The 55262-nt window shown below is 71.7% G+C and carries 53 protein-coding genes and 2 pseudogenes (1 of these 55 running past the window's edge); 17 read left to right on the top strand and 38 right to left on the bottom strand.

The features are described 5' to 3' along the window. Window positions 1-2038, top strand: the 3' portion of a protein-coding gene (locus ABZX30_RS24165) for a family 43 glycosylhydrolase (protein ID WP_355936751.1). The gene continues 170 nt to the left of window position 1, outside the view; 2038 of the gene's 2208 nt are visible here — the last part of the coding sequence; its start codon lies off the left edge, out of view; its stop codon occupies window positions 2036-2038. Here ABZX30_RS24165 and ABZX30_RS24160 read toward each other — a convergent pair. The 16 genes from ABZX30_RS24160 to ABZX30_RS24085 all read right to left on the bottom strand — a co-directional run bounded on the left by ABZX30_RS24160 (window position 2035) and on the right by ABZX30_RS24085 (window position 19835). Next, window positions 2035-2832, bottom strand: a complete 798-nt coding sequence (locus ABZX30_RS24160; RefSeq protein WP_355936749.1) for an HAD family acid phosphatase — start codon at window positions 2830-2832, stop codon at window positions 2035-2037. The genes ABZX30_RS24165 and ABZX30_RS24160 overlap by 4 nt on opposite strands. A 102-nt stretch (window positions 2833-2934) precedes the next feature. After that, a complete protein-coding gene (locus tag ABZX30_RS24155) occupies window positions 2935-4047 on the bottom strand; it encodes a chondroitinase-B domain-containing protein (protein WP_355936747.1) in 1113 nt (370 codons plus the stop codon). A gap of 80 nt (window positions 4048-4127) precedes the next feature. Next, entirely contained in the window at window positions 4128-5144 is a 1017-nt protein-coding gene (locus ABZX30_RS24150) for a pectinesterase family protein (protein ID WP_355936745.1), read from the bottom strand. A 1-nt stretch (window position 5145) separates the two neighbouring features. After that, window positions 5146-6282: a pectinesterase family protein gene (locus ABZX30_RS24145; protein ID WP_355936743.1), complete on the bottom strand. Its 1137-nt coding sequence runs from the start codon at window positions 6280-6282 to the stop codon at window positions 5146-5148. A gap of 108 nt (window positions 6283-6390) precedes the next feature. After that, the gene (locus ABZX30_RS24140; RefSeq protein ID WP_355936741.1) at window positions 6391-7704 is read right to left on the bottom strand and encodes a pectate lyase; all 1314 of its coding nucleotides are present in this window, start codon (window positions 7702-7704) and stop codon (window positions 6391-6393) included. A gap of 16 nt (window positions 7705-7720) precedes the next feature. Beyond that, the gene (locus ABZX30_RS24135; protein ID WP_355936739.1) at window positions 7721-8530 is read right to left on the bottom strand and encodes a rhamnogalacturonan acetylesterase; all 810 of its coding nucleotides are present in this window, start codon (window positions 8528-8530) and stop codon (window positions 7721-7723) included. Between the two features lie 134 nt (window positions 8531-8664). After that, a complete protein-coding gene (locus tag ABZX30_RS24130) occupies window positions 8665-9999 on the bottom strand; it encodes a sugar ABC transporter substrate-binding protein (RefSeq protein ID WP_355936737.1) in 1335 nt (444 codons plus the stop codon). 104 nt (window positions 10000-10103) lie between these two features. Further along, entirely contained in the window at window positions 10104-11624 is a 1521-nt protein-coding gene (locus ABZX30_RS24125) for a family 43 glycosylhydrolase (RefSeq protein WP_355936734.1), read from the bottom strand. Continuing rightward, window positions 11621-12466, bottom strand: coding sequence for a PmoA family protein (locus tag ABZX30_RS24120; protein WP_355936732.1), 846 nt, complete (start codon window positions 12464-12466; stop codon window positions 11621-11623). Before ABZX30_RS24120 ends, ABZX30_RS24125 begins: the two co-directional genes overlap by 4 nt. Beyond that, window positions 12466-13605, bottom strand: a complete 1140-nt coding sequence (locus tag ABZX30_RS24115; RefSeq protein WP_355936729.1) for a Gfo/Idh/MocA family oxidoreductase — start codon at window positions 13603-13605, stop codon at window positions 12466-12468. Before ABZX30_RS24115 ends, ABZX30_RS24120 begins: the two co-directional genes overlap by 1 nt. Window positions 13606-13741: 136 nt before the next feature. Next, window positions 13742-14632, bottom strand: coding sequence for a carbohydrate ABC transporter permease (locus ABZX30_RS24110; protein ID WP_355936727.1), 891 nt, complete (start codon window positions 14630-14632; stop codon window positions 13742-13744). Then, complete coding sequence (locus ABZX30_RS24105; RefSeq protein WP_355936725.1) at window positions 14629-15564, bottom strand: sugar ABC transporter permease; 936 nt, start codon at window positions 15562-15564, stop codon at window positions 14629-14631. The genes ABZX30_RS24110 and ABZX30_RS24105 overlap by 4 nt, the downstream gene beginning before the upstream one ends. A gap of 94 nt (window positions 15565-15658) precedes the next feature. Beyond that, entirely contained in the window at window positions 15659-17380 is a 1722-nt protein-coding gene (gene araD, locus ABZX30_RS24100) for an L-arabinonate dehydratase (RefSeq protein WP_355936723.1), read from the bottom strand. Beyond that, a complete protein-coding gene (locus ABZX30_RS24095) occupies window positions 17377-18285 on the bottom strand; it encodes a dihydrodipicolinate synthase family protein (protein ID WP_355936720.1) in 909 nt (302 codons plus the stop codon). The genes araD and ABZX30_RS24095 overlap by 4 nt, the downstream gene beginning before the upstream one ends. Beyond that, window positions 18282-18938: a GntR family transcriptional regulator gene (locus ABZX30_RS24090; RefSeq protein ID WP_355936718.1), complete on the bottom strand. Its 657-nt coding sequence runs from the start codon at window positions 18936-18938 to the stop codon at window positions 18282-18284. Before ABZX30_RS24090 ends, ABZX30_RS24095 begins: the two co-directional genes overlap by 4 nt. Window positions 18939-19103: 165 nt before the next feature. Further along, window positions 19104-19835, bottom strand: coding sequence for an MBL fold metallo-hydrolase (locus ABZX30_RS24085; protein WP_355936716.1), 732 nt, complete (start codon window positions 19833-19835; stop codon window positions 19104-19106). A gap of 389 nt (window positions 19836-20224) precedes the next feature. On the opposite strand from ABZX30_RS24085, the gene ABZX30_RS24080 reads away from it, so the two are divergent. Next, window positions 20225-21451, top strand: a complete 1227-nt coding sequence (locus ABZX30_RS24080; protein ID WP_355936713.1) for an MFS transporter — start codon at window positions 20225-20227, stop codon at window positions 21449-21451. On the opposite strand, the gene ABZX30_RS24075 is transcribed toward ABZX30_RS24080, so the two are convergent. Together ABZX30_RS24075 and ABZX30_RS24070 are read right to left on the bottom strand one after the other, a co-directional pair. Continuing rightward, a complete protein-coding gene (locus ABZX30_RS24075; protein ID WP_355936711.1) occupies window positions 21394-22557 on the bottom strand; it encodes a hypothetical protein in 1164 nt (387 codons plus the stop codon). The two genes, ABZX30_RS24080 and ABZX30_RS24075, sit on opposite strands and share 58 nt — an antisense overlap. Continuing rightward, window positions 22554-23495 (bottom strand): 5-dehydro-4-deoxyglucarate dehydratase, encoded by a 942-nt coding sequence (locus ABZX30_RS24070; RefSeq protein WP_355936709.1) that lies wholly within the window; start codon window positions 23493-23495, stop codon window positions 22554-22556. The genes ABZX30_RS24075 and ABZX30_RS24070 overlap by 4 nt, the downstream gene beginning before the upstream one ends. Window positions 23496-23750: 255 nt before the next feature. Here ABZX30_RS24070 and ABZX30_RS24065 point away from each other — a divergent pair, with 255 nt between their 5' ends. From ABZX30_RS24065 to ABZX30_RS24035, 7 genes are all read left to right on the top strand, one after another. After that, window positions 23751-24575: an NAD(P)-dependent oxidoreductase gene (locus ABZX30_RS24065; RefSeq protein WP_355936706.1), complete on the top strand. Its 825-nt coding sequence runs from the start codon at window positions 23751-23753 to the stop codon at window positions 24573-24575. A gap of 297 nt (window positions 24576-24872) precedes the next feature. Beyond that, window positions 24873-25643, top strand: a complete 771-nt coding sequence (locus ABZX30_RS24060) for a DeoR/GlpR family DNA-binding transcription regulator (protein WP_355936704.1) — start codon at window positions 24873-24875, stop codon at window positions 25641-25643. Between the two features lie 137 nt (window positions 25644-25780). Beyond that, complete coding sequence (locus ABZX30_RS24055) at window positions 25781-27154, top strand: sugar ABC transporter substrate-binding protein (protein ID WP_355936701.1); 1374 nt, start codon at window positions 25781-25783, stop codon at window positions 27152-27154. After that, window positions 27151-28089, top strand: a complete 939-nt coding sequence (locus tag ABZX30_RS24050; protein ID WP_355936699.1) for a sugar ABC transporter permease — start codon at window positions 27151-27153, stop codon at window positions 28087-28089. Before ABZX30_RS24055 ends, ABZX30_RS24050 begins: the two co-directional genes overlap by 4 nt. Further along, on the top strand, window positions 28086-28928 hold the full coding sequence (locus ABZX30_RS24045) for a carbohydrate ABC transporter permease (protein WP_355936698.1): 843 nt from the start codon (window positions 28086-28088) through the stop codon (window positions 28926-28928). The genes ABZX30_RS24050 and ABZX30_RS24045 overlap by 4 nt, the downstream gene beginning before the upstream one ends. Continuing rightward, complete coding sequence (locus tag ABZX30_RS24040) at window positions 28925-29914, top strand: zinc-dependent alcohol dehydrogenase family protein (protein ID WP_355936695.1); 990 nt, start codon at window positions 28925-28927, stop codon at window positions 29912-29914. The genes ABZX30_RS24045 and ABZX30_RS24040 overlap by 4 nt, the downstream gene beginning before the upstream one ends. 99 nt (window positions 29915-30013) lie before the next feature. Then, on the top strand, window positions 30014-31201 hold the full coding sequence (locus ABZX30_RS24035) for a TerD family protein (protein ID WP_355936693.1): 1188 nt from the start codon (window positions 30014-30016) through the stop codon (window positions 31199-31201). 67 nt (window positions 31202-31268) lie between these two features. Here the strand turns inward: ABZX30_RS24035 and ABZX30_RS24030 are convergent, their stop codons facing one another. After that, window positions 31269-31835, bottom strand: a complete 567-nt coding sequence (locus ABZX30_RS24030) for a helix-turn-helix domain-containing protein (RefSeq protein WP_355936691.1) — start codon at window positions 31833-31835, stop codon at window positions 31269-31271. A 143-nt stretch (window positions 31836-31978) separates the two neighbouring features. Here ABZX30_RS24030 and ABZX30_RS24025 point away from each other — a divergent pair, with 143 nt between their 5' ends. Beyond that, on the top strand, window positions 31979-33415 hold the full coding sequence (locus ABZX30_RS24025) for an MFS transporter (RefSeq protein WP_355936690.1): 1437 nt from the start codon (window positions 31979-31981) through the stop codon (window positions 33413-33415). A gap of 97 nt (window positions 33416-33512) precedes the next feature. Here ABZX30_RS24025 and ABZX30_RS24020 read toward each other — a convergent pair whose 3' ends face one another. Further along, window positions 33513-34970 (bottom strand): hypothetical protein, encoded by a 1458-nt coding sequence (locus ABZX30_RS24020; protein ID WP_355936687.1) that lies wholly within the window; start codon window positions 34968-34970, stop codon window positions 33513-33515. A 267-nt stretch (window positions 34971-35237) separates the two neighbouring features. On the opposite strand from ABZX30_RS24020, the gene ABZX30_RS24015 reads away from it, so the two are divergent. Continuing rightward, window positions 35238-37073, top strand: a complete 1836-nt coding sequence (locus tag ABZX30_RS24015) for an endonuclease/exonuclease/phosphatase family protein (RefSeq protein WP_355936684.1) — start codon at window positions 35238-35240, stop codon at window positions 37071-37073. A gap of 75 nt (window positions 37074-37148) precedes the next feature. Here ABZX30_RS24015 and ABZX30_RS24010 read toward each other — a convergent pair whose 3' ends face one another. From ABZX30_RS24010 to ABZX30_RS23995, 4 genes are all read right to left on the bottom strand, one after another. Next, a complete protein-coding gene (locus ABZX30_RS24010; protein WP_355936681.1) occupies window positions 37149-37646 on the bottom strand; it encodes a DUF3618 domain-containing protein in 498 nt (165 codons plus the stop codon). Continuing rightward, window positions 37643-38062 carry a phage holin family protein gene (locus ABZX30_RS24005; RefSeq protein WP_355936679.1) on the bottom strand — a complete coding sequence of 140 codons (420 nt, stop codon included), beginning with the start codon at window positions 38060-38062 and terminating at the stop codon, window positions 37643-37645. Before ABZX30_RS24005 ends, ABZX30_RS24010 begins: the two co-directional genes overlap by 4 nt. Before the next feature lie 67 nt (window positions 38063-38129). Continuing rightward, window positions 38130-38822: a hypothetical protein gene (locus ABZX30_RS24000; protein ID WP_355936676.1), complete on the bottom strand. Its 693-nt coding sequence runs from the start codon at window positions 38820-38822 to the stop codon at window positions 38130-38132. After that, a complete protein-coding gene (locus tag ABZX30_RS23995; protein ID WP_355936674.1) occupies window positions 38819-38974 on the bottom strand; it encodes a hypothetical protein in 156 nt (51 codons plus the stop codon). The genes ABZX30_RS24000 and ABZX30_RS23995 overlap by 4 nt, the downstream gene beginning before the upstream one ends. Before the next feature lie 169 nt (window positions 38975-39143). Here ABZX30_RS23995 and dapA point away from each other — a divergent pair, with 169 nt between their 5' ends. Continuing rightward, the gene (gene dapA, locus ABZX30_RS23990; protein WP_355936671.1) at window positions 39144-40061 is read left to right on the top strand and encodes a 4-hydroxy-tetrahydrodipicolinate synthase; all 918 of its coding nucleotides are present in this window, start codon (window positions 39144-39146) and stop codon (window positions 40059-40061) included. Between the two features lie 9 nt (window positions 40062-40070). On the opposite strand, the gene ABZX30_RS23985 is transcribed toward dapA, so the two are convergent. The 4 genes and pseudogenes from ABZX30_RS23985 to ABZX30_RS23970 all read right to left on the bottom strand — a co-directional run. After that, the gene (locus ABZX30_RS23985; protein ID WP_355936668.1) at window positions 40071-40277 is read right to left on the bottom strand and encodes a hypothetical protein; all 207 of its coding nucleotides are present in this window, start codon (window positions 40275-40277) and stop codon (window positions 40071-40073) included. A 232-nt stretch (window positions 40278-40509) separates the two neighbouring features. After that, complete coding sequence (gene dapD / locus ABZX30_RS23980) at window positions 40510-41496, bottom strand: 2,3,4,5-tetrahydropyridine-2,6-dicarboxylate N-succinyltransferase (protein WP_355936665.1); 987 nt, start codon at window positions 41494-41496, stop codon at window positions 40510-40512. 44 nt (window positions 41497-41540) lie between these two features. After that, window positions 41541-41693: pseudogene (locus ABZX30_RS23975) on the bottom strand (TetR family transcriptional regulator); the annotation flags it as partial. Further along, window positions 41692-41871 (bottom strand): annotated as a pseudogene (locus ABZX30_RS23970) (SMR family transporter); the annotation flags it as partial. The pseudogenes ABZX30_RS23975 and ABZX30_RS23970, both read right to left, overlap by 2 nt. A 390-nt stretch (window positions 41872-42261) precedes the next feature. Here ABZX30_RS23970 and ABZX30_RS23965 point away from each other — a divergent pair. After that, a complete protein-coding gene (locus tag ABZX30_RS23965; protein WP_355936663.1) occupies window positions 42262-43137 on the top strand; it encodes an AbfB domain-containing protein in 876 nt (291 codons plus the stop codon). A gap of 75 nt (window positions 43138-43212) precedes the next feature. Here ABZX30_RS23965 and ABZX30_RS23960 read toward each other — a convergent pair whose 3' ends face one another. The 8 genes from ABZX30_RS23960 to ABZX30_RS23925 are packed head-to-tail and all read right to left on the bottom strand — an operon-like array spanning window position 43213 to window position 49786. Then, window positions 43213-43545 (bottom strand): metal-sulfur cluster assembly factor, encoded by a 333-nt coding sequence (locus ABZX30_RS23960; protein ID WP_355936660.1) that lies wholly within the window; start codon window positions 43543-43545, stop codon window positions 43213-43215. Then, complete coding sequence (sufU, locus tag ABZX30_RS23955; RefSeq protein WP_355936657.1) at window positions 43542-44009, bottom strand: Fe-S cluster assembly sulfur transfer protein SufU; 468 nt, start codon at window positions 44007-44009, stop codon at window positions 43542-43544. The genes ABZX30_RS23960 and sufU overlap by 4 nt, the downstream gene beginning before the upstream one ends. Window positions 44010-44027: 18 nt before the next feature. Then, window positions 44028-45284, bottom strand: coding sequence for a cysteine desulfurase (locus ABZX30_RS23950; RefSeq protein ID WP_355936654.1), 1257 nt, complete (start codon window positions 45282-45284; stop codon window positions 44028-44030). Continuing rightward, window positions 45281-46066, bottom strand: a complete 786-nt coding sequence (gene sufC / locus ABZX30_RS23945) for a Fe-S cluster assembly ATPase SufC (RefSeq protein ID WP_355936651.1) — start codon at window positions 46064-46066, stop codon at window positions 45281-45283. The genes ABZX30_RS23950 and sufC overlap by 4 nt, the downstream gene beginning before the upstream one ends. A gap of 7 nt (window positions 46067-46073) precedes the next feature. After that, entirely contained in the window at window positions 46074-46397 is a 324-nt protein-coding gene (locus ABZX30_RS23940; RefSeq protein ID WP_355936649.1) for a non-heme iron oxygenase ferredoxin subunit, read from the bottom strand. Then, window positions 46394-47575 (bottom strand): Fe-S cluster assembly protein SufD, encoded by a 1182-nt coding sequence (sufD, locus tag ABZX30_RS23935; RefSeq protein ID WP_355936646.1) that lies wholly within the window; start codon window positions 47573-47575, stop codon window positions 46394-46396. Before sufD ends, ABZX30_RS23940 begins: the two co-directional genes overlap by 4 nt. A 58-nt stretch (window positions 47576-47633) precedes the next feature. Further along, window positions 47634-49055, bottom strand: coding sequence for a Fe-S cluster assembly protein SufB (gene sufB / locus ABZX30_RS23930; RefSeq protein ID WP_355936643.1), 1422 nt, complete (start codon window positions 49053-49055; stop codon window positions 47634-47636). After that, entirely contained in the window at window positions 49052-49786 is a 735-nt protein-coding gene (locus ABZX30_RS23925; protein WP_355936640.1) for an ArsR family transcriptional regulator, read from the bottom strand. Before ABZX30_RS23925 ends, sufB begins: the two co-directional genes overlap by 4 nt. A gap of 193 nt (window positions 49787-49979) precedes the next feature. Here ABZX30_RS23925 and ABZX30_RS23920 point away from each other — a divergent pair, with 193 nt between their 5' ends. From ABZX30_RS23920 to ABZX30_RS23905, 4 genes are all read left to right on the top strand, one after another. Continuing rightward, the gene (locus ABZX30_RS23920; protein ID WP_355936637.1) at window positions 49980-50795 is read left to right on the top strand and encodes an AAC(3) family N-acetyltransferase; all 816 of its coding nucleotides are present in this window, start codon (window positions 49980-49982) and stop codon (window positions 50793-50795) included. A 31-nt stretch (window positions 50796-50826) separates the two neighbouring features. After that, entirely contained in the window at window positions 50827-51750 is a 924-nt protein-coding gene (locus tag ABZX30_RS23915) for an ABC transporter ATP-binding protein (protein ID WP_355936635.1), read from the top strand. 50 nt (window positions 51751-51800) lie between these two features. Then, a complete protein-coding gene (locus ABZX30_RS23910; RefSeq protein WP_355936754.1) occupies window positions 51801-52532 on the top strand; it encodes an ABC transporter permease in 732 nt (243 codons plus the stop codon). Window positions 52533-52607: 75 nt separating this feature from the next. Continuing rightward, window positions 52608-53609 carry a COX15/CtaA family protein gene (locus ABZX30_RS23905; RefSeq protein WP_355936632.1) on the top strand — a complete coding sequence of 334 codons (1002 nt, stop codon included), beginning with the start codon at window positions 52608-52610 and terminating at the stop codon, window positions 53607-53609. 12 nt (window positions 53610-53621) lie between these two features. On the opposite strand, the gene ABZX30_RS23900 is transcribed toward ABZX30_RS23905, so the two are convergent. Beyond that, a complete protein-coding gene (locus tag ABZX30_RS23900; protein WP_355936630.1) occupies window positions 53622-54728 on the bottom strand; it encodes an amidohydrolase family protein in 1107 nt (368 codons plus the stop codon). Between the two features lie 67 nt (window positions 54729-54795). Then, the gene (locus tag ABZX30_RS23895; protein WP_355936627.1) at window positions 54796-55128 is read right to left on the bottom strand and encodes a hypothetical protein; all 333 of its coding nucleotides are present in this window, start codon (window positions 55126-55128) and stop codon (window positions 54796-54798) included. Window positions 55129-55262: the final 134 nt, after the last annotated feature.

Genomic DNA, 55262 nt, shown 5'->3' with positions numbered 1-55262 from the left:
CTACGCCCTCAGCCGGGGCAACGACCCGCTGCACTGGCGCGAGCTGAACGCCGGGAAGCCGGTCCTGACCTCGACCATCGGCGAGAAGGGCCTGCGTGACCCGTTCGTCATCCGCTCCCCCGAGGGCGACAGGTTCTACCTGATCGCCACCGACCTCAGGATGTACCACAACAGCAGCGGCAGCTGGGACGACGTCCAGCGGCACGGCAGCAGGTCCATCATGATCTGGGAGTCCACCGACCTGGTGCACTGGACCGACCAGCGTCTGGTGCGGGTCGCCCCCGACAACGCGGGCAACACCTGGGCGCCGGAGGCCTACTGGGACGACTCCCTCGGCGAGTACGTCGTCTTCTGGGCGTCGAAGCTGTACGCGGACGACGACCCCGGCCACACCGGATCGACGTACAACAAGATGCTGTACGCGACGACGAAGGACTTCCGGACCTTCAGCGCGCCGAAGGTCTGGGACGACCCCGGCTACTCGGTCATCGACTCGACGGTGGTCAAGTACAAGGACACCTACTACCGCTACACCAAGGACGAGCGGGACCCGTCCTCCAGCTCCCCCTGCTCGAAGTTCATCACCGGGGAGAAGTCGACCAGCCTGACGAGCACCGAGTACGGCTTCGTCTCCGACTGCATCGGCAGCGGGTCCATCGAGCGCGGCGAGGGGCCGACGGTGTTCAAGTCGAACACCGAGAACAAGTGGTACCTGTTCGTCGACGAGTACGGTCTGCGCGGCTACGTGCCCTTCGAGACCACCGACCTCGACTCCGGCACGTGGACGATGTCCACGGACTACCAGCTCCCGGCGAGCCCCCGGCACGGCACGGTGCTGCCGGTGACGCAGGCCGAGTACGACCGGCTGCTCGCCGCGTACCCCGGCACTCCCGCCTCCGTGGTGGACGCGACGGCGAAGGGCCAGAAGGGGTACGCGATCGTCACCGAGCCGGCGTCGAAGGTCGTGCTCCCGATGGAGCCGGACGCCGATCTGTCCCGCCTGGCACCGCAGCTGTGGGTGGGCGAGGGCGCGACGGTCAGCCCGAGGTCCGGCACCCGGCGCGACTTCCGCAGGCCGCGGAGGTACACGGTGACGGCGGCGGACGGCACGGCCCGCACCTGGACGGTCGAGGCCGTCCGCACCCGGAGCCCGATCCTGCCCGGCCTGAACGCGGACCCGGACGTCCACTACCTGGACGGTGAGTACTGGATCTACCCCACGACCGACGGCTTCCAGGGCTGGAGCGGCACGAGCTTCACGGCGTACTCGTCGAAGGACCTGGTCCACTGGAAGGACCACGGCGTGATCCTCGACCTGGGCCCGGACGTCTCCTGGGCCGACAAGAACGCCTGGGCGCCCGCGGTCGCCGAACGCGACGGCAGGTACTACCTCTACTTCTGCGCGGAACAGCAGATCGGCGTGGCGGTGGCCGACTCCCCGGCCGGCCCCTTCGGGGACGCCCTCGGCAAGCCGCTCGTGGCCAAGGGCCGGCTGGCGGGCCAGATGATCGACCCGGCCGTCTTCACGGACGACGACGGTCAGGCGTACCTGTACTGGGGCAACGGGCACGCGTACGTGGTCCCGCTGAACGGGGACATGACGTCGTACGACCCGGCGAAGGTGAAGGACATCACCACGGGCGACTTCCGCGAAGGATCCTTCGTGATCAAGCGGAACGGCACGTACTACTTCATGTGGTCCGAGGACGACACCCGCAGCGAGAACTACCACGTGGCCTACGCGACGGGACCGTCCCCGCTCGGCCCGTGGACCGAGCGGGGGACGATCCTGTCCAAGCGTCCCGAGTACGGCATCCTCGCCACCGGCCACCACTCCGTGGTGAACGTGCCCGGCACCGACGACTGGTACATCGTCTACCACCGGTTCGCCCTGAACGGCCCCGGGAAGGCGGGCGGTGACGGTACGCACCGGGAGACCACGATCGACCGGATGCGGTTCGCGGCCGACGGCACGATCGAACCGGTCCTGCCGACCCTCGAGTCGGTCCGCCCCGCACGGGCCGCCCGCGCGGACTAGCCGACGAAGTACGTCGGGTTCGGGATCTTGTACGTGCGGTCCGCGTGGCCACCGTCCAGGTCCGAGTACTGGTCGCCGAAGTTGGCGATGATCTCGTACCCGAGGTCGTCCTCGATGTGCTTGCGGGTACCGGACTTGTACTGGACGGTGGTGCAGGTCCAGGCGCCCGGGGTGGCGCAGGCGCTCAGGTAGGACGGCGGGCTGGCCGCGTTCTTCAGGAACATGTGGCCGGCGTCGAGGTTCACGTCGGCGCCGACCTTCTTCAGGTTCTCGACGGCGGCGGACCGCTGCGCCTCGCTCAGACCGGAGTTGTAGAAGACCTCGACACCCTTGGACTCGGCGTACCGGACGAGCTCCGGGCTGCCGAAGACGGCCGGACGGTCGGCACGGTTGACGTAGGCCGCCCAGGTCGCCGAGTTGTAGGTGTAGTTGTAGCGCTTCTCGTAGTCGAGGCTGAGCAGCAGCGTGTCGTCGATGTCGAAGACGACCGCGGGCTTCTCGTGCCGGTGGTGCGCCTTGCGCGCCGCCTGGTCGATGTACCGCTCGGCGGCGGAGTCGAGCCGGGCGAGGTCCTTGGCGTACGGGCTGTCCGGGGACGCCTGGTAGAGGCCGTCGGCGTCGGCGGTGGTCCCGTAGTAGGTGTCGATGTCCTTCACCAGGAGCCCGATGTTGTAGGGCTCGTGGGTGGAGTTCGCCGTGGACTGACCGGCGTTGGCCACGCCGGCGCCGTACAGGGCACCACCGGCGAGGGCGCAGGCGGCCGTGAGGGCCGCGATCCGAAGTGGCTTATGCATGACAGGTTTTCTACGCGCGTCACCCCTTCGAGCGCGAGACCCGTTGCCCGATCGATACCTTCCGGTCGGGCAACGGGTGACGCTTCCCCCGGTACGGGCCGGTCAGTTCATGGTGGCGCCGATGGTGGTGCTGCCCGTGGTCAGGAACGTGGTGTCCGGCAGGGAGCCGTCGGACTTGCGGGCGTTGTACGTGGTCGAGGCGTCCGTGGAGTTGAACGCCGGCGTGGAGATGCCGGAGTCCCAGTTGTTGCCGGCCGAGGTCACCTTGGAACCCTTGCTGACCGAGCCGCCGCCGTTGCTCACCGCGAGGTTCTTGCCGAGCTTGGCGGAGCTGGTGGCGAAGTAGTAGCCCCACTTGCTGTTGGCGTAGGCGGTGGTGCGGTTGATGACGATCGCGCCGGTGTTGGAGTTCTCGGTGAAGCCGTTGCCCGCGTTGCCCCAGGCGGCGGAGTTGTTGACGACGTGGGCGACCGTGACGCCGTTGCCGCCCAGCTTGTAGCCGTTGCCGTTGCCCTCGAAGGCGGAGTCGCCCCAGCGGTTGACGCCGTTGCCGAAGGACCAGGTGTGCTCGATGGTGACCGGGGAGGAGAAGGACCACAGGTCGATGCCGTCGTCCGAGTTGTTGAACAGGCGGGCGCCGGTGACCAGGTTGCCGGTGCCGGAACCGAACTTGATGGCGACCCCGTCGGCGTTCTGGCCGTGGCCCGCGGGATCGTAGTTGCCGTAACTGTCCAGGTTCTTCACGGTGTTGTTCACCGTGCCGTCGCCGGTGAGCGTGAAGCCGGAGTCGCCGCCGTTGATGGTCTTGATGTTGTTCCAGTTCGTCCCGGTGCAGGACTGGCAGACGACCGCGCTGTCCGGGGAGTTCTGGAAGGTGATGTTGGAGACGTTCCAGTAGTCGGCCGTGAGCTTGAAGATCCACGAGCCGGAGGGGAGCGACGACCCGTCGATCTTCACGGTCTCCGAGCCGTAGGCGGTGAGCGTGACCGGTGCGGACGAGGTGCCGTCGGCCGTGGACTGGAGGGTGGCCGTCGGGTAGTAGGTGCCGCCGCGCACCTGGATGACCGTGCCGGCGGTGGCGTTCTTGATGGCGTTGGACAGGTCGGTCGCGTTGCTGACGACGACGGTCGCGGCCTGCGCCTGGGTGGGGAGAGCGGCGAGTCCGGCGCCGAGCGCCAGGGCCGCGCCGAGGGTGAGAGCGGTACGACGGGACATGGGAGTACGGTCCTTTCGTCGTGGTGCGGGTTGGGGGTGGTGCGGGGTGGCGTCGTGATGCGTGCGGGACCCGGGGGGATTCAGGGTCGCCAGTCGCCGAGGTAGGCCGCGGGGGTGTGCGACCGGGCCTCGGTGGGGGTGAGCTGGGGCCGGTTGCCGGGGACGGTGACCTCTGCGCCCGGCCCGGTGTTGCGGTACTCGTGGAAGCGCATGGACTGCCACGGGTAGGCGTCGCGCATGTTGGTGTAGGGCGCGACCGGGTCGATGCCCGGGCCGATCCAGGTGTCCCGGACGACGAGGGACGGCCAGGCGGTCGTCTCGTACGACGGGACCCAGGGCCGCGCCAGCTTGTACGCCCCGTCCTCGGCGCCGGAGGTGATCCGGGAGCGGACGGCGAGGATGCCGTACGGGTTGGCGCGGGCGGTGGAGGGGGCGAAGACCATGCCCTTGGGGGTGAAGGACACCTCACGCCCGAGCGTGCGGAAGTGGCAGCGCTCGAAGACGGCGGTCGCCCGCCCGAAGACGAAGTCGACGTCGCCCTCGATGTAGCAGCGGTGGAAGTACTGCCGGTCGAAGGTGTCGAGCGCCGCCGTGTCGACGAAGAGGGTGTCCTGGTGGGCCAGCAGGCGGACGTTCTCGAAGCGGGTCCGGTCGCCGTAGGTGTAGGCGGCCACCGCCTGCGTGCCGGTGATGTCGGGGTGGTCGGCACGCAGCCAGTCGTTGGCGAGGGTGAGGTCGCGGACGGTCAGCCCGGGTGCCGCGGAGGTGAAGGTGGCCGAGCCCGCCGTGCCGTACGTCGTGCCGTCGGGCTTCTTCGTGCCGTTCGCGTTGTCGTACACGATGACGGTGTCGCGCGGGTCCGGGGTGGCGCCGCGGATCGTCAGCTCCCCCTTCTCCACGGGGACGTGGACGACCTCGCGGTACGTCCCCGGGTGCACGACGATCGTCCGGCCGGGCCCGTCCACCGCGTCCACCGCGGCCTGCACGGAGTCGCCGGGGCGCACGTGCAGCACGGGGCGGCCGCCGGCCAGGGCGTCAGGGGCGCCGACGGCGGCCAGGACGCCGGTCATGCCCGCCAGAAGAGTGCGCCTGCGCATGTCAGCAGCCCTCCCGCCACGGCGCCCAGTCGCCGAGGTAGGCCTCGCGGGTCGCCGACCGGGCCTGCTCGTCGGTGAGCTGGGGGCGGTTGTCGGGGACGGTGATCTCCGCGCCCGGGCCCGCGTTGCGGTACTCGGCGAAGCGCTGGTCCTGCCACGGGTAGGCGGCCGACATGTTGGTGTAGGGCGCGACCGCGTCGATGCCGGGGCCGAGGTGGGTGTCCCGGACGGTGAGCATCGGGCGGGCGGTGGGGTCGGAGCCCGGGACCCAGGGGCGGGCCAGCTTGTAGCAGGCGTCCGGGGCCTCGCTGCTGACCCGGCCGCGCGTCACCAGGTAGCCGCGGGGATTGGCGAGGGCCGTGGAGGGCGCGAAGACGAAGCCGTACGGTGCCGCCGCCAGGTCGGTGCGGTTCAGCGTGCGGAAGTGGCAGTGCTCGTACACGGCCGTGGCCCGGCCGAAGACGAAGTCGACGTCCCCCTCGACGTAGCAGTGGGCGTAGTACTGGCGGGCGAAGACGCCGAGGGACATCGTGTCGGCGTACAGGGTGTCCTGGTGGCCGAGGAAGCGGCAGTGGGTGAAGGCGCTCCGGTCGCCCTGCACCTTGATGGCCACCGCCTGCGTGCCGGTGATGTCCGGGTGGTCGGCGCGCAGCCAGTCGTTGGCGAAGGTGATCCAGCGGGCGGTGAACCCGTCGGCCTGGACGGTGGTGGTGGCCGAGCCCGTGGTGCCGTAGGTGCCCGAGCCGTCCGGCTTCGGCGTCCCGTTGGCGTGGTCGTAGACGATCACCACGTCCCGGGGGTCCTGCGAGGCGCCGATCCAGGTCGCCTCGGTGCGGGAGGCGTCGACGGCGACGGTCTCGCGGTAGGTGCCCGGGGCGAGGACCAGGGTCCAGCCGGTGCCCGCCGCGGCGGTCACGGCGGCCTGGACGCCGGTGAAGTCGCCGCGGCCGTACGGGTCGACGTACAGCGTCTTCGGGGTCAGGCGGCGTGCCGGTGACCCGTAGCGGCCGAAGGGGTACCGGCCGCCGTCGGCGTGCGCGGGGGCGGCGGTGGCGAGGCCGAGCACGGCGGCGGCCTGGGCGCCCGCCGCGAGGAAACCCCTTCTGGACAGGGGTGGTCGGAGGTGGGGCGAGGGCATGCGGATGCTCCTTCGCGGTGCGGCTCGGGGAGAGCTCGGGGGAGCTCGTGGGGAGGGGGAGGACGGGCCGGGGCGGGCGCGCCCCGGCCCGTGCGCGCGGGACCGGGGTCAGCGCAGGCGGCCGGCGCCCGCGCAGTGGTCGACGATGCCGGGCACGGCCTTCGCCGGGTCGACCTTCGTGCGCAGGACCGGCGTCCAGCCGGCACCCGACTGGAGGATCTCGCCCGGCACCTGGGCGTTGTGGACGGCGATCAGGTCGGTCGGGGTGCCGTTGACGTAGTTGTCGTCGGCGGTGAGCGGCGCCTCCTTCCACTTCTTCAGGATCTTCCCGGCGCCGACCCCGTCCGGCAGCGTGAACGCGTTGTGCTCCGCGACGAGCTGGGACTCCATGCCGATGCCGTAGCTGTATCCGTAGCCGTCACCGGCGACGAAGTGGTTGTTGTACGAGTCCACCTGGCCGAAGCGGACGCGGGGCGCGCGCTCGACCAGGTTCGAGAAGAGGTTGTGGTGGAAGGTGACCTTCAGGTGCCCCCGGTCCACGGCGGCCGTCGAGGCGCTGTCGCTGTTGCCGATCAGGATCGTCTTGTCGTGGTCGGCGAAGACGTTCCAGGAGGCGGTGACGTAGTCGGCGCCCTTGACGATGTCGAGCTCGCCGTCGTGCTGCTCGAAGATCCGGCCGTAGTAGTACGGCAGGGTGCTGTCGGGGTGGTCGCCGTCGGTGAAGGTGTCGTGGTCGATCCAGACGTGGGTGGAGCCGTAGACGACCGCGCTGTCGTACTCGGAGTTCCAGTTGCCGTCGGCGGTGTCGGTCGGGTCCCACTGCGGGAAGCAGTCGAGCGGGCTCTCGAAGGTCAGGTTGCGGACGATGACGTTGTCGACGCCCTTGATCTGCAGGCTCGCACCCTTGAAGCCGGCGTCCGCGCCGATGCCGACGATGGTGGTGTTGGCGGGGATGTTCGCCTTGATGTAGGCGTCCTGGTTGGCCGCGGAGGCGCGGCGCAGCCCCTCGGGGCTGTCGTCGGGCTCGGCGTCCAGGTTCGTGGCGCGGCCCCACACGGCCGGGTCGTACGTCTTCAGGTAGGTGTCGAAGTCGTACCCCGGCACCGCGAACGACGCACAGCTCGGCCCGTCGGCGTCGATGGTGCCCTTCACCTTGATGATCTTGGGTGCGCTGCCGCCGTCGGCGAGGGCGGCCTTGAAGGCGTCCCAGGTGGTGACGGTGTAGACGTGCGCGAAGTCGGCGGCGGCGCCGCCCGAGGTGCCGGTGCCGAAGGCGGCCCAGCCGTCGTTCGCCGCGAGGGTCTGGTGGGCGAGGTCCGGGTTCCGGGGCTGAGCGGAGGCGGTGCCGGTGACGGCGAGCACGAGGGCGGTGCAGCCGACGAAGGACGCTATGACGCGGCCATGACATTTCTGTGTACGCACTGTGCGGGTCTCCTCGTTACGGGTTCGGTGCTTCGGTGGCCGCGGGCGGCCAGGTGATCCAGGACGCCGGGACGTCCTCGTGCAGCCGGACGACGTCGTGCGGTGCGAGCACCCGCGTCCGCAGCAGCTCACGCGCCACGAGCCGGGCCACGGCGATCGCACCCGGCGGATTGAAGTGCGTGTTGTCCTGCTCGGTGGCGGTCCAGTTGAAGTACGTCTTCGTCGCCTCGGGCCCCAGCTCCTGCCACAGCGCGAGCGACAGCGCCTCGATGTCGAGCAGCGCCACCCGCTCCTGATCGGCGAGCGCGCGCATCGCCGCCGGGTAGTCGCCGTGGGTCGGCACGGCGTTGCCGTCGGCGTCGAACCTGCGCCGCTCCACGGGGGTGGCGAGCACGGGCCGGGCACCCTTCGCGCGGGCGCCGTCGATGTAGAGCCGCAGGTAGTCCTGGTACGTCGTCCAGGGCTCGGTGTACCGGGTGGGGTCGGCGGACTTCTCGTCGTTGTGCGCGAACTGGACGATCAGGAGGTCGTGCGGGCGGATCGCGGCCAGGATGGCGTCGAGCCGGCCCTCGTCCACGAAGCTCTTGGAACTGCGCCCGTTCACGGCCTGGTCCGAGACGTCGATCTCCTCGCGGAGGAAGAAGGGCAGTGCCATTCCCCATCCGGTCTCGGGTGCCTCGTCGGCGTACTTCTGGGCGGCGGTGGAGTCACCGGCGATGTAGAGGGTGCGGCGTCGGGGCGCGGCCCGGGCGGTACCGGTGGCCGCGAGGGCGAGCGGAACGGCCGCGCCGGCGGCCGCGGTGACCTGTCTGCGGGTGAGTGACACGGCGGTGCCTTTCGAGCAGGGGTCGAGGAGAGTCGTCGAGGGGCGCGGGGCGGTATCGGCACACCGCTCCGCCGCGTGGGCGCGACCAGCCACGACCGGCAGGCGGCCGCGCCCACGAACCGGGCCACCCGGGGTCAGTGGTTCTTCTTCCAGTCCGCCTGAGCCTTGTTCAGCTGCTCGGCCAGCGTGTCCAGGAACTCCTTCGCACTCATCTTCCCGAGCAGCACCTTCTGGAAGTTCGGCTCGTTGTCGGCCTTGGAGATCGTGTTCCAGTCCGGCAGGTAGTACGGCAGCTGCACGATCTTGGTGCTGGCCCCGTTCAGCGCCTCGGCCGCGAGCTTCGTCGGCTCGGACGACTGGACCCAGGAGTCCTGCGCGGCCTCCGTGTTGGCCGGCACCTGTCCCGCCGTCTCGTTCCACTTGCTGTTGGCCTCGTGCGAGGCCGCGAACTCGATGAACTTCCACGCGGCGGCCTTGTGCTTGCTGGACTTGAACAGGGCCAGGCCGTCCACCGGGTTGGACACCTGCACCCGCGTGCCGTCGTCCAGCGTGGGGTTCGGGATGCCCTTGAACTTGCCCTCCAGCGCCTTCTGGTGGTCGGCGTACGAGCCCAGGTTGTGGCTCAGCATGCCGATGGAGCCGGAGTCCCACTGGGCGACCATCTTGGTGAAGTCGTTGTTGACGTCGGCGGACGGGGTGTCCTTCTTGTACAGGCCGACGTACTTCTCCAGCGCGGTCACGTTCTTCGGGTCGTTGACCGTGGTCTTGTCGCCGTTCCAGAACGAGGTGATCCCGCTCTGCCCGTACGTGGCGTCGAGCGCCTGGGCGATGGACCCCTCGCCGCCCCGGATCGTGTACCCGAACCTGTTCTTGCCCTTGTCGGTGAGCTTGTCCGCGGCGGTGTAGAACGTCGTCCACGTGGTCGGCGGGTCCAGCTTGGCCGCGCCGAACAGGTCCGTCCGGTACCAGAGCGTGCCGTTGTTGGCGGAGGTCGGCACGGTGTACGTCTTGTCGTCGCCGCCGGCGGCCTTCACGCTCTCCAGGAACTTCTCGTTGAGCTTGCCGTTCAGCGGGCTCTTCGAGAGACGGGCGTCCAGCGGCTCCACCGCGCCCTGGACCGCGACCTCGGCGAGCATCGCGGTACCGAGGCCACCGACGTCGGGCAGGCCGCCGCCCTGGATGGCGGTGTCGTACTTGGACTGGACGCTGGCGGCCGGGACGCCGACGTACTTGACCTTGATGTCCGGGTACTTCTTCTCGAAGTCGGCGATGATCTGCTTCCAGACGTCGGTGCGGACACCGCCGTTGTTGTCCCAGAACGTGATCGTGCCCTTGCCGGAACCCTCGTCGCCCTTGCCCCCCGCGTCGCCGCTGCCGTCGTCGCCGCAGGCGGTGGCGGTCAGCGCGAGCACGGAGCCCAGGACGACGGCCGTGGCGGCGCGCCTGCTTCTGCGAATGCTGCTCTTCATCGGTCGGCTCTTCTCTGCTTCTGGATCCAACGGAGATGTGCGGTTGTGGGGGGTTCAGTGGGGGCGGGCGGGCGTACGGAGCCCGCCCGCGGTGGGGAGGCGGGTCAGCCGGAGGTGATCCGGAACCGGGTGAAGACGGCCGCTCCGGCGTGCCCGGCCCCGCTGGGGGCCAGGGCGAACAGACCGAGCAGCGCGCCGACCCAGCGCCAGGGGGTGGCGGCGAACACGGGACCGCTGGCACGGAAGCCGTCGCCGACGTCGTAGGAGAACCGGCAGCGCGCCCCGGCGCCGCTCTCGATCCGCAGCCGGGCCCGGCCCCCGGGCACGGGGCAGGCCCGGCCGGCGTCGCGCTCCCGGTCCGCGTCGGCCTCGGCGAACCGGTGCACGAGGTGGACCGTCCCGTCGGCCTGGCGCTCGAGCCCGATCCAGCCGAACGCGTCCCCGAGGAGCGTGAGCCCGGCCCGCGCGCCCGGTTCCTCGCTGTGCAGCGTGACCTCGACCTCGGCGGTGGCCGGGGTGCCGGGCAGCCGCTGGGTGAGGATGTGCGGCAGCTTGCGCAGGTCGTGCGCGTCGGGGGTGCGGACGCAGGTCAGCCGCAGTCCGTCGGCGGAGTGCTGGGTGGCCCAGCCGTCCTGCGGGTTGGCCGTCCACTGCCACTGGCGGCCGTACCGTCCGCCGGGGAAGTCGTCGTCGGTGGCGGGCGCGGCCGGCGGTTGCGGCGGCAGCGCGGGGCGGCGGTGTTCGGTGACGGGGGCGCCGTCGTTCCCGATCACCGGCCAGCCGTCGGGGCCCCAGCGCATCGGCTGGAGGTGCAGGACACGGCCGTACGCCCCGCGCTGCTGGAAGTGCAGGAACCAGTCCTCGCCGGACCGGGTGCGCACCCAGGCGCCCTGGTGGGGCCCGTTGACCTCGGTGTCCCGTTGCTCGAGGACGATCCGCTCCTCGTACGGCCCGAAGAAGTCCCGGGACCGTAAGGCGCCCTGCCAGCCGGTCTCCACTCCCCCGGCGGGCGCCAGGATCCAGAACCAGCCGTCGTGCCGGTACAGCTTGGGCCCTTCGAGGGTGAACCAGCCGGGGATGCCGTCCCCGTCGACGATCACCTTGCCCTCGTCCAGCAGGCCGGTGCCGTCGGGGTGCATCCGGTGGCCGGTGAGCCGGTTCTTGACGCCCGAGCGGGACTTCGCCCAGGCGTGCACCAGATACGCCTCACCGGTCTCCTCGTCCCACAGGGGGCAGGGATCGATGAGTCCCCTGCCCTCCTTGACCAGCTGCGGGCGGCTCCAAGGGCCGCGTATCTCGCGCGCGTTGACCTGGAAGATGCCCTGGTCGGGGTCGCCCCAGAAGATCCAGAAGCGGTCGTCGTGGAAGCGCAACGCGGGGGCCCAGACGCCGCAGTCGTGGCGGGGCGACCTGAACTCGGCGGCCGGCTCAAGCCGTTGCAGGGCGTGGCCGACCAGGGTCCAGTTGACCAGGTCGCGGGAGTGCAGCAGCGGCAGGCCCGGGGCGCGCCCGAAGCTGGACGCGGTGAGGTAGAAGTCGTCGCCGACGCGCACGACGTCCGGGTCGGACCAGTCGGCGTTTAGGATCGGGTTGCGGTACGTCTGCTCGGTCAGGCGGACGCTCACTGGCTCACCGCCTTCCGCACCAGCGCGGCCGCCTCGTCCCGGCCGAGCCGGCCGTCGGCGACGACGGTCACGATCCGCCGTACGACGGTGTCGCCGGGCGCGATCGGCAGCCGCCGCGCGGACGCCAGCGAGGACCCCACTCCCGGGTACTCGGCGGTGCGCACGAACCACGGGTCGCCGCGGGTCTCCTCGGTGGCCCCCGCGAACACCAGCGTCCAGTCGGCGCCGGCCATCGCCAGCCAGTCGGCGCGGGCGCCGTGCACCTCGGCCTCGCCCGCGCGCTCGCCGGTGAAGACGTCCGGCGCCGCCGCCTCCTTGCGGGCCCGCCAGAAGAAGCCGCCGTACGCGGCACCCGGGCGCCCGTTCGTGGCCGGGCTGCCGATGGACAGCGCCTGAGCGGTGACGTTGGTGACGGAGAAGGTGAAGTCCAGCGCCCAGGCGGTGTCGGTGAGTTCGGTGGCCGCCACGGTACGGCGCTCGCGCAGCAGCTCGGCACCCGAGGCGACCCAGCGCAGCTCCTCGACGAAGCCGTCCGGGTCGCGCAGCTGGAAGGCGGTGTGGCGCTGGGCACCATGGTTGTCCAGCTCCGTCGGGCCCTGGTCCCGGACGTACGTCCGCCCGCCCCAGAAGTTGTGCCCCTCGACGTCGGGAACGGCGACACCGACGCCGAGGTGGTGGGTGTGGTCGGCGGGGCCGAGCTCGGTGACCGCCGTGCCGGCCAGGGTGGTGACGGGGTGCAGGTAGGGACGTGGGGAGAGCCGGGCCGGCAGTTCGGGCCGGGTGACGTAGCGGCCGACCGGGCGGCCCGCGACCCGCAGGACCAGGGTGTCGTGGGGTGTCATCAGGTGCTCACCTCTTTCGGTAGGGCCCAGGGGGCGCCCAGCTCGGAGTAGAGGGCGAGGGTGTCGGCGGCGGCCGCGACCAGACCGTCGATGCCGGGTACGACCCGGCGGTGCTCGGCCGGGATCAGGTGCCAGGCGCCGGCGGGCAGCGCGGCCGGGTCCCCGGCCAGCCGGACCGCTTCGACGACCTTCATGAAGGCGCCCGTCGCATCGGGTTCGACCAGCAGGTCCGCGCCGGTGGTGAGGTGGTCGACGAGGTTCTCCAGCAGGTCGGTACGGCCGTACTCGGTCTCCTGCGGGCCGTGGCCCGCCCGCTGGAGGAGCACGCGGTCCTGCTTGTACCAGAAGGTGATCCGGCCGCTGGAGCCGTGCACCAGGACGTACGGGTCCAGCGGCTCCTCGGCGCACAGGGTCGCGGCGACCGTGACCGGGCCGAGCCCGGTGGTCACCCGTACGCAGGAGGTGTCGTCGGACTCGATGTCGTTGGCGCGCAGCAGCTCGGTCTCGATGCCGGTGACGTCCTCGGCGCGGGTGGTGCCGAGGACGGCGAGGCCGGTGGCGACGGCGTGGGCGAGGGGGTTGGTGAGGACCCCGTCGATCACGTCGACGCCGTTCAGCCGGCGCTTGCCGGCCCAGGGCGCACGCCGGTAGTAGGCCTCGTCGCGGGCCCAGGCCCCGGCGCCGCCGACCCCGAGGACCTCGCCGACCGCGCCCTCCGCGATCAGCCGGCGGATCGCGGGCACGGCGTGCGAGCCCAGCGACTGGAAGCCGATCTGGCAGGCGACCGAGGCCTTCTCGACCCCGTCGGCCATGCGCCGGAACTCGGCGTAGGAGGGCGCGGGCGGCTTCTCCAGCAGGATGTGCACACCCCGGTCGGCGGCGGTCAGGGCCAGGTCGGTGTGAGTGGGGATGGGGGTGCAGATCACCGCGATCCGCGCGCCGGTGGAGTCGAGGAGGGCCCCGAAGTCGGCGGACTGCTCGGGCGTGCCGAGGCCCTCGGGCATCTCGTCGGCGGCCAGCGGGGTCAGCTCGCAGATGCCGGCCAGCCGGACGGCGCCCTCGTCCTGGAGCCGGCGGATGTTCTCGAGGTGCCAGCGGCCGTGGCCGCGCGCGCCCGCCAGAACGATGGGTACGGTCATGGGATCCTCCCTGCGCCCACGCCGCTCGCCACCTCTCGGTCGGCCACAGCGGCGCTGTAGATCTTTTGGAGCAGGGTAGGTGTCCGACCGGCGTCCGCCGTCAAGGCACCCTCGTCTCGCCGGTTCCCCCGGGCCCTCATCCCTTCACCGCCCCCGCGCTGAAGCCGGTGATCAGCCACTTCTGGATGAAGGCGAACACGATCACCACCGGTACGGCCGCGATGATGCCGCCCGCGGCCAGCGCGCCCAGGTCGACGCTGTCCGAGCTCATCAGGGTGTTGAGGCCGACCGGGATGGTCTGCTTGCCCTGGTCGGACAGGAACATCAGGGCGAACAGGAAGTGGTTCCAGGCGTGCACGAAGGCGAAGGAGCCGACGGCGATCAGTCCGGGCCGCAGCAGCGGCAGGACGACGATGCGGAAGGCGGCGAAGCGGTTGCAGCCGTCCACCCAGGCGGCCTCCTCCAGGGAGGGGGGCACGTTCCGGATGAAGCCGCTGATCAGGATCATCGACAGCGGCAGCTGGAAGACGGTCTCGGCGAGGATCACGCTGCCGAGCGAGTTGATCATCTGGAGCTTGGCGAAGATCTGGAACAGCGGCACCAGCAGCAGCGCGCCCGGCACGAACTGGGAGCACAGCAGGGCCAGCATGAAGGCACGCTTGATCTTGAAGTCGAAGCGGGCGAGGGCGTAGCCGCCGGCCAGCGCGACCACGGTCGTCAGGATCAGGGTGGCGACACCGACGTACACGCTGTTGGTGAAGTAGGTGCCGAAGCTCCGCTCGCTCCACACCTTCTGGAAGTGGTCGAAGGTGACCGGCCAGGGCACCAGCGAGGTCGAGCCGGCCGGGCGCAGGGCGAAGAGGAGGATCCAGTAGAAGGGGATCAGGGTGAAGAGCAGGTAGACCGACAGGGGCAGGTAGATCTGCCGGCGTGGGACCTGGTCCCAGGCGCGGCGCCTTCCCCGGCGTGCCCGGGCGGGTTCGGGAGTCACGCGCTTGTCCTCCGCGGGAGCGATCTCGGTGATCACTTCTCGCCACCTCCGAACTTGCTCAGTCGCAGGTAGACGATCGAGCAGAAGAGCAGGATCACGAACGCCACCGTGGTGAGGGCGGAGGCGTAGCCGAAGTTGTGGGCGTCGACGCTGGTGTTGGCGATGTACAGCGGGAGGGTCGTGGTCTCCCCCGCCGGACCGCCGCCGGTCAGGGTGTAGAGCAGGTCGACGTTGTTGAACTCCCACACCGCCCGCAGCAGCGTGGACAGGACGATGGCGTCCTTCAGGTGCGGCAGCGTGATGTGCCAGAACTGCTTGAGCCGGCTCGCGCCGTCCACCTCGGCGGCCTCGTACAGGTCTCCGGAGATGGACTGGAGGTCGGCGAGGATGAGGATCGCGAAGAACGGCACCCCGCGCCACAGGTCGGCGACCACGGCCGCCGGGAACACGGTCGAGGTGTCCGACAGCCAGCTGGTCCCGTACGAGCCGATGCCCACGTCGGCGAGGTAACGGGTGATGCCGGTCTGGGAGTTGTAGAGCAGCACCCAGATCGCGGAGGTCAGCACTCCGGAGACCGCCCACGGCGAGAAGACCAGCGCCCGGCCCAGCCCCCGGCCGACGAAGGTCTGGTTGACGATCAGGGCGAGGGCGAGGCCGAAGAGCAGCTGGAGTCCGACCTCGACGACCACCCACTTCGCGCTGAAGGTGAGCGTGTCCCAGAACTGGGGGTCGTGCGCGAAGGCCTGGGTGAAGTTGTCGAAGCCCGCGAATCCGTTCCGCCACGGCTTGGTGGGGTTGTAGTTCTGCAGGCTGTAGTAGAAGACGCTGAGGACCGGGTAGGCGATGAAGCCCAGCATGAGCAGGGCCGCCGGGGCGATCAGCAGGTAGGGGAGCCTGCGCGGCGTCGCGGAGGCACGGCGCCGCCGGGGTGGCGCGGGCGGTTTCGCCACGGCTGCGGCTTGGGCCATGACTGTTCTCCGTTCTGGTGCGTCGTGCGGTCGCGTGCGGGTGAAGCGCTTTCTTCGTGTGCAGGGGCCGGCGCGTCGGCCGGCCCCGGCGGGGTCAGCCCGCGTAGGGGTCCGCGACCTTGCCGGGGCGGGCGAGGAACTCGAAGTCGCAGCCGGTGTCGGCCTGGGTGATCTGGTCGTTGTAGAGCGCGCCGTAACCGCGCTCGTAGCGCGTGGGCGGCGGCGTCCAGGTGGCCCGGCGCCGCTCGAGTTCCTCGTCGTCGACGTTGAGCCGGAGGGTGCGCGCCTCGACGTCGAGGGTGATCGAGTCCCCGGTGCGGACCAGCGCGAGCGGGCCGCCGACGTACGACTCCGGTGCCACGTGCAGCACGCAGGCGCCGTAACTCGTCCCGCTCATGCGGGCGTCGGAGATCCGCACCATGTCGCGCACGCCCTGCTTGAGCAGGTGGTCAGGGATCGGGAGCATGCCGTACTCGGGCATGCCCGGCCCGCCCTTGGGGCCGGCGCCCCGCAGCACGAGCACGCTGTCGGCGGTGATGCCGAGACCGGGGTCGTTGATGGTCCGCTGCATCGTCCGGTAGTCGTCGAAGACGACCGCGGGCCCGGTGTGCTTGAGCAGGTGCGGTTCGGCGGCGATGTGCTTGATGACCGCGCCGTCCGGGCAGAGGTTGCCGCGCAGCACCGCGACCCCGCCCTCGGCGGCGACCGGGTTGTCGCGGGGCCGGATGACGTCGTCCTGGTACACCCGGGCGCCGGCGATCTGCTCGCGCAGGGAGTCGTGGGAGACGGTCGGCCGGTCGAGGTGGAGCAGGTCGGGGATCCGGGAGAGGAACCCGGGCAGGCCGCCGGCGAAGTGGAAGTCCTCCATGAGGTACGTCTGTCCGCCGGGGCGGACGTTCGCGAGGACCGGGACCGTGCGGGCGATGCGGTCGAAGTCGTCGAGGGTGAGGCGGATCCCGGCGCGTCCGGCCATGGCGATCAGGTGGATGACGGCGTTGGTCGAACCGCCGAGGCCGAGGACGGTGGTCACCGCGTCCTCGAAGGCCTCGCGGGTGAGGATGTCGGACAGCTTGCGGTCCCGGTGGACCAGTTCGACGACGCGCAGACCGGAGGCGGCGGCCATCCGGTCGTGCCCGGAGTCCACCGCGGGGATGCTGGACGCGCCCGGCACGGTCACGCCGAGCGCCTCGGCGGCGGCGGTCAGGGTGGAGGCCGTGCCCATGGTCATGCAGTGGCCGGGCGAGCGGGCGAGGCCGCTCTCCAGCTCGGTCATCTCGCAGTCGCCGATGAGGCCGGCCCGCTTGTCGTCCCAGTACTTCCACATGTCGGTGCCGGAACCGAGCACCTCGTTGCGCCAGTGCCCCGGCAGCATGGGCCCGGCGGGCACGAAGACGGTGGGCAGGTCGACGCTGGCGGCGCCCATGAGCAGGGCGGGGGTGGACTTGTCGCAGCCGCCCATGAGGACGGCGCCGTCGACCGGGTAGGACCGCAGCAGTTCCTCGGTCTCCATCGAGAGCATGTTGCGGTAGAGCATCGGGGTCGGCTTCTGGAAGGTCTCGCTGAGGGTGGAGACCGGGAACTCGAGGGGGAAACCGCCCGCCTGCCAGACCCCCCGCTTCACCGCCTGGGCCCGGTCTCTTAGATGTACATGACAAGGATTGATGTCGGACCAGGTGTTGAGGATCGCGATGACGGGCTTGCCCAGGTGTTCCTCGGGCAGGTAGCCGAGCTGGCGGGTGCGGGCCCGGTGGCTGAAGGAGCGCAGTCCGTCGGTGCCGTACCACTGGTGGCTTCTGAGCTCTTCCGGCTTCTTCATATGGCCCACCCGGCGACGATGGCGGCGACCTCCGCACGTTCGTCCTCGGGCAGCGGCCTGCTCGGCGGGCGGACGTCGCGGTGGCACAGTCCGAGGGAGGCGAGTGCCTCCTTGACGACGGTGACGTTGTTGGCGGAGCCGTTCGCGGCACGCAGTTCCTCGAAGCGGCGGATCTGCTCCCAGACCTTCATGGCGGCCGGGTAGTCACCGGACCGGAGCGCTTCGATCATGTTCAGCGAGACGGCCGGGGCGACGTTCACCAGCCCCGAGGTGAAGCCGGTGGCGCCCGCGGAGAAGTACGAGGGGGCGTACGGCTCGGCCAGGCCCGCCACCCACACGAAGCGGTCCAGGCCCGCGTCCCGGGCGAAGGCGGCGAACCGGGCCGCGTCCGGGACCGCGTACTTGACGCCGATCACGTTCGGGCAGGCGTCGGCGAGTTCGGCGAGGCGGGCCCCGGTGAGCTGGGCGTTGCGGATGTAGGGGACCACGCCCAGTTCGGGGACGGCCTCGGCGATGGCGCGGTGGTAGTCGACCCAGCCGGACTGGGAGACGTACGGGTGGACGGGCTGGTGCACCATCACCATCTGCGCGCCGTGCTCACGGGCGTGCCGGGCGGAGGCGACCGCGGTCGGCACGTCGTGCCCGACGCCGACCAGGACGACGGTGTCCTCCCGGGCCTCCTCGAGGGTCAGCTCCGTGACCAGGCGGCGCTCTTCGGGGGTGAGGGCGTAGAACTCGCCGGTGTTGCCGTTGGGGGTGAGCGTGGTGATGCCGCCGTCGAGCAGTCGACGCAGCAGGGCCCGGTGGGTGTCCCGGTCGACGCCGCCGTCCGCGGCGAACGGGGTCACCGGGATCGCCACCACGTCGGCCAGGGCGGCCCGTTGGGTCTCGAACGTCGCGCTCATTCCTGACCTTCCTCTTGCAGGGCGTGGGGGAACGCGCGCCGGACGAACGACGCGATGTGTGCGTGCAGGGCGGCCGCGGCGCCGTCCGCGTCGCCTTCCAGGGCGAGCCGCAGGATCTCCCGGTGCTCGTCGGCCTCCCGCTCCCACGAGGGGTCGGCGGCCCAGGCGACGGCCGAGACCAGGGCGGCCTGATCGCGGACCTCGTCGAGCATCCGGCCGAGCAGCGGGTTGCCGCACGGCAGGTACAGCGCGCGGTGGAACTCCCGGTTGGCCAGGGAGCGTTCGGCGGTGTCGCCGGCCGCGTCGGCCCGTCGCAGCGCGTCCCGGGCGGCGTCGAGGGAGGCACCCCGGCGCACGGCGCGCCGCAGGGCCTCCGGCTCGAGCAGCAGCCGTACGTCGTAGACCTCGCTGGCCATGTCCGCGTCCACCATGCGCACCGTGACGCCCTTGTACTGGCTCATCACCACCAGCCCGGTCCCGGCCAGCGTCTTGAGCGCCTCGCGCACCGGAGTCTTGGACACCCCGAACTGCGCGGCGAGCTCCGTCTCGACCAGGGCCTGGCCGGGCGTCAGCTGCCCGGTGAGGATGCGGTGTTTGATCCCCTCCAGCACGTACTGCGTGCGGGAGGGGATCGGCGTGGGCACAGAGGTCATGCGCGCCTCTCGGTGTCGCGTATCTGATCTCGCGTATCGCGTCTCATATATGACGTACGAAGTACGACGCGACGAAACTAGGAGGCGGCTTGTGTTTCGTCAATGCTTCCGACGGGAGAAGTTGAGGTTGCCGGGGCGGGGGCGTCAGACGGTTCTGGTCTCACCCTAACGAGCGGAGTCGGTGGGCCGTCCGGCCACCACGGCGGCGCGCGCGGTCGCCGTCTCACGGCTGAGCGTCGGTCCGACATGGGTGACCAGCAGCTCCCGCACACCCGCCTCCCGGGCGACGCGCCCCGCGTCCTCCGGCGTCAGATGGACCTGTTCGCCGTCGCGATGCTCGTCGATGTCCGCCTCGCACAGGAACAGGTCCGCGTGGACGGCGAGTTCACCCAGGGCGGCGCAGGGGCCGCTGTCCCCGGAGTAGGCCAGGACGCTTCCCTGGCACTCGGCGCGCAGCCCGTACGCCTCGGTGTCGTGGACGACGGCGCGGGCGGTGAGGCGGAGGTTCCAGTGCTGGACGACGTGCTCGTCGTACAGGGGGCGGAAGTGCAGGACGTGGTTCAGCCAGGACACGTCCGGCCGGCCGAAGAAGCCCGCCAGACGGCGGGCGCAGTCCTGTGGCGCGTACACCGGGATCGGCGCGGGCGGGGCGAGTCCGCCGAAGGCGAAGGCGTAGGCGGCGGCCAGCAGGTCGGCACTGTGATCGGCGTGCAGGTGGGAGATCCAGATCGCCGTCAGCCGCGTCGGGTCCGTGTGCCGCTGCAACTCCGCGAAGGTTCCGGTCCCGGCGTCCACCCACACCTCGGCGCCCCCGCCACGCAGCAGGTACCCGGAGCAGGGGCGGCCGGGGCCGGGGTGCGGGGAGGCGGTGCCGAGGACCGTGAGGCTGAGGGGCATGGTGGGGAGCGTACGGTCGCCCGGCCCCGGCCCGCCTGCCGTGTGCACCGATCTACGGCCTCCTCGTCCTGTTTGCGCCGGGTGCCGGGTGTGCCGTTCGAACAGGCGGCCTCACCCTGCTGCCGGCAGCGGCCCGCCCGGCGTGCGGCGGTGGTGTGACCGACCCGGAAGCGTTCCGCGGCCCGGCGCGGCGGCCGGCCGTCGTCCAGTGGGGCACGAGGGCCTTTCTGTTGGTGGAGACGTCGCAATCCACACCGAACCGGAAGGCCCTCACCCATTTCAAGATCCCTCAGCCGAGACCTGTCTCACCCGTCCACACCTCCCGGGACAGAACATCTAGGGAACCTGCCCGATGCTCACCCGCCCGCCTCAGCCCCACGATGACCGGCATGACCACCTCCTGGACCGTGGCCCGCCTGCTCCGCGACCGCAACGCGGCCCTCTACCTCACCGGCATCGTCGTGTCCGGCTTCGGCAGTTCCGCGCTCTGGCTCGTGTCGGGCGTCTGGGTCAAGGACCTCACCGGATCCAACGGCCTCGCCGCCCTGTGCACCGCCGCGCTCTGGGCCCCCACTCTGGCCGGCCCCGCCCTCGGCACCCTCGCCGACCGGGTCCGCCGCAAACCCCTGCTGATCGGCGTCAACCTCGGCCTCGCCGGGCTCCTGCTGCCCCTGTGGACCGTCGACTCCCCCGCCTCCGTCCGGCTGCTCCTGGCCGTCCTCGTCTGCTACGGCGCGGCGGGCGTCGTCGAGGACGCGGCCGGCTCCGCCCTCGTCGTCGCCGCCGTCGACCCCGCCCTGCTCGGCGACTTCAACGGACTGCGGACGACCGCCCGCGAGGGCATGAAGCTGGTCGCCCCGCTCGCCGGCGCGGCGCTGTACACGGCGTACGGCGGGCCGGGCGTCGCGCTGCTGGACGCCGCCACCTTCGTACTGGCGGCGGGAGTGTGCGCGCTGCTCAGGGTCCGCGAGGAACGCCCCGAACCGGCCGGCGGCGACTGGTGGCGGCAGACCGCCGACGGCACCCGCCGGCTGTGGGCGCACACCACGCTCCGTCCGCTGGTCCTGGCCGGCGGGACGACCATGTGCCTCACCTCGCTCGGCAGCAGCCTGAACTACGCCGTCGTCGACGCCCTCGGCCACTCCCCCGCCTACACGGGCGTGATGTACGCCGTCCAGGGCGTCGGGTCGGTCGCGGTCGGGCTGGTTTGCGGGCCCGCGCTGCGGCGGCTCGGCGAGCGCCGGTTCGCGGCGTACGGCATCGCGCTGACGGCGGTCGCGGTGGCCGCGCGGGCGGTGCCGTACGACGCGGTGGTGCTGGCGGGCGGCGCGGCGGCCGGGCTCGGGCTGCCCTGTGTGCTGATCGCCGCCCACACCGCCGTACAGCGGGAGATCCCGGCCGACGTGCTGGGGCGGGCGACCGCGACCGCCGACACGCTGATGTTCACGCCCACTGTGCTCGGCCTGACCGCCGGGGCCGCCCTCGTCGAACTCGTCGACCACCGGCCGCTGCTGGTGCTCGTCGGTGCCGGGCTGCTCGCCACCGCCGGCTCACTGGCTCACCGCAGCGCCTCCCGCACCGACGCCAAATCCCCGTCCGACGCCAGCCCGGCGTGATACAGCCGCAGCTGAGTCGCCCCCAGCTCCCGGGCCCGGGCCGCGTCCGCCGCGAGGGTGCCCGGGCTGCCGCCCATGCCGGACACCACGGTGAAGTTGGCGGCGATCACCGCGTCCGGGCGGCCCTGTCCGGCGAAGGGCGTCAGCGGTCCCGTGCCGCCGGCGCAGGGCACGACCACGCCGTCCGCGACGGACAGGATGTGCGCGGGGTCCACGCCCGCGTTGGCGCCGCAGTGGTAGGACACGGGGTCCGCGTGCAGCAGCACCTGGAAGCCCTCGGGCGCGGCGGCGCGGACGGCGGCGACCGCGTCCTCCTGGAGCGTGCGGGCGGTCCGGTCGCGCCACGCGCGCGTGGCGGCCGCCGTCTCCTCGCCGAGGAGCTTCTCCACGCCCGCCCAGCCCCCGTCGTCGGTGGCCGCGCCCTGCCACAGGGGCTCCAGCGCGGCCCGTACGGAGGCCGCCAGACCGTCGGCGTCCAGGCCCTGCGCCGCGTATCCCGCGCGGCAGGCCGGGCAGAAGCACAGCGCCATCAGGTACTGTCCGGCCTCCCCGAGGCCGACGCCGGCGGTCTTGTCGTGGGCGTGCAGGTGCTGGAGGCCGTACCAGCCGAGGGACTCCAGCTCCGTGCCGCGCGCCCCGGGCCGTACGGCTGCCTCGGCGGCCAGGTCGACTAGGTACGCGCGCGTGGCGGGCTGGGCGATGCAGGGCGCCCAGGGGTAGCGGTCGCCGTAGGCGTTGACGACGGAGGTGGCGGGGTGCTCGGCGCCGAGGCGGGAGTTGTGCGCGAGGACCACCCAGGTGTGCACCTCCAGGCCGGCCGCCGCGAGGGCGTCGGCGGCCTCGCCGAAGGCGTCGCCGGGGGCCCAGTCGCCGGCCGGGTACGGGCGCGGGGTGCGGCCCTCCCAGCGCCGTGGGTCGACCGGGTAGAGCACCGCCGCGTGCTCGGCGGTGACGATGCGGTGGCGGGGGTGGCGGGGGGTCAGCGCGCGCGTGGAGTGGTAGGCGGCGGCGAGGGTCACCTGCTCCACGCCGAGTCCCGCGAGCCGCGCGGGGGCCTCGGGGTCCCCGTTGACGTCCCAGGGGTAGACGAACGCCGACGCCTTCACGCGTCCTCCTCGAGCAGTGCGTATCCGCGCTCGATCAGCTGAGCGAGCTGCTTGACATGATCCTCGGCCGGCTCGTGCAGCGGGGAGCGCACCTCCCCCACGTCCAGGCCGCGCAGCCGTACGCCCGCCTTGACGAGGGCGACGGCGTAGCCGCGGCCCTGGGCGCGCAGTTCGACGAACGGGCGGTAGAAGCCGTCCAGCAGGCGGCGGGCGGTGGCCCGGTCCTCCGTCTCCAGCGCCCGGTGGAAGGCGAGGGCGATCTCGGGCGCGAAGCAGAACACGGCGGAGGAGTACAGGCCGATGCCGATGGCGCGGTAGGCGAGCTGGGTCTGCTCGGCGGTGGGCAGGCCGTTGAAGTACAGGAAGTCGCCGGGGGCGTCGGTGCGGACGGCGCTGACGATCCGCTGCATCAGGTCGAGGTCGCCCAGGCCGTCCTTGAAGCCGATGATCCCCTCGGTGCGGGCCAGTTCGACGACGGTCTCGGGGGTGAACACCGCGTTGTCGCGCTGGTAGACGATCACGGGCAGCCCGCCGGCCGCGGCGATCTCCCGGTAGTGGCGCAGCAGGCCCTCCTGGCCGGGGACGACCAGGTACGGCGGCATGGCGAGCAGGCCGTCGGCCCCGGCCGTCCGCGCCAGCGCCGCGTACCGCACGGCGAGCGCGGTGCCGTATCCGGCGCCCGCGACGACCGGTACGCGGCCCCCGGTCGCCTCGACCGCCGCCCGTACGCAGGCCTCGAACTCCTCGGGCAGCAGGGCGTGGAACTCGCCGGTGCCGCAGCAGGCGAACACGGCGGCGGCCCCCGCGTCGACGCCCCGGCGCACGTGCGTGCGGTAGACGTCGAGGTCGATCGAGCCGTCCGGGCCGTACGCGGTGACGGGGAAGAACAGCGGCCCCCGGGGGGCGCTGAGACGAGCGGCGAGCGGGGCTGGCGTCACGGGCTCTCCCTGTCGGTGCATATTTCTGATCGGTGTCTATATTTCTGAACACTGCCACGCTAAGGGGCCCCCTCAGCGCGGGTCAAGCGCACGAACGCGCGACACAGCGGCGGATTTACGCACTCCACGGCACACTTGACCCGGCGCACCGCCCCTCCCTACCGTGTCCACGCATGTGAATACCAGGCACATGGCCGGACATCCGAGCCGGACGTCCGGGCGTGGACGCGCCACCAGAGCCAAGGAGACCCGAGGATGCCCGCACCCCGCACCGTTCTGCTCACCGGCGCCGCAGGCGGGCTCGGCACCCTGATGCGCGGCCTGCTCCCGGAATACGGCTACGACCTGCGCCTGTTCGACGTGCGCCCCATCGAGGACGCGCCCGAGGCGATCACCGCCGACCTCGCCGACGAGGACGCCCTGCGCGAGGCGGTCCGGGGCGTCGACGCGATCGTGCACCTCGCGGGCATCTCCCTGGAAGCGCCCTTCGAGAAGATCCTCCGGGCGAACATCGAGGGCACCTACAACCTCTACGAGGCGGCCCGCCAGGAGGGTGTGCCGCGCATCGTCTTCGCCTCCTCCAACCACGCGGTGGGCTTCACCCCGGCCCCCCGGGGCGCCGCGCCGTTCGCCCCGGGCGAGCTGATCCCCATCGACACGCCGCACCGCCCGGACACCTTCTACGGCCTGTCCAAGTCCTTCGGCGAGGACCTCGCGCAGCTCTACTGGGACAAGCACGGCCTGGAGACCGTCTCCGTGCGCATCGGTTCCTGCTTCCCGGAGCCGACCAGCGTGCGCATGCTCTCGGTGTGGATGAGCCCGGCCGACGGCGCCCGCCTGTTCCACGCGGCCCTGACCGCCGAGGGTGTCGGCCACACCGTCGTCCACGGCTCGTCCGCCAACACGCGGCTGTGGTGGGACCTGACGAGCGCGCGTGCGCTCGGCTACGAGCCGCAGGACGACTCCGAGCCGTACGCCGGGAAGCTCATCGCGGAGCACGGCGAGCTGGACCCGGACAACCCGGCCCACGTCCACCTCGGCGGCCACTTCGTGAACGACCCGCCGATCTGGCCGTACTGACCGGCACACCGGCCGGCCCGGTGACCGGTACACCGACCGGCGGAAAAACGACCCTGCGCGGCGGCGGGCGGGCACCGAACGGGCCCGCCCGCCGCCCTGTCCGGGCACCGGTCCCGCCCGGTCCCACGCCCCCGCACACGCCCCCGCAGGTCTGCGGCGGGCACAGCCGAGGGAGAACGGGCACACCCGGGCAGTATCGGGCGGGCAACAGGCCTGTCCAGTGCCCGGAGCCCGCTGTACAACTTCCCTCACGGGCCCCACCGGGCCCGAACGGGCACACGGCGGGAGGTGCGGGGCGTGGAAGGCAGGACGGCGGAGGAACGCCGGCGCGAGATCGTGCGGGCGGCGCGCGCCACCGGCTCGGTCGACGTCAACGGGCTGGCCGCCGAGCTGCGCGTGGCCAAGGAGACCATCCGGCGCGACCTGCGGGCCCTGGAGGACCACGGCCTGGTGCGCCGCACCCACGGCGGCGCCTACCCGGTGGAGAGCGCCGGGTTCGAGACGACGCTCGCCTTCCGCGCCACCAGCCACGTCCCCGAGAAGCGCCGGATCGCGGCCGCCGCGGCCGAGCTGGCCGGGGACGCGGAGACCGTCTTCGTCGACGAGGGCTTCACCCCACAGCTCATCGCCGAGAACCTGCCCGGGGACCGGCCGCTGACCGTGGTCACCGCGTCCCTGCCGGTCGCCGGCGCGCTCGCCGAGGCCGAGAACGTCTCCGTCCTGCTGCTGGGCGGCCGGGTCCGCCCCGGCACACTGGCCACCGTCGACCACTGGACGACGAAGATGCTCGCCGGTTTCGTCGTCGACCTCGCCTACGTCGGCGCCAACGGCATCTCCCGCGAACACGGCCTGACCACTCCCGACCCGGCGGTCAGCGAGGTGAAGGCCCAGGCGATCCGCGCCGCCCGGCGCACCGTCTTCGCCGGGGTGCACACCAAGTTCGGCGCGGTCAGCTTCTGCCGGTTCGCCGAGATCGGCGCCCTGGAGACGATCGTGACGAGCACGCTCCTGCCCGCGGCCGAGGCCCACCGGTACTCCCTGCTCGGACCCCAGGTGATCCGGGTCTGACCCGGCGAACAGCCGGCCCACCCGTGGGCGGCACCCCCCGTGCACAGCGACCCCCGCCTCCAGCGCCGACCCCATCCCCCGGGGCGCATCCACGCCACGACACGTCCCGAAAATCCCTCTATGTCCAGGAGCGATCCATGCGAACCCAGAGCCGACGACGGCCGTCGCGAGCCACGCTCGCCCTGGCCGCCGCAGGGACGCTGCTCGCCCCGCTGCTCTCCGGCTGCTGGGTCGGCGCGGGCGGGTCCGGTTCCGGCGGCGACTCCATCAACGTCCTGATGGTCAACAACCCCCAGATGACCGAACTCCAGAAGCTCACCGCCGCCCACTTCACCGAAGAGACCGGCATCAAGGTCAACTTCACGGTCCTGCCCGAGAACGACGTCCGCGACAAGATCAGCCAGGACTTCGCCAACCAGGCCGGCCAGTACGACGTGGCCACCCTGTCCAACTACGAGATACCGATCTACGCCCGCAACGGCTGGCTGCACGAGATGGACGACTACGTCGCGAAGGACCCGGCGTACGACGAGCAGGACGTCCTGGGACCGATGCGCCAGTCCCTCACCGCGGACGACGGCAAGCTCTACGGCCAGCCCTTCTACGGCGAGTCGTCCTTCCTGATGTACCGCAAGGACGTCTTCGAGGCGAAGGGCCTCACCATGCCCGCGCACCCGACCTGGACCCAGGTGGCGGACCTGGCCGCCGAACTGGACGGCGCCAGACCCGGCATGAAGGGCATCTGCCTGCGCGGCCTGCCCGGCTGGGGCGAGCTGATGGCCCCCCTCACCACCGTCGTGAACACCTTCGGCGGCACCTGGTTCGACAAGGACTGGAAGGCCCGCCTCGACTCCCCCGAGTTCGCGAAGGCCACCCGGTTCTACGTCGGCCTGGTCCGCGCGCACGGCGAGTCCGGTGCCGCCCAGTCCGGGTTCGCCGAGTGCCTCAACAACATGACCCAGGGCAAGGTCGCCATGTGGTACGACGCCACCTCGGCGGCCGGTCCCCTGGAGGCGAAGGGCTCCCCGGTCAAGGGCAAGCTGGGCTACGCCCCCGCCCCGGTCGAGCGGACGAAGTCCTCCGGCTGGCTCTACACCTGGGCCTGGGGCATCCAGAAGGCGTCCCGCAACCCGGACAAGGCCTGGAAGTTCGTCTCCTGGGCGTCCGGCAAGCAGTACGAGCAGCTGGTCGGGAACGAGATCGGCTGGGCGGACGTCCCGGCGGGCAAGCGCGCGTCGACGTACGCCGACCCCGCCTACCGCGAGGAGGCCGCCGCCTTCCAGGAGATGACCAAGGACGCCATCGAGAACGCCCGGCCGGACGACCCCGGGGTCCAGCCGCGCCCCGCGCCCGGCATCCAGTTCGTCGGCATACCCGAGTTCACCGACCTCGGCACCAAGGTCTCCCAGGAGATCAGCGCGGCCATCGCCGGACGCCAGTCCACAGGCGCGGCCCTGAAGAAATCCCAGCAGCTCGCCGAGCGGATCTCCGAGGAGTACGAGGGACGATGACCGCCACCACCACGGCCCCCGTGGCCACCGCTCCCCTGCGCGCCACCCGGCAGCCCTCCGCCCGGCTGCGCGCCTGGGCCACCCGTGCCCCGCTGCTCCCCGCCCTCGTCTTCATGATCGCCGTGACCCAGCTGCCGTTCGTGGCCACGCTGGTGATCTCCTTCTTCGACTGGAACGCCCTCTACCCCCAGGCCCGCCACTTCACCGGCCTCGACAACTACCGCCAGCTGCTGACCGACGCCGGCCTGCGCCACTCGGTGTGGACGACCGTGCTGCTGACCGTGGCGGTGGTCCTGGCCTGCCTGGTCCTGGGCCTGGCCCTCGCGCTGCTGCTGGACCGCAGGTTCCGCGGCCGGGGCGTGGTCCGCACGCTGCTGATCGCTCCGTTCCTGGTGGTCCCGGTGGCCGCCGCCCTGCTCTGGAAGCACGTGCTCTACAACCCCGAGTACGGCCTGCTCAACGGCCTGTTGCACTACGTGGGCGGTCCGCAGCCCGACTGGATCTCCCGCACCCCGCTGCTCGCGGTGGAGGCCTCCCTGGTGTGGCAGTGGACGCCCTTCATGATGCTGATCCTGCTCGCCGGGCTGCAGAGCCGCGACCAGCAGCAGATCGAGGCCGCCCGGGTGGACGGCGCGAGCGACTGGCAGATCTTCCGCCACCTCACACTGCCGCTCCTGCGCCGGTACCTGGAGCTGGGCGCCCTGCTCGGCTCGATCTACATCGTCCAGAACTTCGACGCGGTCTTCACCATCACGTCCGGCGGCCTGGGCACCGCCAACCTGCCCTACACCGTCTACCAGAGCTTCTACCAGGCCCACGAGAACGGCCTCGCCTCGGCCGCCGGCGTCCTGGTGGTCATCGGCTCGATCGTCATCGCCACCTTCGCCCTGCGCGTGGTGTCGTCCCTGTTCCGCGAGGAGGTGTCCCGCGCATGAGCACCGTCGCCGTACGCGCCCGCCGCAAGGGCAGGGGCCTCGGCCTGGTGGCCTGGCTGGCCGGCATCGTCTTCTTCCTGCCCCTCGCCTGGATGGTCCTGACGTCCTTGCACTCGGAAGCCGACGCCGCCACCAACCCGCCCTCCTTCGCGGCGTCGCCGACCCTCGACGGCTACCGCGAGTTCTTCGGCACGGGCGGCGGGGCCAGCCCCTGGCCCGCCCTGGCCAACTCCGCCGTGGCCTCGGTCGCATCCACGCTCCTGGTCCTGCTGCTGGCCCTGCCGGCGGCGTACGCGCTGTCGATCCGGCCGGTGCGGAAGTGGACGGACGTGCTGTTCTTCTTCCTGTCCACGAAGATGCTGCCGGCCGTGGCGGGCCTGCTGCCGGTCTACCTCTTCGCCAAGAACACCGGGATGCTGGACGACATCTGGCTGCTGGTCGTCCTCTACACCTCCATGAACCTGCCGATCGCGGTCTGGATGATGCAGTCCTTCCTGGCCGAGGTCCCCGTGGCGGTCATCGAGGCCGCCCGGGTGGACGGCGCGCGGCTGCCGACGGTCCTCGCGCGCGTCGTGGCGCCGATCGCCCTGCCGGGGATCGCGGCCACCGCCCTGATCTGCTTCATCTTCAGCTGGAACGAGCTGCTGTTCGCCCGGGTTCTCACGGGCGTGGTGGCGCAGACCGCCCCGGTCTTCCTGACCGGCTTCATCACCAGCCAGGGCCTGTTCCTGGCCAAGGTGTGCGCCGCGTCGCTCGTCATCTCCCTGCCGGTGCTCGCCGCGGGGTTCGCCGCCCAGGACAAGCTGGTCCAGGGCCTGTCGCTGGGAGCCGTGAAATGAAGGCCGCCGTCATCGAGTCCGTGGGCCGTGCCGTCGTCACCGAGGTCCCCGACCCCACGCCCGGCCCCCGCGAGGTCGTCGTGGAGGTCGCGGCCTGCGGACTGTGCGGCACCGACCTGCACATCCTCCAGGGCGAGTTCGCGCCGAAGCTGCCCATCGTGCCCGGGCACGAGTTCGCCGGCGAGGTGGTCGGGGTCGGCACCCAGGTCACCGAGGTCTCGGCCGGTGACCGCGTGGCCGTCGACCCCTCCCTCTACTGCCACGAATGCCGCTACTGCCGCACCGGCCACAACAACCTCTGCGAGCGGTGGGCCGCGATCGGCGTGACCACGGCGGGCGGTGCGGCACGGTACGCGGTGGCACCGGTGGCCAACTGCGTCAAGCTCCCCGAGCACGTCCGCACCCAGGACGCGGCCCTGGTGGAACCCCTGTCCTGCGCGGTACGGGGCTACGACGTCCTGCGCTCCCGCCTCGGCGCCCACGTGCTCGTGTACGGCTCCGGAACCATGGGCCTGATGATGCTGGAACTCGCCAAGCGCACCGGCGCGGCGAGCGTGGACGTGGTGGACGTGAACCCCGCCCGGCTTCAGACGGCGCGACGGCTGGGCGTCTCGGCGGCCGCGGGCGACGCCGACGAACTGGACCGCCCTCAGGGCTGGGACCTGGTCGTCGACGCGACCGGCAACGCGGCGGCGATCCAGGACGGGCTGGGACGGGTGGCGAAGGCGGGCACGTTCCTGCAGTTCGGGGTGGCCGACTACGCGACGCGGGTGACGATCGACCCGTACCGCGTCTACAACCAGGAGATCACCATCACCGGTTCGATGGCGGTGCTGCACAGCTTCGAACGCGCGGCCGAGCTGTTCGCGAACGGGGTGCTGGACCCGGAGGTCTTCATCAGCGACCGGATCCCACTGGAGCGCTACCCGCAGGCGCTGGAGCAGTTCGCGGCGGGGGTGGGACGCAAGATCGTGGTGGTGCCGTAGCGGAGTCGGACGCCGGACGGACCGCGAACAGCCCCTCCGGCGTCCGCCTGGGTAAGGGAACGGTAAAGCGGCCTCGCTCGTTCACCCGGCATGACAGCTATGACCCCTGGCTCGAACATCCCCCTGTCCGCCTCCCGCGTGGCGGTGGACGTCGCCGCCCCGGTGCGGCTCGACGTGTCGGGCCTGCTGCTGACCGCCGACGGCAAGGTGCGCTCCGACGACGACTTCATCTTCTACAACCAGCCCGCCGGCCCGGGCGTGACGTACCGCTCGGGCGGCGGCACGGCACCGGACGCGATCACCGTCGACACCACCGCCGTACCGCCCGGCATCGAGAAGATCGTCGTCACGGCGAGCCCGGACGCGGCGGGACAGACCTTCCAGGGCATCGAGCCCACGGCGACCATCCGCAACGCCGAGGACGGCTCCGTACTGGCCACGTTCACGCCGCCGCAGCTCGGCACCGAGACGGCACTGGTGGTGGTGGAGATCTATCTGCGGGGCGGGCAGTGGAAGGCCCGCGCCGTGGGCCAGGGGTACGCCAACGGGCTGGCGGGCATCGCGACCGACTTCGGTGTGACGGTCGAGGAACCGGCCCCGGCCGCGGCGCCCGCCCCGCAGCCGGTCCCCGCTCCGGTGGCGCCGGTCGCCGCACCCCCGGTCCCCGCCGCCCCGCCGGCCCCGCCCGCGGCACCCGCCCCCGGTGCCGGGAAGGTCAACCTCGACAAGGGCCGGGTCAGTCTCCAGAAGAACCAGACCGTCTCCCTCGTCAAGGGCGGCCGCCCGCTGCTGTCACAGGTCCGGATGGGCCTCGGCTGGGAACCGGCGTTCCGCGGCAAGGACATCGACCTGGACGCGTCGGTCATCGCCTACGGCCCGCAGCGCAACCACCTCGACAGCTGCTACTTCGGCAAGCTCACGATCCTCGGCGGCGCCGTGAAGCACTCCGGTGACAACCTCACCGGTGAGGGCGGCGGGGACGACGAGGTGATCACGGTCGACCTCGGCCGCCTGCCGCAGGAGGTCACCGGCCTGGTCTTCACCGTGAACTCCTTCTCCGGACAGAAGTTCACCGAGGTCGCCAAGGCCTACTGCCGCCTCCTGGACGCCGCGACCGGCGAGGAACTGGTCCGCTTCGACCTCACCAACGCCGAACCGCAGACGGGCGTGATGATGGCCAAGCTCATCCGGCAGTTCTCCGGCGAGTGGGACATGACCGCGATGGGCGACTTCGTCAAGGCCCGTACGGTACGGAACATGGTGAAGCCCGCCGCCCAGGCCCTCTAGCGGCAGGGAGGGAGAGCAGTCGTACGACACCGGTGGGCGCCCTCGGCCGGGGACGCCCGCCGTCGGTCTACGGCCGCAGCCCCTCCGTCAGCAGCGACAGATACCGGCGGATGTGCCTGCCCTCGCCGTCCGCCAGCTCGGACGCCGTGGCGACCCCGTGCGCCAGCCGCAGGATGTCGATCGCCTCGACGTCCGCGCGCAGCGTTCCCTCCTGCTGCGCCGCCTCCACCAGCCGCCGAGCCGCCGTCTTCACCGAGTTGCCGCAGGCCGTGACCACGGCGGAGCTGCCGTCCGTGACGGCGGAACCCAGCAGGGCCTTCAGGCCGCGCACCTGGATCATCCCCACGCCGAGCTCGTTCAGCCACTCGGCCAGCGCCTCGCCCGGCGGCAGCTCCCGCGCGATCTCGCCGGCCCGCGCCGCCAGCGCCTCGATGGCGTCGACGTACACCGCCTCCAGCAGCGCCTGCCGGGTCGGGAAGTGCCGGTAGAGCGTCCCCGAACCGACCCCCGCCCGCTTGGCGATGTCGTCGAGCGACGCCTTCTCCCCATGCTCGGCGAAGGCCTCCGCCGCCACCTTCAGCAACCGCTCGTAGTTGCGCCGAGCGTCCGCGCGCATGGGCCTGACCTGCGTCATTCACCTACTCCTTGCAAACCGGGGACTCTCTCCGTATCTTGTCGGGCACTAAACGGAGGCAGTCCCCGATTACCGTCGTGTGCTCCGCGGGCAGTCCGGCCTGCCCCTGCACGCCGCACGGGGACGCCAGACCGGGAGAACCCATGTCCACCCCGACCGCACCGTCCACGACCGCCGACGCGCTCTCCGTACCACCCCGTCCCGCCAGACTCGGCACCCTCCTCCTCGTGATCGTGACCGCATACCTGATGGTCGGCGTCGACTCGACCGTCGTCAATGTGGCGCTCCCCGACATCCAGCGGGGCCTGCACTTCAGCCGCACCGGCCTGTCCTGGGTCCTCAACGCCTACACGCTCGCCTTCGGCGGCCTGCTGCTGCTCGGCGGGCGCGTCGGCGACATCCTCGGGCGCCGGCGCACGCTCACCGCCGGCGTCCTGCTCTTCGCCGCCTCCTCGCTGCTCGGCGGTCTCGCCACCGACGGCGGCTGGCTGCTCGCGGCCCGCGCCCTGCAAGGCGTCGGCGGCGCCCTCATCGCCCCCAGCACCCTCGCCCTGATCACCACCGGCTTCCCGGACGGGCCGCGGCGCCACCACGCCCTGAGCGTCTACGCCTCCATGGCCGGCATCGGCGGCTCCGTCGGCCTGGTCCTCGGCGGCATGCTGACCTCCTGGGCCTCCTGGCGCTGGGCCCTGCTCGTCAACGTGCCCATCGGCCTGGCCCTCACCCTCGCCCTGCCCCGCTTCGTCACCGAGACCCCGCGCCACACGGGCCGGTTCGACGCGGCGGGCGCGCTGACCGGAACCGCCGGCATCACCTCGCTGGTGTACGCCTTCATCCGGGTCTCGGAGCAGGGCTGGAGCGACGGCCAGGCCCTGCTCGGCTTCGCCGCGGCGGCCGCGCTGCTCGCCGCTTTCGTCCTGATCGAGGCCCGCGCCGGACAGCCGATCATGCCGCTGCGCCTGTTCGCGGACCGGGACCGGGCCGGCGGCTACGCGAGCATCATGCTGCTGCCCGCGGGGCTGTTCGGCGCGTTCTACTTCCTCACCCTGATCGGCCAGCAGGTCCTGGGGTTCAGCCCGCTGCGCGCGGGGTTCGCCTTCCTGCCGCTGACGCTGGTGATGTTCACGACCGTGCGGCTGGTGCCGCGGCTGCTGGCCCGGTTCGGCGTCAGGCCGGTACTGCTCACCGGCATGACACTGATCACCGCGGCGAGCGCGTGGCTGTGGCGGCTTCGACCCGGCGACGGCTACCTGACCGGTCTGCTCGGCCCGCTGCTGCTGATGGGCCTGGGCGTCGGCCTCAGCTTCATGCCGCTGAACGCGACGATCCTGGCCCGGATCGAACCCCGGGAAGCGGGCGCCGCCTCCGGCCTGCTCCAGACCCTCCAGTGGCTCGGCGGCACCCTCGGACTCTCCGTCCTGGTCACGGTCTTCGGCACGGCGACCCGGCACGCCACCGGTTCCCCGGCCGTCCTGCTCACCCACGGGGCGTCCCGCGCCTTCGGCACCGGAGCCCTGATCGCGCTGGCCGCGCTGCTGGTGGCGGGGTTCGTGATCAGGGGGCGGCGCGCGGACGCCTAGCGTCTGCCGCGGGGGTCACCGGAACAGCGCCGTGTGCATACCGGGGCGACGTCAACGGCTCCGCGGCCCTTCCCGGACACGGGGCCGTGCCGGGGCGTCAAGAACCCTGCTGGGACCTCGCCTTGAACGCCGCTTTCCTCGCTTCCTTCGCTATCCGCTTGTCGGGGTGCAGGCGGCCCATCGCCTCCAGTACGTCCGGCGTGGCCGGGTGGTCCACCCGCCAGGCCGCCGCGAAGAAACCGCTGTGCTGTCGGGCGAGGCCCTCGACGAGAGCGTGCAGTTCCTCGGAGTCGCCCTCGGCCTGGAGCTGGGCGGCGACCGTGTCGATGGTCAGCCAGAAGACCATCCGCTCGGTCGGCGGCGGCACGTCGGCCGCGCCGCGCTCGCTCAGCCACACCCGGGCCAGCCCGCCGAGTTCCGCGTCGTCGAGCACCTCGCGCAGCGCGGGTTCGGCCTCCGGGCCGACCAGGGACAGCGCCTGCTGGCAGCGCAGCCGGCGCAGCGGTGCGCCGGGGTCCGCACCGCGCGCGGCGGCCAGCAGTTCGGTGGCGGCGACGAGCGGGTCACGGCGGGTGAGCCACTGTTCGGTCTCGGCCTGGGCGGCGGCCGGCGGGTAGGCGGACGTCCCGTCGAGCAGTACGTCCGCGCCCTTGTCGGCGAGGTCCCCCACGGCGGGCACCTCGAAGCCGTCCTCCAGGAGCCGAGCCCGCAGCCCGTAGGCGCCGAGCGGTGTCAGCCGGACCATGCCGTAGCGGGTGACGTCGGTGTCGTCGACCGCTGCGGAGGCCTCCCCGGCCGCGGCGCCGTCGGTGCCGCCGCTGCCGTCGGGGTCCGCCATCAGCGCCTCGTCGACCGGCTGGTACACCACGAGCCCGACCGGCTCCAGCACCCGGAACCGATCGTCCAGCCGCATCATCGCGGCGGAGACCTGCTCGAGCATGTCGTCGGTGGGCTCCCCCGTGCCGCTGGGCACGATCACCGAGGCGGCCAGCGCGGGCAGCGGGACGGCCGCGTCACCGGGACCGTTCTCGCTGACGGCGAGCAGGTACAGGTTCCGCAGGACCCCGTCGAGGAAGGCGGCCTCCGCCTGCGGGTCCCAGTCGAGTGACGCGAAATCGACCTCGCCGCCGGCGTCCATCGCGTCGACCAGGCCGTCGAGATCGGGCACGCTCGCGTCGGCGACCACGGTCTCCAGCGCGGTCAGCCACACCGCGAGCACGTCGTGCGGTGAGCCACCGGTCAGCCGCGCCAGCTCCTGCCCCGCGGTGACGGTCCCGGTCTCCTCGTCGGTGATCTCCACCAGACCGGTGTCCACGGCGACCCGCCAGGCCTCGCTCGCGAGGGCGGCCGCGTCGTCCCCGCTCAGCGCGAGCGCTTCCGCGGCGGCCGGGAGTAGCTCGTCGACCAGCCCGCCGCCGGCGTCCACGCGGGTGCCGGATCCGGCCCAGCGGGCGAGCCGGGCGGCCCGGGACAGCAACGGCGTGGACAGCGCGTCACGCGCCAGCTCCGCTTCGGGACGCAGCCGGACCGGCGGCAGGGGGGAGCTGTCTGACATCGGACTCCTCGCGGTGGTCAGGGGTTCAACCGCTCAGCCTAGACGGATTTGGACCCATGCCACCCGGTTCATCTCCCCGCCGCCGGCCGTACATGGCCGAAACCTTGACAACTGATGTGGCCAGGCAGGAGATTGACGCGCGTAGAAACGGGGGGACAACTGTTCACTCATTTGTTCACGCGGCTCTACGCGTGTCACGCACACTCCACCCGGGGCACGCTGCCCCACCCCCGTCCCGGCGCTCACGTACGTCCCCGGAGGAATCCCTTGCCGAGCAGGTCTTCCGCGCGCCTCGCCGCGCTCACCGTCGCCGCCGTCTGCAGCGCGGCGGCCACCGTCCAGATAGTCGCCCTGCCCACTCCCGCACACGCGGACTCCGTGCGCATCCACGACGTCCAGGGCACCACCCGCCTGTCGCCGTACGCCGGCCAGAAGGTGACGGACGTACCCGGCATCGTCACCGGCACCCGCACCTACGGCTCCTCCAAGGGCTTCTGGATCCAGGACCCCACGCCGGACGACAACCCTGCGACCAGCGAGGGCGTGTTCGTCTTCACCAGCTCCGCCCCGAAGGTCGCCGCCGGCGACTCGGTCACGGTCACCGGCACGGTCTCGGAGTACGTGCCCGGCGGCTCCTCGGGCGGCAACCAGTCGCTGACCGAGATCACCAAGCCGACGGTCACCACGCTCTCCGGCGGCAACACCGTCCCGGCCGCCACGGTGATCGACGCGGACTCGGTACCGGCCCGGTACACCCCGGCCGGCGACCCCGCCGCGAACGGTTCGGTCAACGGTCTGACCCTGGACCCGGCGACGTACGCCCTGGACTACTACGAGTCCCTGGAGGGCATGAACGTCCAGGTCGCCGACGCCCGCGTGGTCACCGCCACCGACCCCTACAGCGAGCTGTGGGTCACGGTGAAGCCGCACGAGCACCGCAACCGCCGCGGCGGCACGGTCTACGGCTCCTACGACGCGCAGAACACCGGCCGGCTGCAGATCCAGTCGCTGGGCTCGACCGCCGACTTCCCCAAGGCGAACGTCGGCGACACGCTCACCGGCACCACCACCGGTCCGCTGGACTACAACCAGTACGGCGGATACACCCTCGTCGCCGGGCAGCTCGGCACCCTGAAGAGCGGCGGTCTGGAGCGGGAGACGACCCGCAAGCAGTCCCGCGGCGAGCTGGCGGTGGCCACGTACAACGTCGAGAACCTCGATCCGTCCGACGCCACCTTCGATGAGCACGCCGCCGCGATCGTGAACAACCTCCAGTCGCCGGACATCGTGTCCCTGGAGGAGATCCAGGACAACGACGGCGCCAAGGACGACGGCACGGTCGCCGCCGACGTGACGGTGAACAAGCTGATCGACGCGATCGTGGCGGCGGGCGGCCCGAAGTACGACTGGCGTTCGATCGACCCGGTCAACGACCAGGACGGCGGCGAGCCCGGCGGCAACATCCGCCAGGTCTTCCTCTTCAACCCGGAGCGGGTCTCCTTCACCGACCGCGCGGGCGGCGACTCCACCACGGCGGTGGGTGTCACCAAGGTGCACGGCAAGGCGCGGCTGACCGCCTCGCCGGGCCGGATCGCCCCGGCGGACCCGGCCTGGACCAGCAGCCGCAAGCCGCTGGCCGGCGAGTTCGCCTTCCGCGGCAAGACGGTGTTCGTGATCGCCAACCACCTCAACTCCAAGGGGGGCGACCAGGGCCTGACCGCGCAGTACCAGCCGCCGGTGCGCAGTTCGGAGACGCAGCGTCACGCGCAGGCGACGCTGGTCAACGCGTTCGTCAAGAGCGTCCTCGACGTCCAGAAGAACGCGGAGGTCATCGCGCTCGGCGACATGAACGACTTCGAGTTCTCCGACACCGCCAAGATCCTCGAGGGTGACGGCGAGCTGTGGTCGGCGATCAAGTCGCTGCCGAAGAGCGAGCGCTACACGTACGACTACCAGGGCAACGCGCAGGTCCTGGACCAGATCCTGGTGAGCCCGTCGATCCGGCGCGGCTGCGACGTCGACTACGACAGCGTGCACATCAACTCGGAGTTCAACGACCAGATCAGCGACCACGACCCGCAGGTGCTGCGGTTCCGTCCGTAGCGGCCCCGGACCGGACGGCGCGGGGGCCGCGGGATCAGCCGGTGATCCCGCGGCCCCCGCGGCCGTCGCCGCCCCTCAGCGGTGGCTGCGGCGCACGCGCCACCAGATGCCCGCCACGACGAGCGCCGCGCCCGCCGCGCCGACGACCAGCGCCGGCACCGGGTGCCGGGCGCCCGCCTGGACGAAGCCGCGCGCCGGGCGCGGCACGTGCTTCTCGACGGCGTGCCCGGCGTGCGCCGCCCTGTCGTGTGCCAGGTGTCCGGCGTGCCCCGCCCGCTCCTGCACGGTGTGACCGGCCCTGAGCGCCCGCTCCTGCGCGGTGTGACCGGCCTTGGCCGCCCGTTCCTGCACGGTGTGACCGGCCTGCGCGGCGGTGCTGCGCAGCTGTACGGTCATCGCGCCCGCCTTGTCCCTGAGGTCGGCGGCGCGGGCCCGGGCGCGGCCCTTCACGTCCGCCCTGGCGGCCAGCTCCTCCACGGTGCTGCCGAGCTGGCTCCTGGTGTGCCTGATCTGCTGCCGCAGCTCGTCGGGGCCCTTCGCGCCGCCCCCGCCGGGTCCGCTGCTGTTCGTCATCGGTGCGCCCTTTCCCTGATCTCCTCGACGTCTGCCCTGACGCTGCCGAGCGTCTCCTCGGGCGTGGGCGGGGCGGCGCGCCGCAGCTGGGCGCGGCCGGTCACGGCGAGCACCGCGGCGACGGCGAAAAGCACCGCCGTGACGATGAGCGCCGCGGCCCACACCGGCAGCACCAGCGAGAGGGCGGCGGCCGCCGCCGCGGCCAGGCCCAGCAGACCGGCGTAGGCGACGGCACCCGCCGCGCCCAGCAGCCCGCCGCCCCGTCCGGCCCGCCGCCCCTTCTCCGCCAGCTCCTCCTTGGCAAGGGCCACTTCCTGCCGCGCGAGCTGGGAGAGCTGTTCAGTGGCCCGGCTGACGAGTTCACCCACGGAAGGGTGCTCGTCGGCCGCGGGCCGTACGTTCATGGTCCCGGTCACGGTGTTCCGCCTCCTCTCGGTCCGGAGCATCCGGGTACCCAGGTCGGCGACCGTTATAGGAGCGCACCTAGCCCTTGGGCCCGCCGTCCGTCCCGCGCTCGCCGAGGTGGGCCAGCTGGGTCTGGAACCAGTCGAGGCGGGCCTGCAACAGGGCCGCCTCCGCGACGAGTTCGGGCACCCCGAGCCCCTCGGGCCGGTCCGGGGCGTGGTCCGGTGCCGGGGTGGTGCCGCCCGCCACCACCCGCAGCCCGTGCCCGGCCAGCCGGGCGAAGGAGGCGAGCGAGACGGACGTACGGCCGCGCAGGCACAGCGGGCAGCAGGCGGTCAGGGCCCGCCATCCCGGCCTGCCCCAGTCCGCGTCGGCGAGCGCCGCCGGGGGCGCTCCGCAGGCGCAGGGGCCGACGGTGGCCGTGCGCACCCGCTGCCGGGCGTAGCGGAAGCCGCGCTCGAAGCGGATGTAGACGCCGAGCACGGAGACCTCCAGCAGGACCGCCGCCCGGTGCTCGGTGGTGCACAGCAGCGCCTCGGCGGCCGCCCGGTCGTGCACGCAGTGGAAGCCGCAGTCGCACAGCCGTGCCGGTGGGCGGTGCCGGCGGCCGTAGACGCAGGACGCGTCGTCCAGGACGGCGTACGGAAGCGCACCGCCGAGCGACACACCGGTGAACCCGGCCCGGGTGCCGTCCTGGGACAGCACCGGGTGGGCGATCTTGTATCCGGTCGGCGGCTCCGTCGGGCGTTCCGTGGGGAGCCGCAGTCTCATCGTGCGGCCGGGACCTCTTCGGGGACGGAGGCCAGCGGTTCGCGGATCTCCTCGGGGACGTCGGGTTCTTCGTCGGGGACGTCGGGTTCTTCGTCGTGGACGACCGGCTGTTCCTCAGCGACTCCGGTGGCCAGTGCCTTGCCGAGCTTCATGGCGCCTCCCATGACTGCCGTCGGGGACCTCCTGGCCATAGTGACCCATGAGGGGCCGAGGTGGACACAGGACAGGGCGCGCACGAGGCCGGACCGCGCAGCAACGCTTACCGGTATCCCGTAGCGGATTTAAGTGGAGCTTCACCTTCGCCGTGCCGAGACTACTCCCATGACGACCACCGTGACGGCCACCGCGCCCGTCTCCCCCCGCCCCTTCGGCCGCACGCTCTGCCCGATGGTCACACCGTTCACCGAGGCCGGCGCGCTCGACCTGGACGGCGCCGGCCGCCTGGCCGAGCGGCTGGTGGCCGAGGGCTGCGACGGCCTGGTCCTCAACGGCACGACGGGCGAGTCGCCGACCACCAGCGACGCCGAGAAGGCGCGGCTGATCACGGCCGTCCGGGAGGCGGTCGGCGACCGGGTGCCGCTCGTGGCGGGCGTGGGCACCGCGGACACCCTGCACACCGTGGAGCTGGCCCTGGCGGCCGGGAAGGCGGGCGCGGACGGCGTGCTGGTGGTGACGCCGTACTACAGCAGGCCTCCGCAGGACGCGCTGGAGGCGCACTTCCGCCAGGTCGCCGACGCGAGCGGCCTGCCGGTGATGCTGTACGACATCCCGGGCCGCACGGGCACCCGTATCGAACCGGAGACGGTGATCCGGCTCGCGGACCATCCCCGGATCGTCGCGGTCAAGGACTGCTCGTACGACTTCCTCGGCATCCAGAAGGTGCTGGCGCGCACCGGCCTGGCCTGCTACGCGGGCTGCGACGAGCACGTCCTCGCCCTGTACGCGCTGGGCGGCGCGGGCTGCGTCAGCACGGTCGCGAACGTCGTGCCGCGCCGGATCGCGGAGATCCTGGAGGCGTTCGAGGCGGGCGACACGGCACGCGCCGCCGTTCTCCAGCGGCGGGCCGCCCCGCTCGTCGAGGCCATGACGGCCGCGGGCGAGCAGGGCGCGGTCACGGCCAAGGCGCTCCTGAACGCGCTCGGTCTGCCGGCGGGCCCGGTGCGCGCACCGCTGCGGCCCGCCGGCCGGGCGGCGGCCGACGGGCTGCGGGCGGTGTACGAGGAGTTCACGGCCGCCTGACCAGCGGCGTCAGCGGCGGGCGAAGACGGGGCGCCATGCCTTCGGCTCGTCGGACCTCTCCTTCTGGACACCGCTGAGCGGCACGACCTCGTCGCTGCCGATCGTCACCAGCACGAGCCGGGCCCGGTACGGCTCGTCCAGACCGCTCGCCCGCTCCCAGGCGATGAGCCGGTTCGCCACGAACTCCCGGAAGCTCTCCACCGCTTCGGCATCCATCGTCACCTTCTCTTCCGCCGGGCGGACCCTGCGCCCGTCCCCCTGTACCCCCTGTGACGCGGCCCGCCGCCCGCCGCTATGCCTGTGCGCCGCGAGAAGATTCCCGCCGGTCCACCACGCCCGGCGCCGTGCCTCGTCCCCGTGCGCCGTCCCTTGTCCGTGACGTCCCCCCGGACATGACCGAGCGCCCTCCCGCCCGAGGCGGAAGGGCGCTGCGCGGGGCCGCCGGTGGTCAGTTGTGGCTGTGCAGGACCTCGTTCAGGCCGCCCCAGACCGCGTTGTTCGGGCGGGCCTCGACCGTGCCGGTGACCGAGTTGCGGCGGAAGAGGATGTTGGAGGCGCCGGAGAGTTCGCGGGCCTTGACGATCTGGCCGTCGGGCATGGTGATGCGGGTGCCCGCGGTGACGTACAGGCCGGCCTCGACCACGCACTCGTCGCCGAGGGCGATGCCGACGCCCGCCTCGGCGCCGATCAGGCAGCGCTCGCCGATGGAGATGATCACGTTGCCGCCGCCGGAGAGCGTGCCCATGGTGGAGGCGCCGCCGCCGATGTCGGAGCCGTCGCCGACCACGACGCCCGCGGAGATACGGCCCTCGACCATGGAGGTGCCGAGCGTGCCCGCGTTGAAGTTGACGAAGCCCTCGTGCATGACCGTGGTGCCCTCGGCGAGGTGGGCGCCCAGGCGGACGCGGTCGGCGTCGGCGATGCGGACGCCCTTGGGGGCGACGTAGTCCGTCATGCGGGGGAACTTGTCGATCGAGGTGACCTGGAGGTGCAGGCCCTCGGCTCGGGCGTTCAGCCGGACCTTCTCGATGTCGTCGACGGCTACCGGGCCGAGCGAGGTCCAGGCGACGTTGGCGAGGTGGGCGAAGATGCCGTCCAGGCTCTGGCCGTGCGGCTTCACCAGGCGGTGCGAGAGCAGGTGCAGGCGCAGGTAGACGTCGTGGGTGTCGATCGGCTTGTCGTCGAGCGAGGCGATGACCGTGCGGACCGCGACCACCTCGACGCCCCGGCGGACGTCCGGGCCGATCGCCGCGGTCGCGCCGCCGCCGAGCTGCTGCGCGGCCTGCTCGGCGGAGAGCCGCTCGGTGCCGGAGGGGCCGGGCTCCTCGGTCAGCTCCGGCGCGGGGAACCAGGTGTCGAGAACGGTCCCGTCGGCGGCGATCGTGGCGAGGCCCGCGGCGACGGCACCGGTGGTGCGTGCGTTCTTGTCGGTCATAAGGGCAACCTAACGTGGCCGGGCCCGCCGGGGCGAACCGTGTCTCACGTGCCGGGCGGTGACGCGCCGCCCCGCGCCGGGCCGGGTGCGTCGATCAGCCGGGCCAGGACGTCCCGCGCGTACCCCTCGTCGTACTCCGCCCCCGTCAGCAGCACGTGCAGGCAGATCCCGTCCATCAACGCGAGCAGGGCCAACGATCCCGCCGGCCGTGGCCGCGCTCAGCCCCTCACCGGACAGCAGCAGACCGATCACGGCGATGGCCGCGGTGCCCACCCCGGCCCAGATGGCGTACGCGGTGCCGATCGAGACGGTCCTCAGGGTGCGGGCGAGCAGGGCGAAGGAGACGAGGCAGCCGAGAGCGGTCAGCAGCGCGGGGCCGGGCCTGCAACCCCTGTGTACGAGCGTACACAGGGGCCCTGGACGGGTCGCTCCCCCGGCCGGGTCGCGCTGCGCCGAGTCCATGACCGCGTTCAGGTTCGGCTCATGGAAACGCGTTTCCCGCCGACCGGTGATCCGGCGGGCGGGTCCGGCCCGGGGGGATGACCGCCCCGCCGAGGCCGCCGCCGGGTGATGAAGCGGGACCGGGGGGGCGCTGGGAAGGAAGTGTGAAGTCACACGCGGCACATGAGGGCGTTTCACTTTCATGGAAACCGCTCGCTCAAACGTCTCCCGGCAGCCTCTCGGCTCCACTAGTGTTTCACCACTCACCCACCTGACCCTCACACCCCCCGGCCGCCGCCCCGCGGGCCGCTGGAGGAACAGCGCATGCAAGAAACCACGCCCCAGCCCCCTCGCAACGAGCCTTGGGAGAACGGCTGGGCCCCCGATACGTCCCGGGCACCCGGAACGCGAAGACTCTGGCTGGCCGGTGGACTGGCGGTCGCGACGATCGTCGCCTGTGTGACGGCGATATCCGTGCATCAGAGAGGTCCTGAAGAGCCGTCACCCCAGGCGGCGACGTCGGCGGACGCCGACGACGACGGTCCCGGCCTGCTCTCCTTCGCCTCGCCCTCCGCGAGCACCAAGGCCGCGCCCGGGACGAAGAGCCTTCCGTCGTCGGCCACCCCCACCCCTGCTCCCCCTCCTACGGCCTCGACCACGTCCCCGGATCACGGCGGGGGCGGGTCCAAGGCACCCGCCGAGCCGTCCAAGTCCCCGAGGCCGACGGCCTCGTCCGGGAAGCCGGACTCGGGCGGCGGTTCGCACGGCTCGGACACCTCGTCCGCGTGGCGGTCCGTCCAGTCGGTCAACTACCCGGACCGCTACTGGCACCTCAGCGGCGGCTATGTGAAGCTCGACCGGATCGGCTCCGCCTCCGCGCGCCGCGACGCCACCTTCAAGGTGGTCAAGGGCCTGGCCGACGCCTCCTGCTTCTCCTTCGTCACGGCCGACGGCACCTATCTGCGGCACAGCTACTTCGTGCTGCGCTCCGCGAGCAACGACGGCTCGGCCCTGTTCCAGCGGGACGCCACCTTCTGCGCCCGGCCGTCCTCGGTCTACGGCGCGGTCATGCTGGAGTCGGTCAACTACCCGGGCCGCTTCCTGCGCCACCAGAACTTCCAGCTGAAGCTGGACCGGTACCGGTACGGCGGCCTCTACCAGGCGGACTCGGCCTTCCGGTTCGTCGACGGGCTCGCCTGACCGGACGGGCCGGCCCGCACCACACGGAAGCGGCGGCACCCTTCGGGGGCCGCCGCTTCTCGCGCGCAGGAACGGTCAGACGTTGAACCCGAGCGCCCGCAGCTGCTCGCGCCCGTCGTCCGTGATCTTGTCGGGGCCCCACGGCGGCATCCAGACCCAGTTGATGCGCAGCTCGTTGACGAGGCCGTCCGTGGCGGACTTGGCCTGGTCCTCGATGACGTCCGTCAGCGGGCAGGCCGCGGAGGTCAGGGTCATGTCGACGGTCGCGATGTTGGCGTCGTCGACGTGGATGCCGTAGATCAGGCCGAGGTTGACGACGTCGATGCCCAGCTCGGGGTCGACGACGTCCATCAGGGCCTCGCGGAGTTCCTCCTCCGAGGCGGGCTTGATCTCCACGGTCTCACTCATGCCGTCTTCCTTTCGGCGTCGGCTCCGCCCAGGGCCTGGGCCGTCGCGTCCTTCCACGCCATCCAGCTCAGGAGGGCGCACTTGACCCGCGCTGGGTACTTGGAGACACCGGCGAACGCGACCGCGTCCTCCAGGACCTCCTCCATCGCGTCGTCGGGCTCGATCCTGCCCTTGGACTGCATCAGCTCCAGGAAGGTCTCCTGGATCTTCTGCGCGTCCGCCAGGTCCTTGCCGACCAGCAGCTCGTTCAGCACGGAGGCGGAGGCCTGGCTGATGGAGCAGCCCTGGCCCTCGTACGAAACGTCCTCGATCGTCGTGCCGTCGTACTTCACGCGGAGGGTGATCTCGTCGCCGCACGTCGGGTTCACGTGGTGCACCTCGGCGTCGCCATCCCTCAGACCACGCCCGTGCGGGTTCTTGTAGTGGTCCAGGATGACTTCCTGGTACATCGAGTCCAGCTTCACGGTCTCAGCTCACGCCCTTCAGCCGAAGAAGTTCCGAACGTGCTCCAGCCCCTCGACCAGCGCGTCGATCTCGGTCGGCGTGGAGTACAGATAGAACGACGCTCGCGTGGTCGCGGGAATTCCGTAGCGCAGGCAGACGGGTCGCGCGCAGTGGTGGCCGACGCGTACCGCGATGCCCTGCTCGTCGAGGACCTGCCCCACGTCGTGCGGGTGGATGTCGCCCAGGGTGAAGGAGATCGCGGCCCCCCGGTCCTCGGCCGTGGTCGGGCCGATGATCCGCAGGTCCGGGACCTCGCTCAGCCGCCGCACGGCGTACTCGGTGAGCGCGTGCTCGTGGGCGAGGATCTTGTCCATGCCGATCGACGACAGGTAGTCGATCGCGGCGCCCAGACCGACCGCCTGGGCGATCGGCGGGGTGCCCGCCTCGAACTTGTGCGGCGCCGGGGCGTACGTCGAGGAGTGCATCGACACCGTCTCGATCATCTCGCCGCCACCGAGGAACGGAGGCAGGTCCTCCAGCAGCTCCTGGCGGCCCCACAGCACGCCGATGCCGGTCGGGCCGCACATCTTGTGGCCGGTGAAGGCCACGAAGTCGGCCTGCAGGGCCTGTACGTCCAGCGGCATGTGCGGCGCGGCCTGCGAGGCGTCGACGCAGACCAGCGCGCCGACCTCCTGGGCGCGGCGGACTATCGCCTCGACCGGGTTCAGGGTGCCCAGGATGTTGGAGACCAGCACGAAGGAGACGATCTTCGTCTTCTCCGTGATGATCTCGTCGATGTCGGACAGGTCCAGGCGGCCGTCGTCGGTCAGGCCGAACCACTTCAGCTTCGCGCCGGTGCGCTGCGCGAGCAGCTGCCACGGCACGATGTTGGAGTGGTGCTCCATCTCGGTGATGACGATCTCGGTGTCGGAGTCCACCCGGTAGGGCTCGTCGGCCCAGCCGAGCATGTTGGCGACGAGGTTGAGCGACTCGGAGGCGTTCTTGGTGAAGATCACCTCGTCGCGGCTCGGCGCGTTGACGAACGCGGCGACCTTGTCGCGCGCACCCTCGTACAGCGCCGTGGCCTCCTCGGCGAGCACATGCACACCGCGGTGGACGTTGGCGTTGTAGCGCTCGTAGTACTCGCTGAGGGCGTCCAGCACCTGGCGCGGCTTCTGCGAGGTCGCCGCGTTGTCCAGGTACACCAGCTTCCTGTCGTCATGGACCAGCCGGTCCAGGATCGGGAAGTCCTTGCGGATCGCCTCCGTGTCGAGAAGGCCCGGCAGCTGGGTCACTCGGATGCGCCACCCTTCGTGTCGGCTCCGTCGTGCTTCGCGTACGCCTCGTAGCCCTCTTCCTCAAGCTTGTCGGCGAGCTCGGCGCCGCCGGACTCGACGATGCGGCCCCCGGAGAAGACGTGGACGTAGTCGGGCTTGATGTAGCGCAGGATGCGCGTGTAGTGGGTGATCAGCAGGGTGCCGACCTCACCGGTCTCGCGGACGCGGTTGACGCCCTCGGAGACGATGCGCAGCGCGTCGACGTCCAGGCCGGAGTCCGTCTCGTCGAGGATCGCGACCTTCGGCTTGAGCAGCTCGAGCTGGAGGATCTCGTGGCGCTTCTTCTCACCGCCGGAGAAGCCCTCGTTGACGTTGCGCTCGGCGAAGGACGGGTCCATGTTGAGGCGCTCCATGGCCTCCTTGACCTCCTTCACCCAGGTGCGCAGCTTGGGGGCCTCGCCGCGGACGGCGGTGGCGGAGGTGCGCAGGAAGTTGGAGACCGAGACGCCGGGGACCTCGACCGGGTACTGCATCGCCAGGAACAGGCCCGCGCGGGCGCGCTCGTCGACGGACATCTCCAGGACGTCCTCGCCGTCGAGGGTGACGGTACCGCTGGTGATCGTGTACTTCGGGTGACCCGCGAGCGAGTAGGCGAGGGTCGACTTGCCCGAGCCGTTGGGGCCCATGATGGCGTGCGTCTCGCCCTGCTTCACGGTCAGGTCGACGCCCTTGAGGATCTCCTTCGTGGCGTTGTCGGCCTCGACGGTGACGTGCAGGTCTCGGATTTCAAGCGTTGCCATGGGTGCCTCAGGACTCCTGGGTGAGGGAGACGAGCACGTCGTCCCCTTCGATCTTTACGGGGTATACGGGGACGGGGCGCGTCGCGGGAAGGCTGTCGGGCTTTCCGGAGCGCAGGTCGAAGCGCGAGCCGTGCAGCCAGCACTCGATGTGGCAGTCGTCGACCTCGCCCTCGGACAGCGAGACGTTCGCGTGGGAGCAGATGTCGTTGATGGCGAACACCTCGCCCTCGGTCCGCACGACCGAGACCGGCGTGCCGGCGATCTCCACCCGCTTCGGGGTGTCCTCCTCCAGCTCGCTCAGCCCGCAGACTCGCACGAATGCGTCGCTCATGCGACCGACGCCTCCAGCTCTTCCTCGATCTTGGCGATGAGGCGCTCCTCGATGTCCGCGACGCCGATCTGCTGGACCAGCTCGGCGAAGAAGCCGCGGACGACGAGGCGGCGGGCATCGTGCTCGGGGATGCCCCGGGCCATCAGGTAGAAGAGCTGCTCGTCGTCGAAGCGGCCGGTGGCGCTCGCGTGGCCGGCGCCCACGATCTCGCCGGTCTCGATCTCCAGGTTGGGTACCGAGTCGACCCGGGCGCCGTCGGTGAGGACGAGGTTGCGGTTCATCTCGTAGGTGTCCGTGCCCTCGGCGGCGGCCTCGATGAGCACGTCCCCGATCCACACGGCGTGCGCGGCCTCGCCCTGGAGCGCGCCCTTGTACATGACGTTCGACGTGCAGTGCGGGGTGTTGTGGTCGACGAGGAGGCGGTGCTCCTGGTGCTGGCCGGCGTCGGTGAAGTACAGACCGAACAGCTCGGCCTCGCCGCCGGTGCCGGCGTAGGCCACGCGCGGGTGGAGACGTACGACGTCACCGCCGAAGGTGACCACGAACGACTTGAGGGTGGCGTCCCGGCCGATCAGCGCGTTGTGCTGGGCGACGTGGACGGCCTTGTCGTCCCAGTCCTGGACGGAGACGACGGTCAGCTTGGCGCCGTCGCCCAGGATGTAGTCGACGTTGGCGGCGAGCACGGCGTCACCGGTGTGGTCGATGACGACGACGGCCTCGGCGAAGGCTCCCAGCTCGACGACCTGGTGGCCGTAGGCGACCCCGCCCTCGCCGTGCACGGCGATGCGGATCGGCTCGGTGAGCACCGTCTCCTTGGGGACGGTGACCACGCCGGCCTTCTCGAACGCCGAGTACGCCTGGGCGGCGACGCGGTCCACGGGGGTGCCCGCCCTGCCGAGGCGCGCGTCGTCGCGGCCGACGGTCTCGACGATCACGCCCTCGGGGGCCTGCACGTCCACCTTCACGCCGTCGCCGGTGGCGACCGCGGTGCCGTCGTGCAGCCCGCGCAGCCGCTCCAGCGGCGTGAACCGCCACTCCTCCTCACGGCCGTGCGGAACCGGGAAGTCCGCCACGTCGAAGGACGGGGGCGCGCTCATGCGCGTGGCGACGGTCGACTCGGCGGCCACCGCGATCTGGCCCGCGGTCGTGGAACCCACGGGGATGTTTGCCTCAGCCATGGCTGTCGGTCTGCTCTCTTCCTACGTCAGGTTTCGCTGGCTGTGGTCCGGAGGCGGGTCAGCCGACCGCGCCTTCCATCTGCAGCTCGATCAGCCGGTTGAGCTCGAGGGCGTACTCCATGGGCAGCTCCTTGGCGATCGGCTCGACGAAGCCGCGCACGATCATCGCCATCGCCTCGAACTCGCTCAGACCACGGCTCATCAGGTAGAAGAGCTGGTCCTCGGAGACCTTGGAGACGGTCGCCTCGTGGCCCATGGACACGTCGTCCTCACGGACGTCCACGTAGGGGTACGTGTCGGAGCGGGAGATGGTGTCCACGAGCAGCGCGTCGCACAGCACGTTGGACTTCGATCCGGCCGCGCCCTCACCGATCTCGACCAGGCCGCGGTACGAGGTGCGGCCGCCGCCGCGCGCCACCGACTTGGAGACGATGTTGGAGGAGGTGTTCGGCGCCATGTGGACCATCTTGGAGCCGGCGTCCTGGTGCTGGCCCTCGCCCGCGAAGGCGATGGAGAGGGTCTCACCCTTCGCGTGCTCGCCCATCAGGTAGACGGCCGGGTACTTCATCGTCACCTTGGAGCCGATGTTGCCGTCGATCCACTCCATGGTCGCGCCCTCGTAGGCCACGGCGCGCTTGGTGACCAGGTTGTAGACGTTGTTCGACCAGTTCTGGATGGTCGTGTAGCGGCAGCGGGCGTTCTTCTTGACGATGATCTCGACGACCGCGCTGTGCAGGGAGTCCGACTTGTAGATCGGAGCGGTACAGCCCTCGACGTAGTGCACGTAGGCACCCTCGTCGACGATGATCAGGGTCCGCTCGAACTGGCCCATGTTCTCCGTGTTGATACGGAAGTAGGCCTGGAGCGGGATCTCCACGTGCACGCCCTTCGGCACGTAGATGAAGGAGCCGCCCGACCACACGGCGGTGTTCAGGGCCGCGAACTTGTTGTCACCGGCGGGGATGACGGTCCCGAAGTACTCCTTGAAGAGCTCGGGGTGCTCCTTGAGCGCGGTGTCGGTGTCGAGGAAGATGACGCCCTGCTCCTCCAGGTCCTCGCGGATCTGGTGGTAGACGACCTCCGACTCGTACTGGGCGGCGACACCGGCGACGAGGCGCTGCTTCTCGGCCTCCGGGATGCCCAGCTTGTCGTAGGTGTTCTTGATGTCCTCGGGCAGGTCCTCCCAGGACTCCGCCTGCTTCTCCGTGGAGCGCACGAAGTACTTGATGTTGTCGAAGTCGATGCCCGACAGGTCCGAGCCCCAGTTCGGCATGGGCTTCTTCTCGAAGAGCTTCAGGCCCTTCAGGCGCAGCTTCGTCATCCACTCCGGCTCGGACTTCTTGTCCGAGATGTCACGGACGACGTCCTCGTTCAGGCCGCGCCGGGCGGAGGCACCGGCCACGTCGGAGTCGGCCCAGCCGTATTCGTACGTGCCCAGGCCCTCGAGTTCGGGGTGAGCAGTCTCCGTGGGGAGAGTCATGCGGGGTTCCTCCCGGCCGTGCTTGCAGATGCGTCAGTGGAAATCTTGGGGATGAACGTCGTGCACACGCCGTCGCCGTGTGCGATGGTCGCCAGTCGCTGGACATGGGTTCCCAGCAGCTCGGCGAAGATCTCCGTCTCCGCCTCGCACAGCTGCGGGAACTGCTCCGCGACGTGTGCGACCGGGCAGTGGTGCTGGCACAGCTGTTCGCCGACCGGTGCGCTGCGCGCCGTTGCAGCGTACCCGTCCGCGCTCAGGGCCCTGGCCAGGGCTTCGGCGCGCCGGTCGGGCGCGACGGACTCGATCGCCTTGCGGTACGCCCTCGCCTGCGCGGCGATCCGGGCCCGGGCGAAGGCGCTGACCGCCTCCTGCCCGCCCTCGCGTTCGGCGATCCAGCGGAGCGCGTCCGCGGCGAGCTTGTCGTACGACTGGTCGAAGGCGTCGCGGCCGCAGTCGGTGAGCACGAAGACCTTCGCGGGACGGCCGCGCGTGCGCGCGCCGTACACCCGCTGCTCGCGTGCCTCCACGACGTCGTCGGCGGCGAGCGCGTCCAGGTGACGCCGTACGGCCGCCTGGGTGAGTCCCAGCCGTCCGGCCAGCTCGGCGACGGTCGACGGGCCGTGATCCAGGATGGACCGCGCGACCCGGTTGCGGGTGGACCGCTCCCCGGTCGCGAACTCCTCCTGAGGGGCCCCCACGGGGGCCTCCCGAGCCTCGCCGACGTTTTTCACAACGCCATTGTTGCGTAATTCCTCGGAGGCAGGCAAGCGGCGTCCGGGCGGGCCGACGGTGCCCTGCGTCACTTAGGGCTGCCTAATCCGACCTGCGCAAACGAGGGGCGGGAAGGGCGGCACCGAGGGACGGGCGCGGCGGGGTGCGCAAACCGGTGGCGCGTCCGACCGCGGTCCGCGAGACTGCGGGACCATGCCGACACCCCCTCCGACCGGCCCTCTTGTCACCCGCGACACACTCGGCGCCGAGCTGCGCGCCCTGGGTGTGGAGCCCGGCGAGATCCTTCTCGTGCACTCCTCGCTCAGCTCGCTCGGCTGGGTGTGCGGCGGCGCCGTCACCGTGGTCCACGCCCTGTTGGACGCCGTCGGCCCCGACGGCACGCTCGTCGTCCCCACCCAGTCGGGTGACCTGTCCGACCCGGCGGGGTGGAGCAACCCGCCGGTTCCCGAGGAATGGTGGGAGCGGATCCGGGCCGCCATGCCCGCGTACGACCCGCTGATCACCCGCTCGTGCGGGGTCGGCGTGGTCCCGGAGACCGTGCGGACCTGGCCGGGCGCCCTGCGCAGCGCGCACCCGCACACCTCGTTCGCGGCGCTGGGAGCACGCGCGGCGGAGATCGTCGCCGGTCACGCCCCCGACTGCCGGCTCGGCGAGCGCAGCCCGCTGGCCCGGCTGGAGGAGCGGGGCGCCCGGGTCCTGCTGCTGGGCGCCGGATACGACAGCTGCACGAGCTTCCATCTCGCCGAGTACCGGATCCCCGCGCCGCTCGTGGAGGTCGGGCGGCCGGCGGCCGGCGGGGGGTGGGAGAAGGTGACCGAGGTGTCGATCAGCGCCGAGCGGTTCGACGAGCTGGGCCGGGACTTCGAACGGGACCGGCACGTCCTGCGGGGGAAGGCGGGCGCGGCCGACGTACGGCTGTTCCCGGTGGCGGACGCGGTGGCCTACGCCGAGCGGTGGCTGGCGCTGCACCGGCCCCGTGAGGAGGAGATGCTGCACCCGCCCGCCTGAACCGCGGCGCGCCTACCTAGACTCTGGACCCATGCGAAGTGAGCCCGTGGTCCAGGTCCACGCCTTGGTGAAACGGTATGGCACGAAGACCGCGGTGGACGGCCTGGAACTGGTGGCCGGGGCGGGGGTGACCGCCGTGCTCGGCCCCAACGGGGCGGGCAAGACGACCACCGTGGAGACCTGCGAGGGCTACCGGAAGCCGGACTCCGGCACGGTACGCGTCCTGGGCCTGGACCCGGTGCGGGAGTCGGCCGGGCTGCGGCCCCGGATCGGCGTGATGCTCCAGTCGGGCGGGGTGTACTCCGGGGCCCGGGCCGACGAGATGCTGCGCCACGTGGCCAGGCTGCACGCGCACCCGCTGGACGTGGACGCCCTCATGGAGCGCCTCGGGCTCGGCTCGTGCGGCCGGACCGCGTACCGGCGGCTGTCCGGCGGCCAGCAGCAGCGGCTCGCGCTGGCCATGGCCGTGGTGGGCCGCCCGGAGCTGGTCTTCCTCGACGAGCCGACGGCCGGGCTCGACCCACAGGCCCGCCGGGCCACTTGGGACCTCGTGCGGGACCTGCGCGACGACGGCGTGTCCGTCATCCTCACGACCCACTCCATGGAAGAGGCCGAGCAGCTCGCGGACGACGTCGCGATCATCGACGCGGGCCGGGTCATCGCCCAGGGCTCCCCCGAGGAGCTGTGCAAGGGCGGCGCCGAGAACACGCTCCGCTTCACCGGCCGTCCCGGCCTCGACGTGGGCTCCCTGCTGAAGGCCCTGCCCGCCGACTGCACGGCCGCGGAACTGACCCCGGGCGCCTACCGGGTCGTCGGCAAGGTCGATCCGCAGCTGCTCGCCACGGTGACCTCCTGGTGCGCCCAGCACGGGGTGATGCCGGACCGGATCTCGGTGGAGCGGCACACCCTGGAAGACGTCTTTCTGGAACTGACCGGTAAGGAGCTGCGCGCGTGACCGCCGCCGGTACCTACGCCCCCGCGCCCGGAGCCGCCCCGCTCCCGCGCATGATCGCCGCCCAGGCCGTGCTCGAGACCAGGATGCTGCTGCGCAACGGCGAGCAGTTGCTGCTGACGGTCGTGATCCCGACGCTGCTGCTGGCCCTCTTCAGCTCCGTGGACATCGTGGACACCGGCGCCGGCCGGGCCGTCGACTTCCTCACCCCCGGCGTCCTGGCCCTCGCCGTGATGTCGACGGCGTTCACCGGACAGGCCATCGCGACGGGCTTCGAGCGGCGCTACGGGGTGCTGAAGCGGCTGGCCTCCTCCCCGCTGCCCCGCTGGGGGCTGATGACCGCGAAGACGGCGTCCGTGCTGGTCACCGAGGTCCTCCAGGTGATCCTGCTGACAGTGGTCGCCTTCGCGCTGGGCTGGTCGCCACAGGGCGCCGGGACGTTCACGGGCGTCGTCGCCGTCCTGCTCCTGCTGATCCTCGGCACGGCCGCCTTCTCCGGGCTCGGCCTGCTGATGGCGGGCACGCTGAAGGCGGAGGCCACCCTGGCCGCCGCGAACCTGGTCTTCCTGCTGCTGCTCGTCGGCGGCGGGGTGATCGTCCCGCTCGGCAAGTTCCCTTCCGGCGTCCAGGACGTGCTCGGCCTGCTGCCCATCTCGGCGCTCTCCGACGGCCTGCGGGACGTGCTCCGGCACGGGGCCGGCATGCCGTGGGGCGACCTGGGGATCCTCGGCGCGTGGGCGGTCGTGGGGCTGGCGGCGGCGGGGCGGTTCTTCCACTGGGAGTGAGGCCGGGCAGAACCGGACGGAGCCGGACGGCACCCTCGTGAAAGCGTGCACAAGCTTCCCGCCTACCATGGACCCGTGCCTAAGCTGACCCCCGCAGACGCCGCAGCGGCCCTGCGCAACCCCCTCTCCTTCATCGCCGCACGCTGGACGCCCGCCCCCCGGACGGTCCGGCGGGCCGCGCTGGCCGCCCTCGTGATGTCGGTGGTCATCGTGGTCACCGGCGGTGCCGTACGGCTGACCGGTTCGGGCCTGGGCTGCCCGACCTGGCCCACCTGCACCGACGACTCGCTCACCACCACCCGGGCGATGGGCTTCCACGGCGCCGTCGAGTTCGGCAACCGCATGCTGACGTACGTGCTGTGCGCCGCCGTCGGCTGGGCGATCATCGCCGCGCGGGCGCAGCGGCCGTGGCGGCGGAGCCTGACCCGGCTGGGCTGGGCGCAGTTCTGGGTGGTCATGGGCAACGCGGTTCTCGGCGGCATCGTGGTCCTGGTCGGTCTCAACCCGTACACCGTGGCGGCCCACTTCCTGCTGACCACGGCGCTCATCGCCGTCGCCACGGTGATGTGGCAGCGCACCCTCGAGGGCGACGGGGCGCCGCGCCCGCTGGTCGGACCGGCCGTGCGACAGCTGGTGTGGTTCCTGGTCGCCGCGTCCGTGCTGCTCATCGCGGTGGGCACGGTGGTGACCGGGGCCGGCCCGCACGCGGGTGACTCCAGCGAGGTCAGCCGCATCCCGATCGACTGGGAGACCGTCGCCAAGCTGCACGCCGTACTCGCCTGGATCGTGGTGACACTGACCTTCGCCCTGTGGTTCGTCCTGCGGGCGGTGGAGGCGCCCGAGGGGCCGCTGAACCGCACGCGGGACCTGTTCCTGGTCCTGCTCGCGCAGGGTGTCATCGGCTACGTCCAGTACTTCACGCACCTGCCCGAGATCCTGGTCGGCCTGCACATGCTCGGTTCGTGCCTGATGTGGATCGGGGTGCTGCGCGTACTGCTGGCGCTGCGCGAGCGGCCGCAGACGGTGCCGGGCGTGCCCGGTCCGACGGCCGGGGCGACGGTGGCCACGCGCGCGTGAGCCCCGGGTGACTCACGCGAGTCCGTAGATCCTGCGGGCGTTGCCCGCCGCCACCATCGCGGCCACCCGCTCCGCGTCCTCCAGGCACCACGCCCCCTCGGCCACCCAGGTGCCCAGCACCCGCCCGAGCGACTCGCCGAACAGCCGTGCCGCCACGACGTGCAGTTCGGGCAGGCCGTGGGCGCCGCTGGAGAACAGGATCTTGCCGAACGGGGCCAGCTCGAGGACCTCGGCGAGGACCGTCGCGGCCCGGGCTCCGGTGCGGACCAGGGCGGCACCCGAGTCGGCGTAGACATGCGGGAAGACACCGGCGAGGTGGGCGGCGTGGCGGTGGTACGGGTAGCCGTGCAGCAGGACCAGGTCGGTGCCGAGGCCGGCCGTGGCGCGCACGAAGTCGGTCAGCAGGACCGGGTCGGTGCGGTCGGTGCGCGCGCCCGGTTCCCCGAGTCCCGCGTGCAGCTGGAGCGGCCGGCCCGAGGCGACCGCGATCCACAGCAGGTGCCGCAGCAGCACCGGGTCGTTCAGCTCGCCGCCGACCCGCCGCCCGGCCAGCCAGCGGCCGGCCGCGCCCCGCACCTCGCCCGGCCCGGGCGGCTCCGGTGCCAGCGCGAGGCCGTGCCGTAGCCCGGCCACCGAGCTGAAGGCGACGGCCTGCGCGGCGGCGCCGTGTACCGACTCGGCGAGATTGGCGAGGAACGACTCGACGGTGCCGGAGGTGTCGGCGACCTGCTCGGCGAGGAGTTCCAGACGGACGATCTCGCGGGCGTCGGCGTCACCCGCAGAGGCCAGCTCCGCGGGCCCGGTCAGGTCGCCCGGCAGGCCGGTGTCGACCAGGTACGTGGTGATGCCGCTGCCGCGCAGCAGACGGCGGCCCACCTCCAGTACGCCCAGTTCCCGGCGCCGGGCGAGATACCGCGCGGGGGTGCAGTGCGGTTCCAGGCCGAGCAGGGGCGGGCACCAGCGGCGCACGGCGAAACCGGTCTGCGTGTCGAAGAGCGTGGTGCCGGGCGGGGGCGGCCCCTCGGTACGGCTCAGCTGGGCCTCGAACGTGCCGAGGCCCAGCTCCGTACGCAGAACGCCGTGGCAGTACTGGTCCACCAGGGACGGCGTTTCGATCATCCGGACTCCCGTGACTGGACCTCGTCCTCCTACGGTCCTAACGGGTGAACCGGGTATCAGGTGTTGCTCAGGAGTTGCCCGGCCCGCCCACCTGGATTCCGGCCATGCGCGTCCACTCGTACGGGCCGGTCCGCACCTTGGCCGCGAACTCGCCGTCGAACGCCTCGTGGACGGTGATGCCCGCCGTCCGCACCGCCTGTTCGGCGATGGCGGGGCTGGGCGCCACCAGGTCGCCCCAGCCGCCGTCCTCGCCGACGAGGACGATCCGGGCGCCGCGCTCGCCGATGTACGCCACCTGGCCCTCGGCCCCGCCGTGCGCCTTGGAGAAGGCCTCGATCCGCCGGGCGAGGCGCGCGACCTTGCGCTCGGTCTTCGGGTCAACCTGCTGCGTGTCTGCCATGGCCAGGATGCTACCGACGGGTAGAGCGAACGGCGACGGGCGGGGTGCGTGGCCGTGGCCACCCACCCCCCCCCGACCCGCCGGGGTGGGGGGGACCGGGAAGGAGTAACCCGACCCGGGGGGGGGTGGTCGGG

Source organism: Streptomyces sp. NPDC004542 (assembly GCF_040610035.1).
GTDB lineage: Bacteria > Actinomycetota > Actinomycetes > Streptomycetales > Streptomycetaceae > Streptomyces.
Note: the sequence above shows the minus strand (reverse complement) of the source record. Positions and strands in the feature narration are given on the sequence as shown.

Bases quoted from the DNA above. Each gene is read 5' to 3' on its own strand.
- ABZX30_RS24160 (WP_355936749.1), bottom strand. From the start codon at position 2,832: ATGCATAAGCCACTTCGGATCGCGGCCCTCACGGCCGCCTGCGCCCTC.
- ABZX30_RS24155 (WP_355936747.1), bottom strand. From the start codon at position 4,047: ATGTCCCGTCGTACCGCTCTCACCCTCGGCGCGGCCCTGGCGCTCGGC.
- ABZX30_RS24150 (WP_355936745.1), bottom strand. From the start codon at position 5,144: ATGCGCAGGCGCACTCTTCTGGCGGGCATGACCGGCGTCCTGGCCGCC.
- ABZX30_RS24145 (WP_355936743.1), bottom strand. From the start codon at position 6,282: ATGCCCTCGCCCCACCTCCGACCACCCCTGTCCAGAAGGGGTTTCCTC.
- ABZX30_RS24130 (WP_355936737.1), bottom strand. From the start codon at position 9,999: ATGAAGAGCAGCATTCGCAGAAGCAGGCGCGCCGCCACGGCCGTCGTC.
- ABZX30_RS24120 (WP_355936732.1), bottom strand. From the start codon at position 12,466: ATGACACCCCACGACACCCTGGTCCTGCGGGTCGCGGGCCGCCCGGTC.
- ABZX30_RS24115 (WP_355936729.1), bottom strand. From the start codon at position 13,605: ATGACCGTACCCATCGTTCTGGCGGGCGCGCGCGGCCACGGCCGCTGG.
- ABZX30_RS24105 (WP_355936725.1), bottom strand. From the start codon at position 15,564: ATGGCCCAAGCCGCAGCCGTGGCGAAACCGCCCGCGCCACCCCGGCGG.
- araD (WP_355936723.1), bottom strand. From the start codon at position 17,380: ATGAAGAAGCCGGAAGAGCTCAGAAGCCACCAGTGGTACGGCACCGAC.
- ABZX30_RS24095 (WP_355936720.1), bottom strand. From the start codon at position 18,285: ATGAGCGCGACGTTCGAGACCCAACGGGCCGCCCTGGCCGACGTGGTG.
- ABZX30_RS24090 (WP_355936718.1), bottom strand. From the start codon at position 18,938: ATGACCTCTGTGCCCACGCCGATCCCCTCCCGCACGCAGTACGTGCTG.
- ABZX30_RS24085 (WP_355936716.1), bottom strand. From the start codon at position 19,835: ATGCCCCTCAGCCTCACGGTCCTCGGCACCGCCTCCCCGCACCCCGGC.
- ABZX30_RS24080 (WP_355936713.1), top strand. From the start codon at position 20,225: ATGACCACCTCCTGGACCGTGGCCCGCCTGCTCCGCGACCGCAACGCG.
- ABZX30_RS24065 (WP_355936706.1), top strand. From the start codon at position 23,751: ATGCCCGCACCCCGCACCGTTCTGCTCACCGGCGCCGCAGGCGGGCTC.
- ABZX30_RS24055 (WP_355936701.1), top strand. From the start codon at position 25,781: ATGCGAACCCAGAGCCGACGACGGCCGTCGCGAGCCACGCTCGCCCTG.
- ABZX30_RS24050 (WP_355936699.1), top strand. From the start codon at position 27,151: ATGACCGCCACCACCACGGCCCCCGTGGCCACCGCTCCCCTGCGCGCC.
- ABZX30_RS24045 (WP_355936698.1), top strand. From the start codon at position 28,086: ATGAGCACCGTCGCCGTACGCGCCCGCCGCAAGGGCAGGGGCCTCGGC.
- ABZX30_RS24040 (WP_355936695.1), top strand. From the start codon at position 28,925: ATGAAGGCCGCCGTCATCGAGTCCGTGGGCCGTGCCGTCGTCACCGAG.
- ABZX30_RS24035 (WP_355936693.1), top strand. From the start codon at position 30,014: ATGACCCCTGGCTCGAACATCCCCCTGTCCGCCTCCCGCGTGGCGGTG.
- ABZX30_RS24030 (WP_355936691.1), bottom strand. From the start codon at position 31,835: ATGACGCAGGTCAGGCCCATGCGCGCGGACGCTCGGCGCAACTACGAG.
- ABZX30_RS24025 (WP_355936690.1), top strand. From the start codon at position 31,979: ATGTCCACCCCGACCGCACCGTCCACGACCGCCGACGCGCTCTCCGTA.
- ABZX30_RS24020 (WP_355936687.1), bottom strand. From the start codon at position 34,970: ATGTCAGACAGCTCCCCCCTGCCGCCGGTCCGGCTGCGTCCCGAAGCG.
- ABZX30_RS24010 (WP_355936681.1), bottom strand. From the start codon at position 37,646: ATGACGAACAGCAGCGGACCCGGCGGGGGCGGCGCGAAGGGCCCCGAC.
- ABZX30_RS24000 (WP_355936676.1), bottom strand. From the start codon at position 38,822: ATGAGACTGCGGCTCCCCACGGAACGCCCGACGGAGCCGCCGACCGGA.
- ABZX30_RS23995 (WP_355936674.1), bottom strand. From the start codon at position 38,974: ATGAAGCTCGGCAAGGCACTGGCCACCGGAGTCGCTGAGGAACAGCCG.
- dapA (WP_355936671.1), top strand. From the start codon at position 39,144: ATGACGACCACCGTGACGGCCACCGCGCCCGTCTCCCCCCGCCCCTTC.
- ABZX30_RS23985 (WP_355936668.1), bottom strand. From the start codon at position 40,277: ATGGATGCCGAAGCGGTGGAGAGCTTCCGGGAGTTCGTGGCGAACCGG.
- dapD (WP_355936665.1), bottom strand. From the start codon at position 41,496: ATGACCGACAAGAACGCACGCACCACCGGTGCCGTCGCCGCGGGCCTC.
- ABZX30_RS23965 (WP_355936663.1), top strand. From the start codon at position 42,262: ATGCAAGAAACCACGCCCCAGCCCCCTCGCAACGAGCCTTGGGAGAAC.
- ABZX30_RS23960 (WP_355936660.1), bottom strand. From the start codon at position 43,545: ATGAGTGAGACCGTGGAGATCAAGCCCGCCTCGGAGGAGGAACTCCGC.
- sufC (WP_355936651.1), bottom strand. From the start codon at position 46,066: ATGGCAACGCTTGAAATCCGAGACCTGCACGTCACCGTCGAGGCCGAC.
- ABZX30_RS23940 (WP_355936649.1), bottom strand. From the start codon at position 46,397: ATGAGCGACGCATTCGTGCGAGTCTGCGGGCTGAGCGAGCTGGAGGAG.
- sufD (WP_355936646.1), bottom strand. From the start codon at position 47,575: ATGGCTGAGGCAAACATCCCCGTGGGTTCCACGACCGCGGGCCAGATC.
- sufB (WP_355936643.1), bottom strand. From the start codon at position 49,055: ATGACTCTCCCCACGGAGACTGCTCACCCCGAACTCGAGGGCCTGGGC.
- ABZX30_RS23920 (WP_355936637.1), top strand. From the start codon at position 49,980: ATGCCGACACCCCCTCCGACCGGCCCTCTTGTCACCCGCGACACACTC.
- ABZX30_RS23915 (WP_355936635.1), top strand. From the start codon at position 50,827: ATGCGAAGTGAGCCCGTGGTCCAGGTCCACGCCTTGGTGAAACGGTAT.
- ABZX30_RS23910 (WP_355936754.1), top strand. From the start codon at position 51,801: ATGATCGCCGCCCAGGCCGTGCTCGAGACCAGGATGCTGCTGCGCAAC.
- ABZX30_RS23900 (WP_355936630.1), bottom strand. From the start codon at position 54,728: ATGATCGAAACGCCGTCCCTGGTGGACCAGTACTGCCACGGCGTTCTG.
- ABZX30_RS23895 (WP_355936627.1), bottom strand. From the start codon at position 55,128: ATGGCAGACACGCAGCAGGTTGACCCGAAGACCGAGCGCAAGGTCGCG.